The organism is Streptosporangium sp. G12 (genome assembly GCF_052983175.1).
On sequence record NZ_JBRIQO010000021.1, the window covers coordinates 158,809 to 209,909 of the forward strand.

Below are 51,101 nucleotides of genomic sequence, written 5' to 3' on the forward strand. Positions count from 1 at the left end.
CAAGGCAAGGCATGTCGTGCTGGAATGGCTAGCCGTGTAGGGACGGCGTCGCGGGTGCTGGTCATCAGGCCATCCGGTCGAACGCGAGCAGCTCGAACCGGCCGTCGCTCCGGCCGCGGTCGGAGCCGATACCGATCTGTTCGCCGGCCTGCCAGATCCGCGACCACTCCTCAACGGTCAGGAAGTCATCGCGGACCAGCAGCGTGAACTCCAGCTCAGGCTCTTGGACGTACTCGACGCGGTTGATGCTGGACCGCGGACCCTGCGGGCCGTTGGTGTGCTTGATGCGTTCCTCGATCGCGGTGGGCTCCTTCACGCCGAGGCTGATGTAGTCCTCCAGCACGAAGACTCGCTCGGCGGCGCTGCTCATCAGCCCCTTGCGGAACCCTTTAGCGACCTTGGTTTTGCTGGGCCAGTCCACGCCGGGAAACGCGGAGTTCATCCACTCCTTGAGGGCGGCCTTCATGCATCTGCCCTCGTAGGCGAGTTCGCCGGTGTCGGGGTGGCGCAGGAACCCGTTGATCGACGGCGCCGCTTCGGACTCCATGACCGCTTCGGCCAGCTCATCCGCGGATGGCTGCCGGTCCGGGAACCGCTCGGAGAGGATCTTCGCGGTCATCTCGTCAAGGTCGCGGCCGGTGACTTCCATCCGGGCCTTCAACCAGCCCTTGATGACGCTTTCCGATGACGGAACCCCACCCACGATCTTGTTGGTGCAGCGCAACCGGACCCGGTACGTCGTGAACTCCGGATCCCCGCCGAAGATGCTGAGGGCGCTCACTGGCCGACCGCCTTCCGGCTGGTGGCGTCGGCGGTGGTCAGTTGCAGGACTGGGCGAGGCGCCTGGGCGAGCTTCAGCGCGGTCCTCAGGTCGTCGTTCTCCCGCTTCTTCGCGTCGAGCTTCGCCTGCATGTCAGCGACGTACCGGGCCGTCACATCAGGCACCTCGACCGGCTCGACCGCCTCCGCTGCGGCCTGCCGGACAGCGCGCCGGGCCCGCCCGTAGTTCACGACCGCGGCCTGCACTTCGGTGGTGCGCTGCAGGGTGCGGAAAAGGTCGAATAACTCCCGCGGCGACTTGCCGTCGAGTGTCTGCCCGGTGATCGTCTCGATGTCTTTCTGCAGATCCGCGTCGCCGCGGATCAGCTCCACAACGGCGTCGAACTCGGCGGCGCTGTAGTCCTGCGGGGGGCGCTTCTTCGTCATCGTGTAGTTCCTTGATCTCGATCAGGCGGTGGACGCGGCGGCGCGGCGCATTCGCCGGCGCCGCTCAGAGGCGCGCTCGTCCTCGTTTAGGCCCCCGTAAGTGCCGTATTTCTCTGGGCGGGACAGCGCGTAGTCCAAGCACTCGGACCGGACGAGACACTGAGCACATATCGCCTTGGCCTTACGTTCGCGAAGGTCACGCTCGGGCTGACGCTCGCCGTCTGGGCCGAAGAACAGCACAAGGTCTTCGCCCCAGCACTCCGCGTCGTCATGCCAAGACCACGTCGGGCGGCCTCCGCGGGCGACTCCTGCTTTCGCCGTCATCGCGCCGCCTCCGTCCGGGGCTGTCCGGCGTTCCGGATCGTTCCGAACCGTTCCGCAGCGTTCGAGATCGTTCCGGACTGTCCGGTCTCATCCGGAACCGTCCGGCAGCATCCGAGGCCATCCGGAGACGTCCGAGAGCACCCGGTGTCCGGAGTCATGCCAGCCTCTTCGGGCTTCAGGCCGGCCAGTGAGAGCGTGATCCGAGCGATCGACTCGATCAGGTCGACGCTCTTCCTGTCTTCTGCGGCGGCGGCGACGGAGCGCAGTCCCAGGAACATCTCCACGAGGTCCTTGGCGAACCGGTGCCGGGTGTGATCCTCGTGGGAGGCGTATTCCCGGGCGACGATCTCAGCGACGCTCACAGCGCCCTCGGGGAATGTCAGCGTGGTCTCAGGCATCCGCGGCCTCCTTAGCGGCAAGGTGCGCGGGCACGTCTTCCAGAAGCCGGTACAGGGCGTGGAACTCCGCAGGGGTGAGGGTTGTGGTGCGGGTGGCGCTGTCGTGTTGGAGGTAGGTCATGCCGCGGACATCACCGTTCGGGAGGACGTCGGTGACGAGGAAATGACGGCGGCTGCGGAGGCGGGCAGCCCAGATTTGAGCTCGACGAGGTTGGGGGATGCGTTCAGGCATCGTCGGCCTCCGTGTGTGGTCCGGTACAGGGGCGGCCCTCGAACTCGGCCAGCACGCAGCAGTAAGGGCGGGGCATCACGCCACCTCCGCGAACAGATCGAGCTGCATGGACGGGGCGGGAGTCGCGGAGGTGACCTCTCGGTTGCTGTAGTCGCCGCCGTAAATCGCGGCCAAGTAGTCGCGGATCGGCTGCTCCCACTCGACCCCGAGCGCCGTGCCGAGCACGGCCGCGGCAACGACCGGGGAGACGACGTCCGCGGACTGAAGGAAGCGCTTGGAGCGGGAGCCCTGCCACGGGTAGTCCGCGGGGAAGCCCACGAGGAGACCGGCCTCGGAGTCAGTGAGTTGGGCGCCGTCCGACACGCGCTTCCACGAGCGGGCCTTGCTGGTCAGGCACCATGCGGTCTTGTCGGCTGAGAACTCGTTGCCGCCGCTGGTGCGTCGCTGCCCACGGGTGTTGATTCGTTCACCAGCGGGCCAATCGAGAGCGGCGGCCATCGTGGTGACGGGGAAGATGTGGCCGGCGGGCGGCAGTTCGTCTCGGGGCGCCGCGAAACGGCCTGTGGTCCACAAGGAGCGCATCGGCAGGCCGGTCAGGTCAGGCGCGTAGTTGCGGCAGGCGATCAGGAAGGTACGGGTGCGGTTGCTGGCCACGCCGAGGTCCTCAGCGGCCACGGTGAGCACCGCGAGATCGATCCAGTTCGCCGTGGCAGCGAGTTCGGCTCCGACCTCCTGCCAGAGGGGAAGCACGCCGGGCACCTGCTCGGCGATGACCACCTGCACGTCGGGCAGCAGGAACGCGAATCGCAACGTCTCGACCACCAGGGCCGAGCGCCGGTCGTGGAGTTCGGCGATCGCCTCCAGGTAGGCGTGCTCGGTGACCATGCTGGCGAAGTAGTCGCCCAGCAGGGTTAGGGCCGCTCGGATGGCGGGAAAGTCGTCCAGCCCTTTGCCGAGCCCGCCCCGACTGAAGGGCGGACACGGCGGGGTGATGACGGCGATGGTGGTGCCCGAGAAATCATCGGGGTTGAGGTCGGTCACGCTCGCACGGGTACGCAGAAAACCGGCCGCGGTTGCGGTGGCGCATGCGTCGGCGTCGATGTCGTAGCCGTGAATGGGCTGGTTGAGGTCGAGGATGCGGGCGCCCATGTCGACGCCGCCGGGGCCAGCGAATAGATCGAGGATCACTTCCCCTCCTCCTCTGGTGTGCAGGTGATGGTGGGCTCCAGCGGGTCAGGGGCGTAGTGGTGGAGCTGGTAGGCGACGACGGCCGCACCTACCAGCACCACCGCGGCGGGGAGGAAGCCGCTCACTGGCGGCGCTCCGCGTTCAGCAGGTCCTTCAGCTCCTGATCCATCGAGCAGGACCGGCACACCCGCTCACAGCAAGAGAGGGCAGTGCGGCTCAGGATCCTCACCAGGCCAGCGCCGACAGCGACCCCGACGAGGCCAGAGAACGAGCACGCGGCGAGAACCGCGACCATCTCGATCACGGCGCCTCCCCGGCGATGCCGGCGCGGAGGCGGAGGATCTCGGCGTAGTGGGATTCGCTCGTCTCGATCGCCAAAGCGAGGTCTCGCTTCGCCTGGTTGTTCAGGCGGATCAGGGCGGCGTTCTGCTCATCGACCAGGGTGAGGCGTGCTCCCTGCTCGGCGAGGTCGCGTTCCATGCGGCGGATCGGACCGTTCCGCTGGGTGCGGTCGAAGTCGAGTCCAGCGACGAACCCGAGGGCGACGCCGATGGTGAGGCATACCCAGGCGGTGAACGCTCCTCGGGTGCCGTTCAGAAGGCCGCAGCAGGTGATCGTGAGGGCGTAGACCGTGGCGATGATGGCTGGCTGCCACAGCCTCGGGGAAGGGCTCAGGGCGTGCCCTGCGGTCAGGGCGGCGCGAATCTTGGACAGCTTCACCGCTCCCCCTCCTCTGTGGTGGAGGGGGCGTCAAGAGCAGTGCGGGCGAGGGCCGAGAGGTCCCGCTGAATCGAGCGGAAAGCGATCTCCTCCAACGCGGCGCGGAACCGGTCCCGCTCGGCGAGCAGCCCCATGTTCTTGGCCGTCAGGTCGGCGACCACCTGCTCCAGGTCCGCCGCTTCGGCCTCGGCCTCATGGAGACCTCGAGCGAGGGCGGGCGCGTCCACGGCGTACACCGGCACGGCGCGCGGACACTGCCAGCTATCTCCAGACCCCGCACGGTTCTTCGGGTGCGTCAGCGACATCGACACACTCGGGGCGGGCTGGAACACGAGGCCCTCGCCTTCAACCCACTCCCATTCGTGGTGACTGGTGCCTGTCGGCTCGTCGGAGTGGTCGCAGTGGTAGCCGACCGGGCCACGCTCGCGGATGGCGTCCAGTTCGGACGCGGGCATGGGCTCAGCCACGGCGCGCCTCCTGCCTGTCCCACTTCAGGACGAGCACCGGCAGCGGGCAGAAGTACAGGGCCGTAGGGGCGATGTAGAGGCCGACCCAGAGGTCTCGCGGCTCCAGGTAGATCGACAGGCGGCCGATGCGCAGGCGACGGGCGCTCATGAGGTCACCACCTCAACGAGGCTCTTGACGATCCCGCCCAAGAACACGCCGACAACGAGAACCAGCTCAATCTCCAGGGCGCCCGCGTAGCTGATCGTCGGGATGACGTCCCACCACGAGTGGTGCAGGGCTCCGATGAGGAGCATCAGGAACCATCCGCCGACGACCCAGCCGAGGCCGAGCAGGACGACGAACGTGAAGAACGCTTTCATCGGCTCTCCGCCTCTCCAGAGGAGACAGACAGAGCAGCGGGAGAGCAGGTGTGGTCGGCGGCTTCCGCGTTCAGCCCAGCCAGGGAACTGCCTGCGTCGATGCACGCGATGATTTCGCCGCACTTGTCGCAGCGCAGGTACATGTAGCCGTCGCCGGACCCGCTGACGTAGGCAGGTCCGGCCAGCAGAACCGGCGTCTCCTCGCCCTCGACGACGACCACCCGGAAGTTCATCTGGGCCAGCAGCGACTTGTCGTCGTCACCGAACGGGCCGATGCTGATCTTCACGACGTTGCCGTGGCGCGACAGGCCCCATCCGTAGATGCAGAGCGCATCGGACACCATCGTGACGATGTCCTCGACGCTGGGCGGGGTGAGTTTCATGGGGTGGGCTCCTGCTGGTACGGGTGGTTGCGTGTGAGGGCGGGGCGGGCTGTGTGCCGGCCGATTGGTTTGCGGGCCACGTAGCGCCGCCAGAAGCGGCGGAGAGCGGTCACCGGGTTCCGTCCTGACCGATCTCGGCGTGGGCGGCGTTGAACCGGTCCAGCGGGTCCGGCTGCACACCCGTCAGGTTCGGGTCGGTGCCGTTCCATGCCGCCGCGTGGGCTCGCTGGTCGCCCTGCGGCGTCTCCAGCGGGTGGACCTTCACCCCGTCCACCTGCTGGATAGGGAAGCCCAGCACCGTCAGCGTGTCCGCTGCTCCCTGGGCGATGTCGCGTCCCTGCTGGGTGTGGGTCAGGTGCTGGCGGCGGGTCAGGTCGCGCTGCTCGATCCACTGCTCCAGATCCGCGAGGCGCTGGCGGACCTCGGCGGCTTCTCTGGTCCAGCCGTCGATGTCGGACTGAGCCTGAGCGGCGTTCTTGGCCTCCCCCTCGGCCCAGGTGGTGGCCTGCTCGTACTGCTGACGCAGGGCGGCGGTGATGGACTGGGCGGCTTCGGGGGTGGCGAACGCCACGACGGGCTGGGGCTGCTTGGGGTCGCCGTTGCGGGGCTTCATGTGGATCTCCACGGTTCGGGGTCTGGAAGGATTGGTGGTGGCGGTCCCGGATCTCCTCGATTTGCCCGAGGAGATCCGGGACCGTTCCGGGGTTCAGGGCAGTCGCTTCAAGGTGGGCGACTCGTTCGGGTCCTCCGGGATCGTCAGCACGTCGATCGGCAGGTCCGGGCGGATCGTCCGCATCTCGGTGATCGGGTCGATGCGGGTGTGCTCGCCGGGTGCGAGCGGCGCCACGAAGCGGGTTTCGCCGAACCGCTCGACCTGCTCGGCCAGCCACGCCTTCACGTGCGCTTCGTCGGCGAACTCGTCCGGCACCTCGACGTCAGCGAGGTCGGCATGCTGGACCAGCAGCGGTCCCGCGCACTCGCGGGCAGCGCGGGGAAGCTGGTAGGTGAACAGGTCCTCGCCCGTCATCCAGTTCAAGATCCCGTAGACGCCGCCCATATGGGTCGGAGAGACGAGGCGCCCCGTGGTGACCGACAGGACATCGCCGAGGTGGAAAGCGCGGCTCTGGCTCACTAGGCACCGCCGTAGGGGGTGACGAGAGTGTCAGCGGAAACGACTACGGTTTCGTCGTCGCCGGGCACCCCAAAGAAGGTGTACCGGACCGCCACCAGGCGACCTTCGAGTCCGGCGCCAGCGACGTCGAGGATCTTGACCGGCTCGCCGCCGTTCCACTCCGAGTACGTGACCAGCGCGCCGGGCTCGACCTGGATCACCCGGATCCCGGCGGGTTCGGGCTCTACCTGACCCGGCTCCGACGACGGCTCAGGCTCAACTCCAGCCGCCTCATGCCACGCCCGGATCTCTGGCTCGTCGATGTAGGACTGTGCGGCCATGGAACCGGTCAGGGCGGTCGCAGCAGCCAGCGCGAGCGTCGCGTGCACATGGGCGGCGAGGAGGATCCCGTCGCCGCGCTGCGGGTCGTTGTGACCCACGTGGTTCGCTTCCTCGATTAGCCGCTCGGCCTCACGGAAGTGAAACGGTCCATCCATCGCTGTGTCTCCGTTCGGGGGTTCAGGGGGTGGGGGAGGGAGGGGTGGGGAGGTTTCGGTTCCACGAGGCGTGGAACGCGCGGTTCTCCTCGCACGCCGTGATGTACGCCTCCGAGGCGCGCTGCTTGGCGATCGCGCGGTCCAGCCGGTCGATCAACTTGGGGTCAGCAGTGGTGAGGCGGAAGGCGTGGGAGTAGTCCCAGAAGTTGCCCATGAACTGGACCGCCCCTCTCTCAAGGTCACGGCGAGTAGTGCCGAAGACCTCGCCGTCCGGGTGGAGGAGGTTGCCACCTTCGAGGCGTTCGAAGAGGAGGTCGAGGTTCTCGGTGCCGAAGTCGCTCACTTCTCCTCCCCAAGGGGAAGAGCAGCCGGGGTGAGGGCCTCGATGGTGAATTGGCCGCCGTTGTTGAAGCCGCAGGAGATCCAGCCCTTCATCGCCTCCAAGTCCACGTAGACCTCCACGTCTCGGGACATGAGGTACGGCCGGGCGTCAGCGTGGATCAGGTCGGCGAGGTGGTTGGCTCCGGCGGCGATGACGACGAGCGGCGGGACGTCCCGGCGGCGGCCGACCCGCTCGTACGTGACCCGGTACTGGGCCTGCGCCGGGCTGGTCTCGTCGAGGTAGGCGTCCACGTCCGGTGTCTCGACCTGCTCGGCGAACTCGCGGACGGGCGGCGGGGTGAGGGTGACCCGGTTCATGTCTAGGCCGAGTTCTTCGCGATTGATGATCATGTGCGGGTCTCCGTTCAGGAGGAAGGGGGAAGCGGGGCGTTGATGGCGCGGGCGACCTTGAGCGCGTACCGGAAGTCATCGGGCATCGGCCCGTCCTCGCGTACCTCGATGCCGTCCCACGACTCCAGCCAGGACGCGAGCGGCTTCCGGGCGTTCAGCAGGTTGACGATGAGCTGGAGGAGTTCCGGGTTTCCGCAGAGGCCCTCGATGGCGCCGTAGTGCCTGGTGTCACGCAACCGGGCAGCAGCGGCGGCCAGGTCCTCAGCGGGGCTCACGACGCCACCGCCATACGCTTCGGGGCGATGAACTCGACCCACTTCTCGCACTCGTGGTCGGCTTTCCAGGTCCGGCAGTCCTCCTCAGTGAAGGACTCCTTCTCGTCGGCCCAGTCCTCTCCCATGGAGGCGTCACAGGTCTTGCACACGGCGTCCCACGACGGCTCGGGAGCCTTGGGCTCCTCGATCTCCTGGCCGCGGCAGGCTGGGCAGTGGATCCGCTTGACGTGCTTGCCGCCCTCGGTGGGGCCTTCCCAGACGACCCATCCGGCGGCTCTCGCGCCATAGCTGATGTGCTCCGGTTTGATGCTCGCCGGGGCGTAGACGGACGGGCAGGACAGGCACCTGATCACGCTCATGACGCCTCGCCTTCGATGGCGAACAGGCCGGGCTGGTGGTTGAAGTGCTTGACGAGGCGCTTGCGCAGCCAGTCGAGGCCCTCCGGAGTGACCGATGTGACGGGCTTGCCCGTGGTCCCGGCGCGTCTCGTGGCGACCCGGAAGTAGGGATCCATGTAGCGCTGGTACGGGGTGTTGTTGCTCTTGAGGATCTGGAGGTCGCGAAGCAGGATCAGGAAGTTGGTCCGCCCCAGACCGCCAGTGACGCGATCGAAGATCTGCGCGACGGCGGCCCAGTCGAACGTGCCGTCGGCGTCCATGAGGTCGGCCCACGACTCGGCGGGCTCACGCATGGCGTCCCGTTCCCGCTTCGTCTGCTCGTGCGCCTCAACTTCGTCCGCATAGGCACGCAGAGCGGCAGGCAGCTTGGTGGGGATGGCGGGATCCGTAGAGGCGGCGATGGTGTACTGGCCGGTCTTGCGAAGCGCGGGCAGGACGTCTGCGGTCACCCATTCTTGGAACGGGTCGGCGACAGCGGTCTTGCTCCGCATGATCAGTCGGTACAGGCCCGGCTCGGAGATCAGAACCGTCTGTGGGTCCAGCCCCAGGTCAGCGAGGGGGAACGTTTCGTTACCCCCACGGTGACGTGCGGGAACGTGGTCCTTGATCGCCTTGCGGGTGTTGGTGTAGGCGAGGATCGTCGCGGCGTCCTTGCCGACGAACCAGGGATCGCCGTTGATCAGAATCGAGCGGATGTCCTGACCGGTCACCGGGAAGCGGAACAGTTCGATCTCGCTCACTGGTCGCCACCCACGGACATCTGGTTGCGCTCCAGGTAGCGCTGAATCGACTCCAGCGGGATGCGCAAGTGCGAGTTCCGGGCGGGGCCTTTAAAAGCCTTGATCTCGCCCGCCTTGATGAGTTTCGCCAGCGTGGCCCGGCCTTTGCCGATGGCTCCGCAGGCTTGCGCGGTGGACAGAAGCATGTCACTTACCTCCATTCGCTTGCTCAGTCACAGTACAAGAGTGAGCAACTTGGCGCAACGGAAAAGGCGCGTCTCGTTGGTCAGAGACAGGACAACGGCGTACAACCGACATGTGACCGACAGAGCCCCCGCTGCGCCACTCCACGCCCTCGTGCTCAAGACCCTGAGCGAGCAGGGCCGGAGCCAGAACTGGCTGCACAAGCGAACCGGCGTCTCCCGGAACACGATCGCCTCGTGGAAGACCCAGCCCCGCCCACCTCAAGCCGGGACCGTGCTGACCATCGCCGACGCGCTCGGCATCGACCGAGGCGAAGCGCTCCGCCTGGCTGGCGTCATGGATGACGCCGCCGCAGCGAGAACGGGAACCGCCCCGGATCTGTCGGAGATCCCCACAGACGCTCTCGTCGAGGAGCTCCACCGCATCGGCGACGAGCTGCGCCGACGCATTCCCAACTGACACCCGTCTCCTCCTTTCGCGTGGTTGGTCTGCTGGCTCCCGAACAGCAGACGGGGCCCGGCCCCGCCGTCTCCCTCTGAGAGGGCGGGACCGGGAGAGGGGTCAGAACGGCGAGTCGTCGAGGCGCTCCCACGGCGACAGGGTGAGCGTCCGCATGTACGCGGTGGCCCTGTTGCCATGCGCGGCTTCTCGCGCCGCCTCCGCGCTCGTGTAGTCCACGAACAAGTTGCAGGCGTCAGGTGTCTGGTCGCCGCCGACCGCGACCCCGAACCGGCACTCGACAGGCAGCGCCTTCCGCCGGGAGCGGTCCTCACGCGCCCGCCGCAACTCCCGAACCAGGTCCGGGAGCGCGGCCAGCAGCTCCGCCTTCGTCGAGGTGAGCGTCATCACTGGGGGCAGTTCGTTCAGGAGGCGCTCGATCGCGTCGAGGTCGACGGACTTCTCTAGCCCGTCGGCAGGTTCGTCCGGCGGTTCGGAGTGCCAGCCGGGTTCGTTCTTGGCCATCGGGGGTCTCCTACGGGTGCGGCGGGGCTTGGGCGGGGTCGGGCTGCGCGGGGAGGACGAACAGGCCGTCGGCCTCCTCCTCCTCGTTGGGGTCGGCGAGGGGCTCTTCGGGCTCCAGGAACACGGGGTGGTCAGCCACTGCGATCACCCGGCCGTCACGTGGTTGACCAGAGCGATAACCGCCCAGATGACGACGCCGATCAAGGCCAGCGACACCAGGGCAGAAGCGATCCACACGGCGATGAAGCAGCCGGCGCCCAGGTCTTCGGGCCCGCGCCTGGCCATCAGTTGCCGACCTGCGCGACCAGCGACACCGGAGTCTTGACGTCCTGCGGTCGGTCCGACTGGAGGTAGTCGCCGGTCCAGGTGATCAGGGTTCCGTCGGTGGTGAAGAAGAAGATCCCCGGCTCGTTACCGCCGTACGTGCCGTCGTCGCCGGCCGAATCAACGACCTGGTAGCAGGCGGACGCGCCGCAGGCGTCGATGATGTCGTCCTGCGGCAGGAGCTGCGACGACACGGACGTGACCTTGCCCTTGACCGTGTAGTACGAGATGACCTTCGCGTCCTTCGACAGCAGGTACACGTACGAGACCCGGGACGGGTTGTTGCTGCGCTTCAGGTACTCCGACAAGTTCGCCCGATCCAGCGGGCTGTTCAGGTCGCCCGCAGGGAACGGAACGGCCTTCTCGTACTTCTTCTGCTGGTTGCCGCTCGTCGCCTGCGCCGCTTCGCGCTCCTTGCTGCCGCTGTCGCAGCTACCGGCGGTGGTCGCCAGAACGAGGAGGGCCGCGCCGAGGGCGACCGCGCCGCGCTTGTTGATGCTCTTCATAGGGGGTCTCCGATCAGGGGGTTAGTTGCAGGCGGGGGTGTCGTCGGTGATGCGCTCGGGCAGGGCGCGGTCCTTGAACAGCGACCGGTTGGCCTTCGCGGTGTCGGCGTTGTACTTCTCAGCCAGCTCCGTCCGGGTGTCCTTCAGGCCGCTGAGCTCGGTGTCGAGGCGGTCGCGCTTCGGCGCCGCCTGGAACTCATCGCCCGGGTCGCCGTTCGGGTACCGCTCGTCGTAGGCGGCGATCGCGGCTTCCTTCTCGGCGATCTGCTTGTCCTTGACGCGCACCCCGGAGCACAGGTCGAAGTAGTGCTCGTACTGGTAGAGGACGTTGTCTGCGTTCCCGACCTTCTCCCGCACCTGCCCAGCAGTCCGGACCGGCTGAGTGACCCAGCCGATGATCACGACCACCAGCCACACGACCAGGCCAGCCAGGATCGCGGAGAAGAACCACCTCCACGGGCGCCAGGACACGCCCGTCTCCTCGCGGAAGTCGTCCTTGAAGCTGCTCACTTTTTGATCTCCTTCTTGGGGTTCCGGAAGTCCGCGATCTTTTGGTCGGTGATGGCGGCGAAGTTGTCGATGTCGCGGAACTCGCGGGCATCTCGTTCGAGGTCGGCGACGAGCGCCTCGTAGCGGGCGAGGTCCTTGATGGCCTTGCGTCCGGCCTTGGCCCGGTCTTCAAGCCAGTCGGACACGTGGATGCCGACGAAGAGCAGGGCGAGGGAGCCGGGAAGCCAGAGGAACCAGTCCACGACGGGCTCCTTTCAGGGGGTTGGTGGGGGTGTCGGCTCTGGACACCCCCGATAGGAGTTCAGAGCCGACACCGAGGTCAGAGCAGAGGCAGGAGGATCAGGAGGACGATCAGGACCACCGCGATCCACAGGGCCGGGTTGTCGCTCACGCGCTCACGTCCATGTCCGACGGAGACCCGTACCTGGGGTCCGCGGCCTGCAGAAGGAGATCGGGGAGACACGCGCCGCACCGCTCGCCGTCGTCCCGCGGGTCGAGGCACTCGTTCACGTCTCCCCCTCGGGGGCGTACTCCAGAGCGGGAGACCACCCGCCGGCCTCGTCGAGGTACACCCAGCCATGCACCCAGTGCCGGACCGGGACCTCTGCGGGGTTCGCGGCGCCGCGGCGGATCTTCCAGCCGTTGGCGTACGACTCGGCCGGGCTGCGCTCTACCAGGTCATGGCACGCTCGGCACGCATGAACGTTGTTGGCCGCGGTGTTCGACCGCGGGTCCTTCGTGCCGCCCATGCCCTTCGCGATCCGATGCGACGGATCCGTCGCGGGCGCGTTGCCGAGGCACACGATGCCCAGCTCGCACCAGCCGCCGGACCGCTTCGCCAGCAGCGCCATGACCGCGGGCGGCGGACCCGTACGGCGGGCACGCTTCGGCTTCTTCGCCGCGGTCCGCTTGAGACCGCTCCCGCCCGACTGCAGCCCCTTGCCGCGGTTCATGGGCGTCTTCGCCGTCAGTGGTGTCTTCCGCTCCAGAGGGGTGCGCTTCACAGCTGACCACCCGCCAACTGCATCTCCGCTCGCGCGGTGCTCTGGATCGTCCGGCCCACGTCGATGCGGGCGTGGAGCGCACGAAGGTGCTCCTTCTGGAGCCGCACCGCCGCGGCGGCCTTGCCATGGATGCGCCACAGATCGTCGGTGGCGATGAGCGCGAGCTGCTTGCGGTCCTCGATCGACCCGTCCGCATCCCGGAACGCGTGGGCGTACGCCACCTTGAAGTCGCCCTCAGCCTCAACCGCGACGAACTCCAGGTCAGCCATCTTGGTGACGGCGTCATCAAGGTCGCGGGACAGCTGGCCGAGCTGCTTGATGATCGTGAGCATCTCCGTCATGCCGCACCGCCGCTGGCCCACGGGTCCTCAGGGGCGCGCCCGCGTTCGGCGGCCTTCGGGTTGGACGTGACGTCCTTCACGAGCCGGTTATGCGCCGACTTCTCCGGCCCGGTCATCGTGCCGACCTCGGCGAGCTGCTCGTCGGACACCTGGCGGCGGGCGATCGTGCCGTCCTGGTTACGAGGCAACCCATCCGCGGGCCCGTTCAGGACCTTCTGCCGCTCCTGCACCAACGCCATGAGCCGGTTCGCGGTCTCGCTGTTGATGCGCCGGCTCCGCATCGCCTCGGTCACGTCCTGGCGGAAGCTGGCCACGGTGTCGAGGCTGCTCTCGGCCAGGCGCTTCTCGAATACGTCCACCCAGTCGGTGTCCACGACGATCTGCGCCTGCGCCGCCTGGTGCTTCGGCGCCGCACGCTGGCCAGGGTCAGCAACCGGGTTCTCCGCTGCGGGATTGTCGCGGTCGCCTTTCTGCCACTGCGCCAGCGCCACACCGAACCGCTGGGCGGCGTTCCTCAGAGCGTCTCCGATGAGGACCTTGACCGCGTCGTGCTGGTTCGACGGCACCGACCCGTAGCCGGGCCGGGTAACGCCGCACACGGTGAGGCGTATCCACATGCCGACCGGGTTGCCGAACTTGTCGGTGTCGAGTGCTGGCAGGCCGGTCTCGTCGAGCGCGAACGGCTCCCAAGACCAGTACGGGTCTACGTCCAGCAGACGCTCGGTCACATCGGCGTGGCCGACGTAGTCGATGTGGATGTGCTTGCTGGAGACGTACGCCTTACAGACCGCACACTTCTGCTTGACGTGCCCCGCCTTGGTGCAGTTCTTGTTCTTGTCGGAGCAGTCGGAGCACGTGACCCGCGGCAGCTGGCCGATCTGTTCCTCTCGGAACGGCTCCTTCAGCTTGAGCAGGGATGCCCGCTCAAGGTCGGTCGTGGTCACTACTCGTCGTCTCCTCGGTCGTCGTCGTGTCGGTCGTCGGCCCACTCCAAGAGCCGCTCGTAGCGCTCCACCGGGTCAGCGATCGGGGTAGGTGCCGCGGGCATCCACGGCTCGTCACGCGCGAGGTAGGCGCTGATCGCGTCCTCGTAGCTCACGGCGCCTCCCGGTGGAGGCGGCGAACGAGCTTGGAGTGGCCGACCATGACGTCCATGGCGTGGGCTCGGGCCGCGATGTCCTGCCAGCGGACGAGGACATGGCCTCGCGTGTCGGGGGTGACGTACAGCACCCGTACCGGGCGTCCGCTGTTCCACGCGAGGCAGGACACGATGTCGCCCGGCCCGAGACGCTGGGCGAGGCATGCCTGCTGGAGGAATGCCTGCACGTCCGGGAGGGTGAAACGGCGATGACCGCCCAGCGTCACAGTTGACGCGGTGATCAAACCGCCGGTCTGCCAGTACCTCACCCGGCGCGAACCCACCCCGAGTAGGGAGGCGACACCGGTAGAGGTCAGATGCGTCACGCCTTGCGGCCAGGCGACCGTGGCGGGGAGAACAGCGGGAGCGCCCATCAGCTCTCACCGCCCTGCGGGGAGTCGCCACGCAGCAGCGCGTCCACAGCCGCACGCGGAACTCGGCGGTGACCGCCCGGGGTGAGGATCGACGGGAGCTTGCCCGCCTTCGCCCACCGGGTCACAGTCTTGGGATCCACCCTCATGAGGGCGGCGACCTCGCCGGGCGTCAGCAGGTCGTCGGCGTGGGGCCCGGGGCGGGTCATGCGGGCACTCCGGTCTGCTCAGGAAGGGAGAGGGGAGACCATGACCCGCCGCCTCGGCGGACCAGGATGGTCGCGTCCTCTGGCAGCTCGTTGTCGTACTGCCAGTCGCGGATCTGCTCCCGCGCGAGCTCCGCGAGAACCCGGCCGTCGCACGGGAGTTCCGCGTGGACCTGGTCTCCGTCGCCGTCGAGACCGGTGTGGATGACCTTGTAGGAGGTCTCCATGAACGTCTTGGTCATGGTTAGGGCGCTCACGCGATCTCTTCCTTGTTCTCCCGCACGGGGTAGGTGGCCGGGAACTCGGCAGTCACCTCTCGCAGGTGCTCGGCCCACCAGGCCGCGGTGAACACCTCCGACAGGAGCCGCCCATCAACGAGGTTGCCGATCACCGCTTTCACTGCGGTAGTGCGGGTCATCAGCAACCATTCGCGGTCCCGCCCGGCGTCCGCCGGGGGCGGGACGGTCAGCGCCTCACGAATCGCGGCCAGCAGGTCCAGGACCTCGGTGGTGGGGACGGTCGTCGGCTCAGACATTGGGCACCGCCGGAACCTGCTCGGCAGCGGCACGCAGGTAAGCGACAACGTCGGCTCGTCCGCAGCGGGGCGTCCACAGGAGCAGCCACCGGTCATCGACACCCACGGCGCGCAGGTGCGCGGCCAGCAGGTCCAGGGCGGCCTGCGTCAGCTCGTAGGACGGTGCGGCATAGAGCAGGGCCCGGTGCACGTCCACACGACCCATTCGGGTGTGTGGGAGGCCGGCGATCAGGTCCGCGGCGGCGGCCAGAACGGCGCCAACCGGGGACACGGTCGGGGTAGGCCGTTCAACGGCGGGCGCGGTCACCGGGCACCCGCCACGGTCGCGCCGTACACCGACAGCCGATCCACACCAAGCTTGGCCGCGACCGTCTTGATCGTGTCATGCAGGTGCAGGTGCGTCTCCCGGAACGCCTCCGGCTCCTCACCGTCGAACCCGTACGCCGACACCATGTACCGGCCCGACGGGCTCGTCCGAGGCGACTGGATCGTCACGGTGAACCCGTGGAAATGCAGCGCTTCCAGGTAGTAGCGGGTTGACCGGTCACTGACGACGGCCGGCGCTTCCTGGGTGATAATGCTCATTGACTTGCCTGCTCTCTCTGTGATGTCTCTGTGAGCGGGTGGGTCTCGCGGGTCCCGGCCGTGGCGACGGCTGGGCCCGCACTAAGGTCAGGCGACGAGGACGTACTCGACGGGCTCGTCAGCAAGGTCCGCCGCAGCGCACAGCGCGAACTGCCGCATCAGGCCGGCGGAGGCGTAGGACTCGGCATCCAGCAGGTGAAGGCCCGGGACGAGGACGGTCACGACGCACCGCCGAGGGAGAGCCGGTCCACGCTGGCCAGATCAAGGCGCAGCTGCTCGAACGGGTACCGCTGGAACTCCCGGACCGTCTCCCGGAACGTACGCAGCAGGTGCGGCAAAGCCCACGCCCTGATCTCCCACGCCGTACCGGTGAAGAAGAAGTAGCGGCGCTCCGTCTTGTGCGGCACACAACCGGCCTGACGGAGAATCCCCGCGGCGCGCAGGATCCTCGTGAAGTACGTGACGGGGATGTCCTCGCCGTACTCCTGATGGATGAGCGCGGTTGCCTCGTCGAAAGACAGCGTCACCATGCTGAGATCAATGCGCTTCCGGCGTGGGTTGAGGACGTGGCCCTTGGCGTAGTACGCCTCGATGACGTCGGCAACTTCGTTCTGGTAAGCGATCAGCGCCGGACGGGCCGCCTCGTGCACGCGGCGCTCGTCGATCGTGGCCAGCAGCATCAGGAACGTGCGGAGGTCCACCGTCGCGTGCTCGCGGCGCTGGGAGTCGCCGGGAAGCTGCATGGTCCTGAGCACCATGCAGGCCCATGACTTGGTGCGGAGCTTCTCGTGCTGGTTCTTGTAGTCCAACCCGATGTGCTCCAGGGCGGGCTTCAGCACGATGAACGGCTTGTTCTCGTCCTCGACCGCGAGAACCTCACGGTCACGGAACGGGATGTGGATGAGCTCGTTCACGCTGCCCGTCCGCCCTTCTTCTTGGCGCGGTTCTCGCGGCGCGTCTTCGCGCTGGCCAGCGCGAGCTTCTGCATGTACGCCTTGCGTAGCGATTCGGCGCGGCGCTTGCGCTCCTCGACCGGCAGGGTTCCCTCGGGGTCGACTTCGCGTTCGAAGCGGGCGAGGAACGCGTCCCGGCCGGGCTTGGTGCGTGCCAGCGGGTCTGCGGTGTTGGCCCAGGAGAGGTGGGCGCCCATGCGTCCGTGAAGGGCTCGCTCGGCGGGGGACATGCTCATGCCGACTCCCGCACGAGTTCGTCTTCGTCGGCGAGCTCGGTGGGGGGCTCGGCGACGAGAGGTTCGCGGCTGATCGCGGCTACGGGGACGTGCAGGGCGCGGGCGATGCGGTTGAGCATCTGCTCGCTGGGGCGCTTGTCTTCGAGCTCGATGTGGGAGATCACAGACTGCACGCAGCCGACCATGTCAGCGAGCCCTTCGACGGACAGTCCGTCCTTGATGCGGAGGGCTCGGATGGCGGGTCCGTGCTGTTGGATCGTTGTAACCGGAGGCATGTGGAGATATTAAGAGATGGATGGAGTCGGAGGCAAGAGTTTCTTGGAGATGAACGGAGTCATCAGGAGCCACATGGAGATATTTGGTCCCGGGAGTCACGTCGACTCCGTCCAACTCCGGCCAGCCAGGGGGTGTTACGCCTGCACCGCTTGACGTTCTCCTACCATCTCCATCAGAATCCGAAGTAAAGATCCCGATGACCATCGGAGCATGGCCATGAGCGATTACCCGCGCGAAGCGTGGCAGCGACTGGGCCGCCTACTAAGATCACGACGAGCACACATCTCCCCCGACTACAGAAACCGGGGCGAGTTCTGCAAGGCCACAGGCCTGAACTACAAGCTCGTCCAAGAGATCGAGGGCGCAGCCCGCGACACCTTCACCGACGAGTCGTTCGCGCTCTTCGAGACCGGCTACCGACTCACCGAGGGATCCATTCGCCGCGCACTGGCTGGCGGCGAGCTGACGCCGGCAGACCGAGATACCTCTACAGCTTCCCCTGTTGCGGCCGAGGCGAAGGCGCCCGCAGCGGAGCCGGAAGACGGCGCTGAGATCGACTGGGAGTCTTTCGCTCCACAGACTCCGACGGAGAAGGCGCTGTTTGCTCTCTACCAGGCCAGCCGTCGGGAGATGGATCGGAAGCTTGAGGAGATCAACGACAGAATTGATCGTCTTGCGGAGCGAGATGAAGGGGAAAGAAAGCTTGCCTAAAAGGGGGCATTCTGGGCAATTGCGCATCAAGGTTGGCAATTGCTCCTCAAGGCCGCAGGTTGAGTAACGAAACAGTTACAAGGCTGAAATGGGTATGGACCCCCCAGGGGTTTCGGGCGTCACCTATAAACCCGACAACCGAAACGGCGAGGGACTGAACGGCGCTCTCCGCAACAAACTGGGAGGTGTGGGCGTGATGTTCCACAACGCAACACAGTCCGAAAACCCAAGCGAGCATGCAGAGGAAACCTTGGAGCGGCTCCATCAGGCCGTGCGACGCATCACGGGCAGATCCATGACCAGGCGTGAGCGCATGCTGGTAAAAATGATTACCAGCTTCAGTGAGTTGCCTGCCACCCCCTCAGAGAAAACACCGCAAGACGCCAGGACTCCGCCCCTCGAAATCGTGAGAGCTCTCCGCTCACCTGTTGGAACGCAGCAACTGGTGAGCACCCGCGTCTCTGGACACAGAGCTCGGGTGGTGATAAACCCGCTCGGCAAACCGGACCCTGATCGCGAAGCAGCTGTCTGGAAGTGCATCGTTGACCTCGCCGAGGCGTGGGCTGTATGAGCGACGACAACGTACGGTCCTACAGGCGGCAACCACTCGAACCGGAAATCGCGGCAATAAGTCTCCACGATTCGGGCGAGACGCCGATCATCGTTGTCAACGTGGATGAACGTCGAACCCGGGCGCTGGCTGCTCTCAAAAAACTCAGACCGCACGTACTGATCCCTGCGGCCTTTGGCGCGATGATCGAACGGATTGTTCACACGATTCGCGAGCACACCACCGCGACGATCCTCATTGGATCCACAGCAGCCTCAACTGTGGTCATTACTCCCATGGCTATCAATTGGGACAATAGTGAGCAGAAGTTAGGTAAGCCGCCCTCGGCGATCCGCGTCGTCACCTTGCCGCCCCCGCCGGCTGCCACACGCACAGTCACCGCTAAAGCCACTCCAACGCGCACTCGTCCGGCGACCGCGGAACGAGCGACGCGCCAGCCCTTGCCTCAACGTCCTCCCGCGCCTACAGCCGCAAGCAGTTCCCGCCCCCCAAATCCCCCGCCGTCACGGCGACCACGGTCTTCATCTCCCCGGCCGAGTCCACCGACCTCACTGCCCAGCCCGGATCGGCCAGCGGAGCCCGCGCCCAGCCAAACGCAGTCTGCGCCGCGCTCAGACGCCTCACCAGCAGAGACGCAGGATCCTCCGCCTCCCCCCTCGCCATCGCAAGAGCCAACGACTCCGGAGGCCCCCGCCTCCGGTTGTGTGGTTCGCGTCGACTTGGACCCGCTCCTAGACGTGTGCGTCCTGGGTTAGAGCTGATCACCGAGTGCCATGCGCCGGTGCGCGTCGATCGCACGCTGCTCAGCGTTCGCTCGGCCGTACCGGCGCGGCATGTCCAGCGTCGACCAGCCGAACAGGCGCATGCTGTCCTGATCGGAGCCGCCGGCGGCGAACCACGCGTCCGCGGCGAAGTGGCGCAGCTGGTGGGGGTGGATGCGCGGCACTCCTGCCACGTCGCACCTGCGCTCCATCATTTGGTAAATCCCTGACGGGGTGAGCTCCTTGCCGCGCGAGCCGAGCCACAGGGATTCGAGTTTCGCCAGCGGATGCTTGGCGCGAACCCGCATGTACCGGGTGAGGGCCTTACCGGTTTTGGCGCCGAATGGGATGGCCCGCCACTTCTTGCCCTTGCCGAGGATCAGCACGACGTCCTGGGTAAAGTCGACGCGTTCCACCAGGACGCCGGCCATCTCTGAGACCCGCGGCGCTCCGGGCTCGCAGAACAGGCGGATGATCGCCTCGTCCCGGTAGGAGTCGTGGTCTTTGTTGTTGCAGGTGGCCAGGACCTCGCGGACATCGTCAGTGCTCGGGATGGGGATGGGGCGGTCCTCGCCTTTGGGTTCCTTCATCTTTGCCATGGGCGAGATGTCCAGATCGATGCCGTCTTCTTCGGCCATCCAGTTGTAGAAGCGTCGCAGGGAACGGAAGCGGTTGCCGGCGGTGACGGCGGAGCGGGTCTCCTTGATGTGGAGGATGAAGTCGCCAATTTGGGTCTTGGTGAGCTCGTCCAGGGGTGCGCCGTCGCAGAAGGCTTCGAGTTGTTCGACGGCTTCGAGGTAGCCCTGGACGGTGCGGGGGCTGCGGCCGAGGAGCTTCAACTCCCGGTGGAAGTCGCGCCATAGGAGGAGATTTCCCTGGTCAGCGAGGCGGGGGTCGAGGCGGATGGGGGAGGTTGCCATGGAGTGCTCCCTGGGGGTGGGGATCAAATCCGGAGCCGACGAATCAGATGCTTAGGGAGCGCCATAGTAGGCACAAAAAAGAGGCCCGATCAGCGTTTCCGCTGATCGGGCCCTTCACGTGCGGCCGGAGGTACTCGAAACCCCAACCTTCTGATCCGTAGTCAGATGCTCTATCCATTGAGCTACGGCCGCTCGCTGCGTAAGCAAGCATAGCGGGTTTTGGGCGATGCCTCGAACCGGTTAAACGATCGCCCTCCGATCCGCGCGTCGACGCCGGGTTCCTCGGTGGGGACGGGGATCCGGGCAGGGTGCCGAAGAGGCCGTACCTCGGCGGGCGGGAGGATCGAGGTGAGGACGCCGGGGAAACGGATCTCCATCTCGGCGAGCCGGAGCTCGTGGCGGCGGAAGCCGCCTTCCGGGGTGACGCGGAGGAGGCCGGCCTCGCGGAGGGCTTTCAGGTGGTGGGAGAGGGTCGGCATGCTCACTGGGACGTCGAACCGGCCACAGACCACGCCTCCGGCCTCGGCGGGCCGGCGGACGGCCGAGAGGCGCACCTCGTCGGCGAGGGCGTTGAGCATGCCGGGGAGTGTGACGGAGGCCACGCATTGGGATCGCCGGTGACCCCGGCCTTGATCCCGGCGTCAACGGCTCTTCTCGGGAGATTCCGCAGTACCCCTACCGCGCCCGGGGCATCGTCGGCGCTGATGAGGTGCCGATGGGCCGGATACATCCTTGTGTGTACGGGTGACCCGTCCCGAGCCGGACCCGCGGGCCTCATCGGGGTGATGAGATGGGAGGCATGAGACGAGACGACGCGCTGTGGGCCGTGGCGTGCTTCGTCAGCGGTCTCCTCCTGCTCGCCGCGGGCGCCTACCAGCACCGATGGGCCTCCGCTCCGCTGTTCGCCGGACCGCTGGCGATCGCGTGCGCAGGGGTCGCGGTACGGCGGAGCAGGCCGCTGCTCTCGCTGGGACTGGGGGTCGCGGCCTTCCTCGGCGACTTCGCGATGGGCCCGTCCCTGGGCACGGTGCTGATCATCACGGACAACCTCTACGCGGGGGTCAGGTACGGTCCGCGGGCGCTGGGCCGGTGGATGCTCGGCATCACCTCGGTGATCGCCGTCGTGGCGGGCGTGATCGCGGGGGCCCTCTTCAGGCACTGGTCGGCCGCCGCCATCTTCCTCGTCCAGGGCGGCCTGGTCGGGGTGACCCCCGTCTTCACCGCCATGCTCACGAGGCAGCTGCAGGACCAGGCGCTGTCCGAGCGCGCGAGGGCCGAGCAGGTGGCGCGACTGGCGGAGCTGGACCGGGCGGCGGCGGTGCAGGCAGAGCGGACCCGGATGGCGCGGGAGCTGCACGACATGATCGCCAACCACTTCAGTGCGATCGCCATCCAGTCCACCGCCGTCCTCTCCCGCAGGGACCTGGACGCGCGAGCCGTACGGGAGGTGCTGGCGTCCATCAGGGAGAACAGCGTCGAGGGCATGGGAGAGATGCGCGCCATGATCGGGTTGCTCCGGCAGGACGGCGAGGAGCCGGAGGCGACCAGGCGGCGGTTGACCGAGGCCGGAGAGCTGGCCGAGCGGGCACGGGAGGCGGGACTCGACGTCCGGATGCGCGTGGACGGCGAGGCAAGGGAACTGCCCGCCTCGGTCGACCTGGCCGGTTACCGGATCGTCCAGGAGTCGCTGACCAACGCGCTCAAGCACGGCGGCAAGGCCGCCGACGTGGTGATCGGCTACCGGCCGGGGCTGGTCACGTTGACCGTGGACAACCCGATCGACGGCGCGGGGCGGGGGCTTCCCGGCGCGGGTGCGGGGATCATCGGCATGCGGGAGCGTACGGCCCTCGTCGACGGGGTCTTCGAGGCCGGGCCGTACGACGACGGCTGGCGCGTCCGCGCCGAGCTGCCCACCCGGGAGATCGCATGACCACCCGGCCGCCCAGCGGGAGATCGCATGACGACCCGACCACTCGGCCGGGGGATCGCGTGACCACCCGAACGCCCGCCCGGGAGATCGCATGACCATCCGAGTCCTCGTCGCCGACGACCACGCGGCGGTCCGTGCCGGGATCGTCCTCATCCTCGACGGCCACGAGGACGTCGAGGTCGTCGGCCAGGCGGCCAACGGGGAGCAGGCCGTCGAGATGGCCCTCGATCTCCGTCCCGATGTGGTCCTGATGGACATCCGGATGCCGAAGCTCGACGGGATCTCCGCGACGCGCGAGCTGAGCGGGATCACCGACGTGCTGATCCTGACCACGTTCGACCTCGACGAGTACGTCTTCGGGGCGCTGCGGGCCGGAGCCGCCGGGTTCCTGCTCAAGAACACCGACGCCGACGCCCTGGTGGACGCGGTGCGGGTGGTGGCCAGGGGCGAGGGGCTCATCGCGCCCGCGGTCACCCGGCGGCTGATCTCCGCCTTCGGCGCGTCGGTGCCCGAGCGCAGGTCGTACGAGGTCGGCGGTCTCACCCCGCGCGAGCGCGAGGTACTGGCCTGCATCGGGCGAGGCCTGTCGAACGCGGAGATCTCCGCGGAGCTGGACATGGCGGAGGCGACGACGAAGACCCATGTCAGCCGGTTGCTGAACAAGCTGGGTCTTCGCAGTCGCGTTCAGGCCGCGATCCTGGCCCAGGAGCTCTCCGCCGAGAAGTGATCCGTCCTGGCCCACGGGCACTCCACTGGAAAGTGACGCGGCCTGGCCGGGAACCCTCCGCCGAGAGGTGACGCGGCCTGGCCAGGAGCTCTCCGCGAAAACCTGGTCAGGAACCCTCCGCGGAAAGGTGATCCGGGAGAGCCCGGGTCAGGAACCCTCCGCCGGGACGTACAGGGAGAGGGTCTCCGCGACACAGGCCGGTTTCCTCCCGTCCTCGATCTCCACGGTCATGCGCACGTTCGACAGGTAACCCGAGGGGGTGCCCTTGAGGTCGACGAGCTCGGCCCCGGCGCGGATCCGCGCGCCGACCGGGACCGGCGCGGGGAATCGGACCTTGTTGAGCCCGTAGTTGATGCCCATGGCCAGGCCGCCCACCTGGATGAGTTCCGACATCAGGGAGGGCAGCAACGACAGGCTCAGGTACCCGTGGGCGATGGTGGCGCCGAACGGCCCCTGCTTCGCCCGTTCCACGTCCACGTGTATCCACTGGTGGTCGCCGGTCGCGTCGGCGAACAGGTTGACCTGCTCCTGGGTGATCTCGCGCCACTCGGTGTAGCCGAAATGTTCCCCGACGGCGGCCTTGAACTCGGTGATGTTGGCGAAAGTTCTCATGTCCGGAACTTTATTTCGTTGAGGGTACGGCGAGAAGGTTCACCACCGTGAACTCCTTGCCGCCGCCCACTTCCCTCGTCGTGCACATCGTGCCGTTCCCGGTGGGGGCGGGCGCGCCCGACGGGCGGGGACGGCCGCCGGCGTCGGCCGTCCCGCAATCCTCGACGGTCCTCTCGTCGGCGTCCCAGTAGAGGATCGAGCTGGGCGAGGAGGAGATTCCCGTCCCGTAGCCCCCGCCCCCCTCCCGCATCCGGGACATCCCGGCGGCGAGGCCGGTGACCGCGTCGTACACCGTCACCAGGGGAATGTACGCGTCCCGCTCCCCGCTGAAGGGGGACCCCATCATCCCGAACCTGTCGACGACTCCTCTCCCCGCGCTGAACCCCGGCAGGAGCCTGCGGTCAGAACCGTCCGGCCGCTGGACCACCGCCGTGTCCCCCTGTTGCCCGAAACACCAGACGGGGCCGCACCGGAAGCCGCTCCCCCCTGCCGGGACGCTCACCTCGGTGGTCCGGCCCGTCTCCAGGTCGACCGTCCTGGTCTGGTTCTCCGGCCCGCCCTCGCCCTCCCTCCCCCCGACGTCGACGGCCAGCGGCCAGGTCAGCAGGTGGAGTCCGTCGGTGTTCCCGAGCCTTTCCGGGGTTCCGCCGCTCACCGGCATGCGGTAGATGCCCCCTCCGCTCACCGACCACAGGAGGAAGTTCGAGTCGACGGCGATCCGCGTCACCTTCGCGAGGTCACCGGTGACCTCGCCGACCCGCTTCGCGACGCCGCCGGAGCGGGGAACGACCCAGAAGTCGGCCCATTCGTCGGAGTCGTTGGGCGTCTCCCCCCACCAGGCGATGTAGTCGGAGCCCACCTCGAAGTCCTGCACGAAATAGCCCTTCACCCCCGTGACGGGCATGGTCGTGAGCACGGTGCTGCTGCGGTCGGCCGTGTCGTACACCTCCAGGCGGCCCGATCTCTCGAACGACGACTCGGCCGAGAGCAGCAGCTTCGTGGCGCTCAGGCCGGTGACCGGGCGGTACCTGTGGCCGTCCGCGGCCCGGACGGGAATCGTGGAGACCGCCATGGGCCAGACCTCCGCGACGGGCCGGACGTCGATCGGCGCGGTCTCTTCCCTGTTCGCCGGTCCTCCCGCTCCGTTCTGGACCGGCTGCTCGGTGTCTCCGGCCGCGCCGCCCGATGGCGCCGCCTGGGTCAGGCTCACACCCTCTCCGCCCCTGTTGGGGAGGGTGTCCCTGACCACCGCCATGCCACCGACCACCGCGATCATCCCGGCGACCGCGAGCACCGACTGCGTCCGCACGCGCCGGCGCCGCCTGCGCTGCCTGCCGATCGTCACCACCAGGTCCTCGACCGGCTCGGGCGCGGACCGCGCCGCGCAGGCCAACGTACGGACCAGCGCCTCCTCGTCCCTGTGGCTCATCACACTCGCTCCCCCTCAAGAGCGGCCGCCCTGATCCTGAGCTTGTCCAGCGCGCGGGCCGCCTGGCTGCGCACCGTGCCCCGCGAGACACCGAGAAGATCGGCGATCTCCTGGTCGGAGAGGTCCTCGTAGTAGCGCAGGACCAGTACCGCCCGCTGTTTGGGCGGCAGGCGCTTCAGCTCGTTCCACAGGCCGACCTCGTCTCCGAGACGGTCGTCGGTGTAGGCGGCCTCAGGCACCGTCGCGACCAGCCGTTCCCTGTGCAGCCGCCGCCAGACGCTGATGTGCAGGCGGGCCATGGTCGTACGGACGTACCCTTCCGGATCCTCCCTTCTCCTCACTCTCGGCCACGCGTCCCCCAGACGCATGAGGGCCTCCTGTGTCAGGTCGGCCGCGTCCTCGGCGTTCCCGGTGAGTACGTAGCCGTACCGGTACAGCGCCCTGCCCCGTGCGGCGACGAAATCGGTGAACTCCACGCATCCAGGGACGCTTCAGGGACACGTTCTGTTGCATTTCTTTTCATCTGTCTCCGGCATGCCGCTTTCCGGCTGGCTTCTGCCAGCTTTTCGTACGGTCCGCATCTTGTTTTCGCTGTACGGCCCGCGACGCAACACCGGCCGTTCACGCGGGTTCCCTAGCGTGCCGCCATGAGACGACGCATGACGATCACCATCGGCGCGGCCGTGCTGGCACTGGCGGTGTCCGCACCGGCGGTGGCCGACCCCGGGCAGCCCGGCTCGGGCCTTCCCACCTCCGGCGGCGCCGGTACCCAGCAGGCGGATTCACAGCAGTCGGGTTCCGGTCACTCCGGCCACTCTGGATTCGGGCGCGCCACGCTCACCGGGTTCGCATCCCTGCCCGCGCTGACCTTCGTCCCCGGCAGCGAGCCGTCGGGGTCCCAGCTCGGCACGGCTCCCATCAACGGGGTGACCCCGCCGTTCGCCGGGCAGCCGGTGCAGGGCTTCAGCGGCATCGTGCGGCGGCACGACGGCACCTTCGACGTGCTGTCCGACAACGGTTTCGGCGCCAAGGACAACAGCGCCGACTTCCTGCTGCGGGTGCACCGGGTGAAGCCCGACTTCCGTCGTGAGAAGGTGTCGGTGCTGGGCGGGTTCAACCTGAGCGACCCCGACAGGCGCGTCACCTGGCCGCTGACCCGGCCGGACCGGAAGCTGACCGGCGCCGACTTCGACGTGGAGTCGATCGTGCGGACCCTCGACGGCACCTACTGGATCGGGGACGAGTTCGGCCCGTTCCTGCTGCACTTCTCCTCCTCGGGCAGGCTGCTCGAGGCTCCGGTCCCGCTGCCCGGCGTGAAGGCCCCGGAGAACCCCTCCCTCAACGGCGAGCAGCCGAACCTGGGACGGAGCAAGGGCTTCGAGGGCATGGCCCGCTCGGTCGACGGCCGCACGCTGTACCCGCTGCTCGAAGGCACCGTGACCGGCGACGCCGCCGGGACGCTGCGGATGAACGAGTTCGACCTGCGCAGGCGGGCCTACACCGGCAAGCGCTGGACCTACACGCTGGAGAGCCCCGACAACGCGATCGGCGACATGATCGCGGTCGACCGGCACCGGTTCCTCGTCATCGAGCGTGACAACCTCCAGGGGGACGCGGCCAGGACCAAGCGCATCTACATGGTGGACACCCGCCACGCGGACCTGCGCAAGACCCTCGTCGCCGACCTGCTCGACCTTGCCAACCCGCGCGGCCTGGGCGGGTTCGGGGAGACCTTCCGCTTCCCGTTCCAGACCATCGAGGACGTCGTGATCCTCGACGACCGGACCCTGGGCGTGCTGGACGACAACAACTTCCCGTCCTCCGCCGGCCGCACCCCGGGCAAGCCCGACAACAACGAGTTCATCACCGTGCGCCTGTCGCGCCCGCTCCAGGCCGACATCCGCGTCTATCTGTGACGCCCGTGGGCCCTTCCTCCCCGCTCCGCGAGCCCTTCCTCCCTTCCGGGAGGGAGGGCTCGTCCCTTCGCGGGAGGAAGGGCCCGGCTCTTCCCGAGGGGCCCGGCGCTGAGCCGTCGCGCTCCTGGCGTGATCCGACCCGGTGAACATTCCCGGCATTCCCGTTTCCCTTGCCGCGCGAACAATTACGACAAAACAGCAAATAACAATAGATAAGATCTCATCAGTCTTCACGGCGCCATTTATTTGCTCTGCCCCAACCGTTTCAATGCGCTATCTCATGGTCCGGGGGGTATCTCCTAGCTGCTGTCACTTATGGGGCAGTGAGGGATATCAGATGTTTTCGGAACCAGAAATGAGATGGGGAAATAACGTGCTTCCTCGAAAGAGCGGACGGACACCGGGGGCGAACTCCGGCAGGCAGGTGGGCGTCCTCGCCATCGCGGCAGTCGCCGGCATCCTCATGACGTCGAACCAGGTACCGGCCGGCGCCACCATCGGGCAGGCCCGGGTGCTCGGCTCGATCTCACAGCTGAATGCCGACAGCACTCCCGGCGACCGGTTCTCCGGCCGCCCCGACCCCTCCCGCCGCCAGCATCGCGGGCACGAGACGAGGCCTTCCGACAGGTGGCGGGGAAGGTCGCAGCGCCACCAGGATCGTCCCTACGACCGCTACCGCGGACGCAGGGGCGACAACGCCGCACCCGCCGGGCGCCAGCGCCTTTCCCGTTCCGAGCGGATGATGCGGGAGCTCCAGGAGGACCCGTCGTTCCCGGAGATCATCGTTCGCGAGAAATGAGCCCGATGGGCGACCGCCCGTACCGGCCGTGACAAGGCGCGAGAGGACGAGGTCGAGAGACGGGGCGCCGGACCTCGCGCGCCACAGGGGCGAGGACGGGGCGCCGGGAACCGGCGGGTGACCGGTACGGCAGGACGAAGAAGAGCGGTCGGCCGCCCCGGCACCGGATCGGGCGCCACCGAGTCGCGGAAGGAACGCGCGTGCCGTACCGGCGCGTATCGGTGCGCATCGGTACGGCACACATCACCTCGTCCCCCTCCCGGCGACCCGACTCCCGTCCCCCCGGCCCCCTCCTCCCTCTGCCAGCTGAAATCATCCATTGAACGCCATGGATGAATAATCATTACAAATACGACTAAATCATAGATGAGGTGCAGGTTTTCCTTCACAACACTGTTTATTTGCTCTTCCTGAACTATGACGGCGCGTTATCCGAATAAGCCTCGGGTATCTCCTGTCCGTCGTCACTTCCGTGACCGCATGACAGATCCGAATGTTTTCGGAATTAGCAATGATATGGGGAAATAACGTGCTTCCTCGTAGTAGCAGATGGGCGTCAGCCCTTTCCGGTAAGCGCGCCGGCGCTTTGGCCGTCGCAGCGATGGCCAGCATCCTCATGATGTCGTCGAATCAGGCGCCGGCGAACGCCACCGGGGGGACGAACCTTCTCGATCTCGCCCCCTACAGCGACACCGGGGGCGCCGGCGGCAAAGCCCGTTCTCGACATTCCGCGCACCCTGGCGAGAAGCCCCTTCTTCGCCCGTGCCGGCCCTGCCGATGCCCCAAGGGTGCCCGTGACTGTGACTGCCCGGGCGGTCGCGGCGGGGACGGGTGCGGCAGGGACGACCGGGATCGGGACCGAGACCGAGACCGGGACCGGGACCGAGAGCGGGACGACGATGACGATGACGCAGTGATCGCCATTCCTGTCCCCATCCGTACACCTGTCAGGCCGGCCGGCACTCCCGTCGGCACTCCCACCAGGTCCGACCCCGGGCCCGCGGGACCGGCAGGACCCGCAGGACCCCCAGGACCCGCAGGACCCCCAGGACCCGCGGGACCGGCAGGACCCGCGGGACCGGCAGGACCCGCAGGACCGGCGGGACCCGCAGGAGCGGACGGACTGGACGGACCCGCAGGACCGGCAGGACCCGCAGGACCGGCGGGACCGGCGGGACCCGCAGGAGCGGACGGACTGGACGGACCAGCAGGACCCGCAGGACCCCCAGGACCCGCAGGACCCGCAGGACCGGCGGGACCCGCAGGAGCGGACGGACTGGACGGACCCGCAGGACCGGAAGGACCCGCAGGACCGGAAGGACCCGCGGGGCTGGCAGGCCCTCCGGGACCGGCGGTACTCGTGGAGTCACCCCGTCCCACGGGGTGCGCGATGGCCAGTCCCCTGGTCGTTCTCCAATCCATGTGCGCGGTCGCTCCTGTCAGCTTTCCCGTCGTTCCCGTCGCCCTTTCCGGGCCTCTCTGCGTCCCCGCTCCTGTCAGCACCATCGACGTTCTCCACCTGTCAGGAAGCATCGGGTGCGTGTAGCTCGTGGCGGGGCGGCGCACTTCCGTGACCCGCACGGGACAGGACGCGAACCGCTTCGACACGGGCACGACCTCACGGAATCCGTACGGCACCGGACCGCGCCGTCATCAAGCCCGATGACGGCGCGGCCGTAGCCGACCGGCACGGCCACCGATGTGATCCATCCGGGATGGGAACCGAAGATCACGCGGTGGCCGTGCCGGCGCGCGTCCACGGCCCGGCAGCCGAGCGTCGCCCTTTCCAAGAGCACGGCAAGCCGGTTCCAAGGTGGTTCTCGCAGACTTGGTCCGCCGCCCTTGGCACAGGACGAAAGATGCTTGCGATGAATGCCACAGAACGCCCGTACACCCACGAGATGGTGGTAGTCCACCGCGTCTTCCGGCGAGAGTCCGGTTTGATGCCGAGATTCGTCAGGGCGGTGCCCGAAGGCGACACGGCTCGCGCGGCCGAGATCGCCGAGCACTACCTCGACTACGCCGAGGGACTGCACCACCACCACAGCGCCGAGGACGAGCTGGTGTGGCCACTGCTGCTGTCTCGGGTCCGTCTGGAGAGGGACATGGTGGTACGGATGGAGGACCAGCACGACCGGATCGCCGAGACCCTGACCCGGATCGCCGAGGTGCTGCCCGAGTGGCGGCGCACCGCCTCGAAGGGAGCCGGTGAGAAACTCGCGATCGCGATGGAGGAGCACCGTACCGCCCTGGTCGAGCATCTGGACGACGAGGAGCGGTACGTGCTGGCGCTCGTCGCCGAGCACATGTCGGTCGCGGAGTGGGAGGCCGTCGGCGCCCGCGCGGTGGAGCAGATCCCCAGGAAGAAGCTCCTGCTCTCGATGGGCGCGATCCTGGAGGAGACCACCCACGAAGAGCGCGGGTTCTTCCTCGGCAAGTTGCCGGCCGTCGCCCGGCTGCTGTGGAGAACCGTCGGCCGCCGCCGGTACGCCAAGCAGGTGTCGCGTCTCCGAGGGCCGCTGGCGGCGTGAGCCCGGCCGGCGGGGCCGCCCGATGAGCCCCCGGCCGGAGTCGGGGAACGAGCCTCGCTCTGGAACCGGGTACGCGTCAGGGTCTCCATCAGTCCCGGGTCGTTTCAAGCCCGGGTCGTTTCAAGCCCGGCTGGTTTCAGGTTCGGGTCGTTTCAGGTCCGGGTCGTTTCAGGCCGACAGGGCCGCGCGGGCCGCCCTGAGGCGTTCCGTCTCGTCGCGGTCCGAGTCGTCGCCCGAGACCTCGTCGGCCCATGCGAGCAGGCGGTGCAGGTGGGAGTCGGTCATGGCCGTGACGACGCGGTGGCTGCCGACGAGGACCTCTCCGCCGGTCCCGTCGATGGTGATGAACGTGCCTTCCGGGACGGTGTGCCCCCCGGCTCGCACGCAGGCGGCGGCGACGTCGACCGTGAGGTCCGCGGCTCCCACGACGGCGGGCTTGCCCATCGCCCTCGCGACGACGGCGGCGTGGCTGGCCGGCCCGCCGCGCGCGGTGACGACCCCCGCGGCGGCGGCCAGGCCGTGCATGTCGAGCGGGGAGGTGTGCGGGCGCACCAGGATGACCGGGCCGTCGGCGGCCATCCGCACCGCCCTGTCGGCGGTGGTCGCCACCCTGCCGACCGCGACCCCCGGGCAGGCGCCCAGCCCTCGGGTGAGGATGTCACCCGCGTCGGCCGCCTCGATCCGGGGCGTGCGAGCGTGGCGAAGATGGTGCGGAGAGATCCGGAGCAGCGCCTCGCGGCGGCTGATGACGCCCTCGTCGGCCAGCTCCACCGCGACGCGGACGGCGGCGCGTCCGACGAGGTTGCCGGGCCGCACCTGCAGGACCCACAGCTCACCCGCCTCGAAGGTGAACTCCAGGTAGCAGGTGTCGCGGTAGTGCTCCTCGATCCGGCTCATGGCTTCCAGGAGGCCGGCCCACACCGCCGGCTCCCGTTCGGCCAGCTCGGACAGTGGCCGGGTCACCGACCTTCCGGAGACGACGTCCTCACCCTGGCGACCGAACAGGACCTCGCCGAACGGAACGCTCTCGCCGGTGTTGGGGTCGCGGCTGAACGCGACACCGGTGCCACTGTGGTCGTCGCGGTTCCCGAACACCATGGCCTGCACGACGACGGCCGTGCCGAGCTCGTGCGGGATGTCGTGCAGTTCGCGGTAGGTCTTGGCGCGCGGCGTGTCCCAGGACGAGAACACGGCCCTGACGGCCGGCTCCAGCTGCCTCGTCGCGTCGTCCGGCACCGGCCCGCCGGCTCGTTCGCGGATGAGGGCCTCGACTCCCCGGATCGCGTCGGCGAGGCGCGTCCCCTCGTTACCGGCCCCGCTACCGACCTCGTTCCCCGCGCCGCGCTCGGCCGCTCCACGCGCGGCGGCTTCCAGGCTCTCCGGTTCCGTGCCGAACACCGCCGAGGCGTAACTGGACAGGAAGCGCAGGCGCGAGTCGAGCGCGAACCGCGGATCGCCGGTCTCGGCCGCCAGCCCCGCCGTGGTCTCGGCGGTGAGACCGAGGTTGAGGATCGTGTTCATCATGCCGGGCATCGACACGCTGCCGCCCGAGCGGACCGACACCGTCAGTGGCCGGTCGGGCCCGCCGAGGCGCCGTCGCGTGGTGGCTTCGAGACCGGAGACGGCGGCCGCCAGCTCGGCGTCGAGCCCGCCGGGAAGCTTCCCGTCACGCAGAAAGGCGCGACACGCCGCGGTGCCGACGACGAACCCGGGCGGCACGGGCACGCCGAGACGTCGCAACACGACAAGGCCGTACCCCTTGCCCCCGAGGACGCTCGCGGTCTCCTCGACCTCGGCAGAAATCGGGTGAATCCACACCATCGATGTAGCATATCGACGTGCCGAACCCACCCCATGTGACCAGCGTCGACCTGTTGACGCTCCACACGCTTCGCTGCATCGGGTTCGCCGGCCTCGCCCGCGTGGCCCGGGCGACGGGACTCCCCGAGCCCGACGTCGAATCCGAACTGATCGATCTCGCGGTGGCCGGCCTCGTCACGCATGCTTCGGGTGACTTCGGCGGGTGGGGGCTCACCGAGGCCGGTCTCGCCGCGGACGCCGAGCGGATCTCCGCCGAACTGGACGCGGCGGGCACCCGGGCGACGGTGGCCAAGGCGTACGACGGCTTTCTCGTGCTCAACCCGGAACTGCTCGATCTCTGCACGGCGTGGCAGATGCGATCCGTCGACGGTGTCGCGGTACCGAACGACCACACCGACCCCGCCTACGACTCACGGCTCCTGGAGCGGTTCGCGGACCTCGACCGGCGTGTCGACGACGCCTGCGCGGATCTGTTCGCGGAGATGCTCCGGTTCCAGCGGTATCGGACCCGGCTCACCACCGCGCTCACGCGCGCCAGGTCCGGCGCGCTGGACCACGTGTCGGACGACCTCGAGTCCTACCACAGCGTGTGGTTCCAGCTTCACGAGGACCTGCTCGTCACCCTGGGCATCCCGCGACACTGAACCGTCCCGGCCCGTCCGGAGGTCTCCTTCCCGGTCAGGTCCCGACGGCCCTGTTTCAGGTCCCGACGGTCACGGTCAGATCCCAACGGTCCCGGCCAGGTCCCGACGCCGCTCTCCGGTCAGGTCCCGGCGGTCGTCCTCGAACCGCCCGATGGTGAGAACCCGGCCCGTCCGACGACGGGAACCCCGCCGCGTCCGGTTGGGCGCGGCGGGGTTCCCGTGGCTTACTTGATCCCGTGGCTTACTTGATCCCGTGGCTTACTTGATCCCGTAGGCCCTGATGACGGTCTCGGTGAAGGCGTTGCCACCGGTGTCGGCGGCCTTGACGCGCAGCGAGGCGAACTTGCCGCGCGCGCCGGCCGGGTGCCAGGTCTCGGCGGACCAGGTGCCCTTGCCGGTCGGATGCACCAGCGTGGGCCACCAGGTGCGGCCGTCGTCGTAGGAGATCTCCGCGGAGAGCGTGCTCACCCTCAGGTCGGGTGAACCCTCCTGGCGCTGGACCCGCAGCGGGATGCGCATGTGGCCCGTACCGGCATAGTTGCGGTCGTCCAGCTCCGGGCTCATCCTGACGACCATCAGCGGCAGCACCTGTCGCTGTCCCGGCTCGGGGGTCTTGGACCTGAACCGCCACTCGGCACTGACCCGCGTGGAGAACTTGGTCATGGCCGGATCGCGGTCGGCGGTCTTGGTGAGCCGGTACTCGCTCTCCTTCCCGTCGGCGGGCACCTCGATGTTGCCGGGCAGGTAGGTGTCGGTGAAGATCTCCTTGCCGTCGCGATAGAGCTTGGCCTGCGGGGCGGTGTACTCGCCGTAGGAGAGGCGCTCGGGCACGCTGTCCTCGAACAGCCCGCCGGCGAACTGCAGCATGTTCTCCTCACGCCAGGAGTAGTCCCCGCCGGGCATGAGCCCGGCCGCGAAGACGCCGGCGTTCCAGCGGTCGGAGGCCTTCTGGCCTGCGCGGTAGACGGTGGTCTCGCCGAAGAAGAACTGGTCGATGTTCTCCACGATGTCCAGTGCCTTGTACTGGATGAAGGAGGGGTACCAGCCGGTGTCGCCGGGCGTGTAGTACTCGGTCCGCTGGAACGGGAGCGGGAAGTGGGACAGGCTGCCGTACGGCATCCAGGCCAGCTCCGTCCCGTACAGCACGGGCAGGGCGAAGTGCTCGCCGAACTTGGCGTCCTGCTGGGTGGCGTACGTGGAGGTGACCTTGGCGAGGTCGCGACCGCGCGGGCGGTAGCCGGGGTCGGCGGGGATGCGCGGCTCGGCCTTCATCAGGTGGTAGAAGTAGGGGCTGTCGTTGTAGGTGCCGTCGCCCTTCGGCTTGGCCCACTGCGTCCAGCGGTAGTAGGCGAACTTCTTGCTCGCCGTACGGGTCGTGGGGATGGCCTTGATGCCCTCGATCCGGTCCGCGCCCCACATGTCCGCCAGCTCGACGTCCACGCCCATCGGCTGGACGCCGTCGGCGAGCTGGATCATGCCGAGCATGCCGATGGCCAGTCGCGCGGTCGGCTCCTCGGTGCGCACGTCCACCGGCTTGGCCTTGCGGGCGTCGGCGGTGACGGTGCGGTCGGCGTCGAGGGTGAACTCCGGCTCCGCGGACATCACCAGGGTGCCGTCGTGGTCGAGCATGAGGGCGACGATCGTGTAGCGGCGTCCCTTCTGCAGCCTGAGGTCCAGCGTGCCGCCGGAGATGTCGTAGTTGACCTGCTCCTTGGTGTCGAGGTCGATCACTCCGGCGAAGGAGTTCTGCACGGGCTGCCCGTCCGAGCCGGTGAAGGCCAGCTTGAGCCCGTGCTTCTCCGGCTCGACCCGCATGCCGATGCCGGTACGCACGGAGACCTCGCCACCGGTGGCGATGACCGTGCCGCTGTACATGCCGATCGCGCCCGGTTCGGCGGTCACCTCGACCTGCGCGGTGCCGTGCGCGGGCACCTCCACCGTGGTGGCACCGAGCTTGAACGGCGTCACCGTCTCACCGCGGCCGTCCTTGGCCTTCACGCTCAGGTCCAGCCGTACGGCGGCGTCACCGTCGTTGCGGTAGGTGAGCGTGCTCTTCCTGGGCTCGGAGGCGGGCAACTCGACCTCTCCCAGGCTCAGCGAGGCGGGCTCGGCCGTGACCTTCTGGGCGACGGCGCGGGCGACGTCCACGCGGCCGGAGCCCTGGACGTAGGCGCCGAGCTCCTCGCCGGGCGCGGTGGAGGCCATCAGCGCCGCCTTGATCCGGTCGGCCTTCCAGTCGGGGTGCAGACCCGCGACGATCGCCGCCGCTCCCGCGACGTGCGGGGTGGCCATGGACGTGCCGCTCATCTCCGTGTACGAGTCGTCCGCCGAGATGCCTCCGGCCCTGGCCGCGACGATGCCCACGCCGGGCGCGATCAGGTCGGGCTTGACCGCGGCGTCGCCGACGCGCGGGCCGGTGCTGCTGAACTGGGCGACCGTGTCGGCGTCACGGTAGGAGGCGCCGACCGACAGCGCGTGGTCCGCACTGCTCGGCGAGCCGAGCGCCTGGGGGCCGTCGTTGCCCGACGCGATGACGAACAGCGTGCCGTACCGCTCGGAAAGCGTGTTGACGGCCTGCTCCAGCGGGTCGACGCCGGGGATGTCGGGACCGCCGAGGCTGAGGTTGGCGACGCGGGCGCCGCTCTCCGCCGCCCAGGTCATGGCCTCGATGATGCCCGAGTCCGGGCAGTTTCCGCTCTGCTCGCAGACCTTGCCGATCAGCAGCTTCGCGCCGGGGGCGACACCCTTGTACTTGCCGCCGGAGGCGGCGCCCGATCCGGCGATCGTGGAGGCGACGTGGGTGCCGTGGCCGTTGAGGTCGCGGACGTCGGGCTCGGAGGTGAAGTTCTCGGTCTTGGTGACCAGGCCCTTCAGGTCGGGGTGGTCGGGGTCGTAGCCGCTGTCGAGCACCGCGACGGTGACGTCCTTGCCGGTGTGGCCGGCCTCCCAGGCCTTGGGCGCGCCGATGTGCGGGACGCTGACGTCGAGGGACAGCTTGGCCTTGCCGTCCAGCCAGATCTTCTCGGGCGCGGACGCCGCTCCGGCCTGACCGGACGCCTGCCCGGACAGGGACTTCCAGAGCGTGCCGGCGGCGGCGCGGGGCTCGCTCCTGGCGATGCCGTTGATCGCGGGCAGCGGACGCCCGCCGGCGGCGCGCAGCGTGGCGGCGTCGGTCTGGCCGGAGTACGTCACGATCAGCGGGAGCGCCGGGCTGGCGGCGTCGTCGTAGCCGAGCTCGGCGAGCCGGGTGACGTTGAACAGACGGGGGTCCAGCCTGCCTTCGGCCAGCAGGGGCATCGCGTCCACGGGGACGATGCTGAGCCCTTCCTTGGCCCGGCGGTGGACGAACTTGATCTTCTCCCTGCCGGGGCCCGGCTCGACGTCGAGCTGGGTCTGCTTGCCGGGGAGCACGCGGAGCGTGACCTTGTCCCCGGTGATGAGAGTGATCGTCTTGGGCGGTCCGGCCTTCGCGGCGGCCTGCCCGGCCTGGGGGGAGGCCGAGGTCTTGGGGGTGGGGGTGGGGGTGGGGGACGCCTGGACCGGCGTGGCGGCCGCTATCAGGGCCGTTACCACACTGCCGATAAGGACGGTTCTCTGAAGCACAACCCGATTTCTAACGGTATGCGAATTTTGGTGACAAGGTGGTTTCTGTGGCCTATTGCGGCAACTGCCGGAAGTGGCCAAGCTCGTAGGCATGCTTGATGACGGTCCGGCGCTGGAAGTGGTGGGGATCAGCGCGTTCGACGAGCGGATCTACCGTGAGGTGCTGGCCTGCCCCGGCATCACGGTGCAGGAGCTCGTCATGAGGAGCGGGGAGAGCTCGGGGCGCATCCAGGCGTCGCTGGGCAGACTTCGCGCCAAGGGCCTGATCAGCCGCCTGTGGGGACGGTCGCCCCGCTGGACGGCGACGAACCCCGGGACCGCCATCCGCTCGCTGGTACGCGGCATGCAGAGCAACCTGGACCGGCTCACCGACACGGCCGACCAGCTGGAGGAGACCTTCCGCACCGCCGGCCAGGACCTGGAGGAGGGCGGCCAGTTCGAGGTCCTGGCGGGGCCCGAGGAGCAGGCCCGATGGTACGTCCGGCTGCAGCAGGAGGCCAAGGAGGAGGTGCTGACCTTCGACCGGCCTCCGTACGTGCTGGACTATCACAACCCGGTGCAGACCGGCCTGCTCCGCAAGGGCGTTCGCTACCGGACCATCTACGTGCCCGAGGCGTTCGACCACGCGGGGGCACTCGACGAGGTGGGCAGCCTGGTCAAGGCGGGCGAGGAGGCGCGGGTCCTGCCCGAGCTGCCGTTCAAGATGGCGCTCGTCGACCGGCGGCAGGCGGTCATGCCGCTGCACATGGACCCGCCGCTGACACGCGGCGTGCTGATCAAGGGGTCCACCATGGTGGTGGCCCTGGTCGAGCTGTTCGAACGCCTGTGGCAGGAGGCGCTTCCGATCTACCCGCAGCCCGCGTCCCGTGACGGCGCTCCGGAACCGGCCGGCGGACCCGGCCACACCGACGAACAGGGGTGGGCGGAGCTCGACCCGGACGATCGCCGGCTCCTGGCGCTGCTCTCGGCCGGGCTCAAGGACGACGCCATCGCCCGCCAGCTCGGCACCAGCCCGCGCAGCCTCCGCCGCCGCCTGCGCCACCTCCTGGACGAGCTGAACGCCGAGACCCGCTTCCAGGCGGGCGCCCAGGCCAGCCGCCGCGGCCTCGTGTGACCTCTGGAACGGAGGTTTCCGAGTTTCCCGACTTCCGGGTTTCCGGGTGAGGGTCTTCGAACCGCGAGGGCCCGGCCACCGGGCCGTGCCCGCCCAGCTACCGGCGAGGCCTCTCGGGTTCGTGGGGCGCGCCGGTGAGCGCGTGCGCCTGGACAGGCTCGCCGTCGACGAGAACGAGATATCGATCCGAGCGGTCCTGCGCGCCTCGCTCCGCCCGCTGAGCGAACCGGTCCGCGCCATGTTCCGGCTGCTCGGGCTGCATCCCGGCCCCGAACCGTCACTGGCCGTCGCCGCGGTCCTGTCGGGCATGACGGCCGATGAGGCGCGAGAGCCGCTCGACCAGCTCGTGTCCGTCCACCTGCTCGCGCCCGTGTCCGGCGACCACTACGCGATGCACGACCTGACGCCTCCCCCAGGCCATGAGCCACTACCTGACCTCCCTGGAGGTCAGCGAGACGAGCTGTGGCGATCGGGACATCGCCCAGATCCTGGTCAGCATGAGCACGCTCCATTCACGACATGGGCGCGTGCGAGGAGGCGATATCGTGCGGGGAACGCGCCCTCTCTCTCCCCACCCGGACCGGTGACACCCTGCTGCGGGCGGAGGCGTACGAGGCGCTCGGCCTCGCCTCGCTGGAACGCGCCGGGGAGGCGGTGGCCCGCCTCGAGGCCGCCCTGGCGCTCTTCGAGGACCTCGGGCACCGCAAGGCCGGAGTGGTGCGCGACCACCTCGACCGGCTCGGTGCCGCCCCGCCGGGTTGACCGTCCTCCCGGGGCGGGGCTCCGGCGTCCCTCCCGGGGCGGGCACTCGACGTCGAGCGTAACCCCGACGCAGACCAAGGCCCTGTAACCCGTACACACGGGAGCACCCGTTCCCTTCGTGGGGGCGGGTGCTCTTTCTCGCGTCGGGACAGGGGCGGCGGGGAAACGGCACGACCGGTACACCGCCCGCAAGCGGTCGCCGCCGACCGGCAGGATGCCCGCGCGCGGGTCCGCGCGCCCAGATTCGGCCGGGCCCACCCGGTCGCCGGACGCCCTCCGAACAAGCAAGCGTGCGATTGGAATCAAGGCGATGCGCGATCCTCCAAGAAAACACGAGTCGGCCTCATAGAAATCTTGACGCCACTGGCGCAACATGTTGTGATCTAGGCAGTCGTTGTTCCATGGTCATTTAGTGGGAAATGGGGCAGTTGTGAGGGTTCTCCGGCGTGCGGCCGCGATGGTCGCGCTCCTGGTGGGCGCGGTCGGCGTCCAGGTCATCCAGGGCGGAGCGGCGCAGGCGGCTCTGCCCACCGCCGCCGTCGCGCTCGGCGACAGTTTCGTCAGCGGGGAGGGCGCGGGAGACTACCAACCCGTCGTCGACACCTCCGGGACGGCACAGGGCTTCCCCGGCTGGTCGGCGGCGAACAGCAACGCCTACTTCTGCCACCGGTCGGCGAACGCCTCGTTCTTCAAGGCGTCGTTCCCCGGCATTCAGGACCGCTTCAACCTCGCGTGTTCCGGCGGCCGGCCCGCCGACATCGCCAACGCCTCCAGCGCCCGCCCCAACGGCCGCTCCGTCGCCTCGCAGCTCGACCAGCTGCGCGCCGTCGCCCAGACCCACGACATCGACGTCGTCCTCATCGGCCTCGGCTCCAACAACAGCCAGTTCACCTTCGGCGACGTGGCCACGCTGTGCGCCAACCGCTTCATCGCCGACGCCTGGACCGGCTGGTGGGAGTTCTGGGCCTACCTGGGCGGCGACGTGCCGCAGGAGCCCTGCACCGTCTCGGACCTGGCCTCCGACGCCGAGGTGGCCGCCGCCACCACCGAGACCACCGCCGCCCTGCGCCAGATCCTCGACACCCTCGCCCAGGTCGACGCCGACGGCGTCCACCAGGTGGTCCTGCAGAACTACACCAACCCGCTGCCGCTCGACGTCGCCCCGGAGTACCGGGACGAGGACAACCGCACCGACACGCGCGACAAGTTCCGCGACCTCGGCGCCGAGCGGTACGCCGCCGGCTGCCCGATCCACCGCGCGAGCCTCGCCCCCGGGCACGTGTTCTCCCAGAACCTCGGCAACCTCGTCAGGAACGCCTACAACACGCTGGCGGCCGAGCGTCCGGCGGCCAACCTGCGCGTCCTGGACGTCCAGAAGGCCTTCGACGGGGCCCGGCTCTGCGAGAACCCCGGCAGCCCGGAGAACGCGCTCGCCACACCGGTCCGGATACAGGAGTCGCCGAACGGCAACTTCGTCACCAGCCTGTCCGGCTGGGACAAGATCCGCGTCCAGAAGGCGGCGAACACCTGCGGCACCTACTTCCAGACCTGTCAGGAGGCGTGGCACCCCAACGCCGCGGGCCACGTCGTCCTCGGCCAGTGCCTGACCGGCGCCCTCACCGCCGCACCCCGCACGGTCGTCACGTGCGCCCGTAACCCGAACGGCTCGCTGACCATCTCCTGACGTCTCCTCTCGACGCACGACGGCGCGCGCCCCTCCTCCGGGGCACGCGCCGTCCCGCGTTCCGCGACGACCGGCTCGGCCGATGCTCCCCATAGTGTGATCCCGTGACCAAGAACTTCGTGATCTTCCAGGCTTCCGTCGACCATGGGGATGTGCTGGGCGAGATCCACGCGGAGTCCTGGAAGGCGGCCTACGCGGGCTTCTTCGCCCCGGAGTTCTGCGCCGAGGCGGTGAGACACCGGCGCGGGAAGTGGCACGACGTGCTCGCCAAGGGGCAGGACACCGTCCTGCTCGCCGCGCTGGACGGGCGTCCGCTGAACTTCTCCTACTTCGGTTCCTCCCCGACGCGGCCGGGAGCGGCCGAGATCTTCGGCTTCTACGGCCACCCGGACGGCTGGGGCACCGGCAGCGCGGGCGCCCTGATGACCGCGACCCTGCGCAGGCTGCGCGAGACCGGCTTCAGCCGGGTGCACCTGTGGACGCTGCGCGATACGTCCCAGTCACGCCGCTTCTACGCCAAGAGCGGCTTCACCGAGTCGGGCGCGGTCCGCGGACACGACTTCGGTGACGGCAACCTGATCGACCAGGTCGAGTACGAGTTCGCCTTGACCGCGAGAACGCAGGAATGACCCCGCGGTAACGAACCCGTTCTCCGCCGAGTCCGCCTCGGCATGCCGGCCCGTCACGACACCTCGATGACCGGCCGGCTGTACTCGCCGCCGGCGACAGGGGCACACCGGAGCGGCACGGCCGCCAGGCACCTCCTCCCGTGGCCACCCTCCCCGATGCCGATTCCCGATCTTGACAAGTATCAGTCGGTGCCAAATACTCGGATCCGACTGATAGGAGGCGATCGATTGAGTACGACTGGTCGGCGCCCGGTGTCCAACTCGCTGGGGTTGGCGGTGCTGGGATTGCTGATGGAGTCGCCGGCGCACCCCCACGCCATGGCAGCCACGCTGCGGGAACGTGGCATGGACCGGGTGTTCAAGGTGACGACCGGCTCCCTGTACGACGTGGTCCGAGCGCTGGAACGCGCCGGATGGATCGAGACGCGGGAGACGGTCCGGGTCGGTGCCCGGCCGGAGCGCACCGTCTACCAGCACACCGCGCTGGGGCGTACGGAGTTCGTGCGCTGGGTGGACGAGCTGATCCGCGTCCCGGCCGACGAGTACCCGAAGTTCCTGTCGGCGGTCAGCTATCTCGGCGCGCTCGGGCCGGACGGCGCCGTGGCGGCGTTGCGGGAGCGGACCGGCCGGGTGCGCGCGTCGCTGGAGGAGGTCCGGCAGGGACACCGCGAGGTGTTGGAGGCCGGCGAGGTGCCGCGCCTGTTCGTGGTGGAGGCCGAGTACGCGGTGCGGATGCTGCAGGCCGAACTGGACTGGCTCGAGGAGATCACCGCCGATATCGAGACCGGCCGGTTGGCCTGGCCGGAACCCGTGACCGGCTGGGTCCGCACGAGTGGTGAGACCCGGTGAAGGAAATGTCGACGCGAGGAGGTTCGATGAAGGTCATGGTGGCCGGGGCGGGACCGGCCGGGTTGATGCTGGCGGCGGAGCTCGCACTGGCCGGGGTCGAGGTGACGGTGGTGGACCGGCTGCCGCGACGATCGCCGTTCTGCCGCGGCTTCACTCTCAACGCCCGCAGCCTGGAGCTACTGGACCGGCGCGGCATCGCCGACCGCTTCCTGGCCGAGGGCCCGGCCGTGCCCTACGGCATGTTCGCCGATCCGAGCCGGCCGCTGGACCTGACCGCCATGGACACCGATCACCCGTACGTGCTCGGCATCGCGCAGACCCGGGTCGAGGAACTCCTGGAGCAGTGGCTGGCCGAGCTGGGTGTGACGGTGTCCTGGGGACACGAGGTGACCGATCTCGCTCAGGACGGGGACGGTGCCGAGGTGACCGTCCGGGCCGGCGGCCGGCACCATCGCCGGCGGGTCGGCTATCTCGCCGGCTGCGACGGCAGCCGCAGCGTCGTGCGCAAGCTCGCCGGAATCGGCTTCCCCGGCACCGCGGCCACCACGTTCGGCCTGCTCGCCGACGTGGAACTGGCCGACCCCGCCGACCTGCCCTTCGGGATGACCGACGGCGAGCACGGCACGGTGTTCGTCATCCCGCGGCCCGGCTACGTACGAATCGTGCTCGACGAGCCGGCCCCGCCCGCCGACCGCGACGAGCCGGTGCGGCCGGCCTACTTCCAGCGGGTGCTGAACGAGGTGCTCGGCCGCCCGGTGGAGCTTCGCGACCCGCGCTGGCTCACCAGGTTCTCCGACTCGGCCCGGCAGGCGGACCGCTATGTCGCGGGACGGGTCGTGCTGGCCGGGGACGCCGCGCACATCCACCCGCCGGCGGGGGCGGTGGGGGTGAACGTGGCGTTGGCGGACGCCGTCAACCTCGGCTGGAAACTCGCCGCCACCGCGCTCGGCCACGCGCCGGACGGCCTGCTGGACAGCTACCACCGGGAGCGGCACGAGGTCGGGGCTCGCGTGCTGCGGACCACCCGCGCGCAGGCGATCCTCGGGCGACGCCTCCCGGAGCTCGGTCCGGTCCGGGAGCTGTTCGGCGAGCTCACCGGCCTGCCGCAGGTCGGTACCTACCTCGCCGAACTGGCCACCGGGGTGAGCACCCGGTACGACCCCAGGATCCCCGGCGAGCACCCGTGGCTGGGCAAGCTCGCGCCGAACCTGAAGCTGGCCATGGGCGAGAGACGCACCAGCGTCGCCGAACTGCTCCGGCCCGCGCGTCCGGTGTTCCTCCGATTCGGCGATCGCGTCCTGCCGACCGGCGCGGACGGCGCAGTGGACACCTACCACGTCCGCTGCCCCGAACACCCTGAGCTCGAGGAGCTGCTGCTCCGCCCCGACGGACACACCGCCTGGATCTCCACCACCACCGACCCGCAACCCACCGGCACCCTCGCCACCGCCCGGGCCACCTGGTTCGGTGTCCCGGCGCACTTCTCGCACGGCCCGGCCGAGCGGGCGAATTCCGGCCCCACCGTCACGTAAGGACGCGGGCACGAACCCCCGGGCGACCGGGGCCACCCGTGGTGTCCCGATCTTCGACGGGCCGATGCCGAGCAACGAGGCGCCGGACCGTCGATCGCCTCCAGCCTCGTACGGAAATCAGCCGCCCTCAGGCGATCATGAGGCCGATCTCATGGCATAACCTGCGAAGGCGGGCAAGTCGACGGGAAAAGGGAGCGGCGAAATGTACATGGGGATGACGGGCTGGTTCGCGCTGGCGGTCTTCTGGCTGATTGTCGGCCTTATTCTGTTCTTCATCATTTATGGAGCCGTGAGACTGGCTCTCAAGCATGACCGTCGAAGTCGAGGGCGCTGAAACGACGAAGAGCGGCCGACCCGGCAAGGCGGGGAAGGCCAGATTCTCTGCTGAGCCCTGAATGATGTGTCACCACACGAACAAAGGCAGCATGTTGGACTTCACGGTCAGATACGAGCCCACTCCCGATGAAGTGGCGCGAGCACTCGGACAGGGAATCAGGCAGCAACTCAAGATCGCCTATCTGGTGCTGCCGTCGGTCCTGATCGCGTCAGGGCTTGGCTGCGTTCTGATCGGCTCCACATCCACGGGCGTCGCCATGCTGGTGGGAGCGGTCGTCTTCCCGCTCGTGCTGACCTGGTCGATCCGACGTACCGGCAAGCGGCAGCTCGCCCACCTCTGCGTGCCGACCACCCTCCGGTTGACCAGCGACGGATACGAGTGCCGAACCGACCAGTCCGCCACCACGATGCGATGGTCGCTGTTCGGACGGATCGTCACCGGCCCCGAGTTCTGGCTGTTCTTCGTGAACAGGCAGTTCGCGGGCTTCCTCCCCAGGCGTGCTTTCAGCAGCGAGCAACAGACCGAGCTTGATGACTTCATAGCCTGTCGGCAGAACACGAGGATTTCCTGATCGCCGGTTTCCACCTCCTCTTTTCGCCCTCCTGGCGGGTTGCACAGCAGGCGCGGTTCGACCTTCCGATCCGTAGATCCTCGAACGGTCTCCAGGATCGTTCGGATCCGTCCGGCTCAGGTCGCAATCGCCTACTCGGGTAGCTTCCAAGATGGCTCCGCGGCACAAGGAGTGGGCTGGGGCGACGCTCAAGGTCAGGTCAGGGCGCTCCGGATGGTCACCTCCGTGAACGACCGTCGGCTCCGTTCGGCCGTCGCTTCTTCGAACCGCGGTGAGATCCTGCGACCGGACGCACCCGTGTGGAGCGGGCCGCGCTGATCGCTGGGCTCACCAAGTGATGGAGAGGTGATCGGTCGAGCCGGTCAGGGCGGGAAAGAGAAGGGGCTCGGGTCCTGGCCGTTCGGATCGGTTCAATCTGGACCAGCGGACCAGCGCGCTCAGCCGGTCTGTCTGGAACGGCGTGGTGCGGCGGTGAACCGCAACCCGAACCGGGTCGTCACTTCACAGACACGCGTACCCCATCCGCCTGCTCATTCAGTCTGCCGCCGCCCTGCCCGCAGGGAAGCGGGGCGGATCCGAGGTCAAGGTGAAGCGCCCTGCCGGAGGTCGGCTGCCGGTTCCGCTACGTCTGGGCCTGGACCTTCGAAACCGTCCGTATGACGTCGGTGTTCGTCCATCGGTCGTGAAGCGCCCGGCCTTCAGGGTCGAGAAGCGCCCACACCCCATCCACGATGAGAACGGCGGGCCCGGCGAACGGCACGAAGATCAGGAGCGGGAAGATCAGCGTGCGAAGAGCCGTCCTTCCCACCGCCGGCCGTACCGTTGTCCTCGTGGAGACGAGGCCGATGCGCAGCAGGCGCTTGCCTGGTGTCCGTCCCCACAGGCTGTGTTGCGCCCAGAAGTACAGAAACACGAGGAACAGGACGAGTAACGGTTCGGGATCTGCGTTGTCCAGCGACAGCCCCGCCTCGTTCAAGAGCCCGTAGCCCAGGTGGATGGAGGGGAAGAACTCGTCGACGCCGGTCAGCACCAGGATGGGTTGGACGACGAAGGTGAGGACCACAATGACGATCGCGTAATCGACCAGTAGCGCCACCGGCCGGCGCCAGGTGACACCGGCCGACGAGGCGACCTCCGGCTGTTTCGAGGTGGCACCGCTCATCGTCTGGGTGACGAGCAGGACGAGCGCGGCGGCGCCCAGGAGGCAGAGTTGGGTGCTTCCCCAACTGCTCATCACCGTGGCGAACCACTCGGCACTGAGGATGGGGATCGGACCGCCGCACTCCTCCGCCGAGGTGTAGAGGGGAGTCGCCGGTTTGATGACCGCGATCAGAACGAGAACGCCCGCCGTTCGCCGGCCCACGCTCCGTGGATCCCTGCGGCCCAGGCAGGCGAGAAATCCCCCCAGGACCAGCAGCGCGGGGATGGCCCATGCCTCCACGTTCTGCATGATCCCGTCGAGATCGCCTCGCAGGGGGTCCAGGGGCGATGTCTCCCACACCCCGGAGCTCATGCAGACGTGCGTCTCGACCGGACCGGAGTGAAGCCGAAAGTGCCACTCCTCCCAGGTCGGGAAGGCGGCGACGGCCGCGGCCACCATCCAGGTCGGCAATGCCGGTCTCGACAGCCGGGGGAAGTTCGACAAGGTGGTCCTTTCACAGGCTGCGGCACACCTTAGCGATCTTGGGACGACATGCGCCGATGACCGACCGGGATCAGTGGAGAGGTGTTCCGACCGGTGGAACCCAGGAGGCTCATACTCCTGACATCCTGCTTGCGAAACGGCAGTGGCCTGGTCAGGCCGTCCGAGCTTTCATGGCGCGCCAGCCGAAGGTGGCGGTGCCGGCCAGGAGCACCACCCCGGACAGCACGCCGCTGACGAACGGTACCCAGGCGACGGCGGCCGTCGACGCCAGGACAAGACCGGCGGCGCCGAGCAGGGTGAGAACCACACCGGGTACGGCGATGCCCCGGTCCTTCCAGACCGGCGCCAACGCGATGAAGTGCACACCGACCACGAACGCCACCCAGGCCACGTTGGTCTGCTCCGGACGTCCCCAGGCGGCGAACATCCGGATTCCGCCGAAGAGCGGGATCGCCTCAGCGACGACGATCAGGTGGCCACGGCCGAACATGTTCCGGTGCGGGCCTGCGGTGGGCTGCTCCTTCCGGGCTGTGGCGGACCACATGGCGATGACGCTCGCGGCCCCCGGACAGGCGCGGCCACCCGCAGGAAGTTCACGGTCACGGTGTTCAGCGGGCTTTGCGCGTTGACGACGAAGACCGCGCCGACCAGTAATCCAGTCATCCGTTGCATGACCTCATTGAAATCGTGCCGGATTCCGCCCACATGGGGGCCAGGGCGAGGATGAGGTCCGCCTGGCACCACCGCGCCGCTCCGCGCAGATACGCGAGCACCGCCGGCACCCGCCGGTTGTCGTCCTGAGTCACGGGCGGCTCGAGCTTGACGAACACGCCGGCCACATGCTTGCCGACGGCCGCCTCCATGATCGACAACGCGCGGGCGACAGCGCTGTCGGAGCGCCCTTCGGCGAGCAGAGCGAGCACCTCGCGCTCGCGCGGGGTCAGCCGGTGTCGGCTCAGTGGCCTCCATGGCCCCTGGCCCAGGTCTGTTCGAACAGGTCGATGAGGATGGTGATCAGACTCTGCTGCCTGATCACCAGGGCGCCCGGCGAATAAGCCACGGGGATGATCCGGACGAACGCCGCTGTGCGCTCGAAGACGAGCACCTGCTGGATCGGCTCGTCGACGACCCGGTGCCAGTCACCGACGGCATGCGGTTCCCTGACCCGGGCCGCCTTACGAGGATCGTCCAACACGCGCGCGTGAACGATCGTGCGCATCGTCATGCCGCGCCGCAGGGCGTCGAGCACGCTGCGCCTGCTCTTCTGCTCCTGGCGGCCCTTCTCCGGCGAGCCCACCGGATGCATGGCGCGCAGCTCGCCCACCGAGTGGGTGGCCTGCGCGATCTGCCGCCGGACGAGCTCATGGAGCGAGGCTCGACCGGCCCAGGCTTCACGACCTGCGCCATGCCTGTGCCTCGTTCCCGCTCACCTTGGGTGCCTCGCCTCGGGCCGTGACGAAGGCGCCGGGTCACAGCCGGATCGGGCTGATCATGAACACGTAGACGCATGTGCTCCCGGACATCGAAGGAGACCTACCAAGACTTGAACCAGTCAATATCTTAAATTATTCATGTTCATGAGGGTATGTTGGAGTCATGACCGCATCCCAGCCCCCGACCACCGCCGAGGAGCTGCGAGGTGCCGGCCTACGGGTGACGGCGGCCCGTGTCGCGCTGCTCGAAACCGTCCGAAACGGCGACCATCTCGGTGTCGAGGCGCTCACCTCGGGAGTGCGTGACCGTATCGGCCAGGTCTCCCTGCAAGCCGTGTACGAAGGCCTCCACGCGCTCACCACCGCGGGGCTCGTCCGCCGTATAGAACCGCCGGGCAGTCCCGCCCTGTTCGAGGGGCGGGTCGGCGACAATCACCACCACATCGTGTGCCGATCGTGCGGTGTCGTCGCCGACGTCGACTGTGCGATCGGTGAGGCGCCCTGCCTGACGGCGTCCAACGATCACGGCTTCGTGATCGACGAGGCCGAGATCATTTACTGGGGCGTGTGCCTCAACTGTTCCACCGCCAGCTGATCCGGAAGGATTTCCATGACCGAGAACCACGACGCGATCGTCAACGACACGAAGAGCGGGGGTGAAGCAGGCGGCTGTCCGATCGCTCACGACTCCGTGACCGCGCGTGGCAGCGAGAGCGAGAACCCGGCCATCGACTCGCCGACTCCGAAGACCGGCGGTCGTCCGCACACGAACCGGGACTGGTGGCCCAACCAGCTCGACCTCTCGCCATTGCGCGCGCACTCCTCCAGGAGCAACCCGCTGGCAGAGGACTTCAGCTACGCCAAGGAGCTCGAGCAGCTCGACGTCGAGGCCCTCAAGCAGGACATCATCGAGGTGCTCACCACCTCGCAGGACTGGTGGCCGGCCGACTTCGGCCACTACGGCGGCCTGATGATCCGGATGAGCTGGCACGCCGCGGGCACCTACCGCATCCACGACGGTCGCGGCGGGGCCGGCGACGGCTCCCAGCGTTTCGCCCCGCTCAACAGCTGGCCCGACAACGCCAACCTCGACAAGGCCCGCCGGTTGCTGTGGCCGGTCAAGCAGAAGTACGGCCAGAAGATCTCGTGGGCCGACCTGCTCGTGCTCGCCGGCAACGTCGCCCTGGAGTCCATGGGGTTCAAGACCTTCGGCTTCGGTTTCGGCCGCGAGGACATCTGGGAGCCGGAGGAGATCTTCTGGGGTCCGGAGGACGCCTGGCTCGGCGACGAGCGCTACGTCACCGAAAATGAGATGTCGCCGGACGTCGGCGCGACCGAGATGGGTCTCATCTACGTCAACCCGGAGGGTCCCCGCGGCAACGCGGACCCGGCCGCGGCGGCGTATTTCATCCGCGAGACCTTCGGACGGATGGCGATGAACGACGAGGAGACCGTCGCTCTCATCGCCGGCGGCCACACGTTCGGCAAGACCCACGGCGCCGGGAGCGCGGACGGCCACGTGGGGCCGGAGCCCGAGGGCGCGCCGCTGGAGTCGCAGGGGCTGGGCTGGCTGAGCACCTACGGCAGCGGCAAGGGCAAGGACACGATCACCAGCGGTCTCGAGGTGACGTGGACCGACGTGCCGACACAGTGGAGCAACCGTTTCTTCGAGATCCTCTTCGGCTACGAGTGGGAGCTCACCACGAGCCCCGGTGGCGCGAAGCAGTGGGTCGCGAAGGACGCCGAGGCGATCATCCCCGACGCCCACGACCCGTCGAAGAAGCACAAGCCGACGATGCTCACGACCGACCTGTCGCTGCGCGTCGACCCGGCGTACGAGAAGATCTCCCGTCGCTTCCTGGAGCACCCCGACGAGTTCGCGCTGGCCTTCGCCAAGGCCTGGTACAAGCTGCTGCACCGCGACATGGGTCCGGTCAGCCGCTTCCTCGGACCGTGGGTCGCCGAACCCCAGCTGTGGCAGGACCCGGTGCCGGCCGTCGATCACGAACTGGTGGGTGACGGCGACATCGCCTCCCTGAAGGCCAAGGTCCTGGAGTCCGGCCTCACGACCGCCCAGCTGGTCTCCACCGCCTGGGCCTCCGCCGCGAGTTTCCGGTCCACCGACAAGCGCGGCGGCGCCAACGGCGCCAGGCTCCGTCTGGAGCCGCAGCGGAGCTGGGAGGTCAACCAGCCCGAGCAGCTCGCGACGGTCCTGGAGACCCTCGAGGGCATCCAGCGTGAGTTCAACGAGGCCGGCGGCGCGAAGATCTCGCTTGCCGACCTGATCGTGCTGGCCGGCTCGGCCGCCGTCGAGAAGGCGGCGCGTGAGGCCGGCGTGACGGTGACGGTGCCGTTCCGCCCGGGCCGCACCGACGCCACCCAGGAGCAGACCGACGTCGAGTCCTTCCGGGTCCTCGAGCCCCGCGCCGACGGGTTCCGCAACTACCTGTCCTCCGGCGAGAAGACCCCGCCGGAGGTGCTGCTCGTCGACCGCGCCTACATGCTCAACCTGACCCCGCCCCAGATGACCGTCCTCATCGGCGGCCTGCGCTCTCTCGGGGCCAACGTCGGCGGTACCCGGCACGGCGTCCTCACCGACCGGCCCGGCGTGCTCACCAACGACTTCTTCACCAACCTGCTCTCCCCGGGCACCCGGTGGAAGGCATCGGAGTCCGAGGAGCACGTGTACGAGATCCGCGACGTGAGCACCGATGAGGTGAAGTGGACCGCCACCGCGGTCGACCTCGTCTTCGGCTCCAACTCCCAGCTCCGAGCCCTCGCGGAGGTCTACGCCAGCAAGGACGCCTCCGACAGGTTCGTGACCGACTTCGTCGCGGCCTGGACGAAGGTCATGGAACTCGACCGGTTCGACCTCGCCTGATCCGTTTCCACCCGACGAGCCCGGTCGAGCCACCACGCTCGACCGGGCTCGTTCGCTGGCGGACCCGGCCAGACCACGCGCGGGTCACGGGAGACGCGCGGCGAGCCATGGGCGCCACCGGAGGCGGTGAAATGCTGCGCGATCGCCGCATCCAGATCGGCACGCCGCCGCTCACGAGCGGTGACAGCGCGGTCTTTCCACTTGTAGAACCAGAATCGCGAGACTCCCAACGCCCGGCAGGAAGTGATGCGGCTGATGCCGTGCTCGGTCTTCCGGGGGCGGATGAAGGCCGCCGTGCTCACCGGCCCATCGCCTCGTTGACCCATACACCGAGCGCTTGAGGACATCCCGCTCCATCTCCAGCTCAGCGCGTTCCTTGGCCCACTCAGCCCGCTGCCTGCGCAGCCTGGCGAGTTCCTCCCGCTCCGATTCGGCCAGTTCCCCGCCGTTGGTGTCCTGCTCGCGGGCCAGCCGATCCATCTGCATCCAGTTGGCCAGCGTGCCCGCGTTGATGCCCAGATCCTTTGTGACCTGCGCGATCGGCTTTCCTGTCTCCCGCACGATGCGGACTCCGCCCGCCCGGAACTCCGGGTCGAACCTGCGTCTGCTCTCTCCCACGACCCGACCTTCTCCTTAGGCCAGGTCTCCACGCTAGGAGGGGAAGTCCAGCAAAGGTAGGTGGACCTGTGCAGCAAGGGTTGTGTTGCCTTGCTGCACAGGAGCTTTGGCATCTGTTCCGTTTCTGTCCGCGTGGCCCTCGGCCGGGTGTCGTGGTGATGGTCAAGGAGCTGAGCGGTCGCGGGTCAGCGATCGATCAATTTGCGGTGTACGCACCCGAGGTTGCGTCCGCCTTCACGGCGTTTGTGTTGTGGCTGGGCAGGCCGGTGTTTCGAATGTCACGCCGTCCAGAAGGTTGCCGGTCGCCGGGTTACCACCTGCGGTCGACACCGACTCGAAGGAGAACCGGGTGACGGTCTGTCCCGGCGGGACGACGTAGGTCCCGGTGTAGCGGCGCCAGGCGGTGTTGCCGTCGGTGATGTCGGGGGAGGTGGCTCCGGCGGGGGTCTGGGCCACGGCCGCACCGGGAGCGCCGATGAGCACGTGCATCACGTCCGTGCCCGCGACGCCCCGGTGATACAGCGACCAGGTCATGACCGTTCCGGGAACGGTGGGCAGGTCCTGATACAGCGTGGAGAACTGGTTGGCGTTGAGTTCGGCGAACTGCTGCCCATCAGCTGATGGGACCCCGGTGTAGCCGGTACGCCAGAACTCCACCAGGCGGTCGCCGGCAGTGGTCTGCCAGCCGATACTCGGGTTGATCGAGGCATCGGGGAGCATCTGGAACCCGGTCACAGGTGGCGCCTCGAAGCTGCCGTTGACCAGGCGGATGGGCGTATCGGTGCAGGGGATGGTGACGGTGACGGTGGCAGTGGCAGTCCCGCAAGCAGTAGTGATGGTGTAGGTGAAGGTGTCGGTGCCGACGAAGCCCGGAGCGGGGGTGTAGACCACGTTGGTGCCGGAGATGGT

At 68.4% G+C, this 51,101-nt stretch carries 73 protein-coding genes and 1 tRNA gene; 18 read left to right on the plus strand and 56 right to left on the minus strand.

Annotation, left to right across the window (positions count from 1 at the left end; all coding sequences use genetic code 11):
• Nucleotides 1–64: 64 nt before the first annotated feature.
• The 22 genes from ACVCAG_RS30180 to ACVCAG_RS30285 all read right to left on the minus strand — a co-directional run bounded on the left by ACVCAG_RS30180 (nucleotide 65) and on the right by ACVCAG_RS30285 (nucleotide 9,216).
• Nucleotides 65–724 carry a hypothetical protein gene (locus tag ACVCAG_RS30180; RefSeq protein WP_447190817.1) on the minus strand — a complete coding sequence of 220 codons (660 nt, stop codon included), beginning with the start codon at nucleotides 722–724 and terminating at the stop codon, nucleotides 65–67.
• A 53-nt stretch (nucleotides 725–777) separates the two neighbouring features.
• Nucleotides 778–1,206 (minus strand): hypothetical protein, encoded by a 429-nt coding sequence (locus tag ACVCAG_RS30185; protein WP_447190818.1) that lies wholly within the window; start codon nucleotides 1,204–1,206, stop codon nucleotides 778–780.
• A gap of 21 nt (nucleotides 1,207–1,227) precedes the next feature.
• Nucleotides 1,228–1,446, minus strand: a complete 219-nt coding sequence (locus ACVCAG_RS30190) for a WhiB family transcriptional regulator (protein WP_447190874.1) — start codon at nucleotides 1,444–1,446, stop codon at nucleotides 1,228–1,230.
• Nucleotides 1,447–1,526: 80 nt separating this feature from the next.
• Nucleotides 1,527–1,928 (minus strand): hypothetical protein, encoded by a 402-nt coding sequence (locus ACVCAG_RS30195; protein WP_447190819.1) that lies wholly within the window; start codon nucleotides 1,926–1,928, stop codon nucleotides 1,527–1,529.
• The gene (locus ACVCAG_RS30200) at nucleotides 1,921–2,160 is read right to left on the minus strand and encodes a hypothetical protein (protein ID WP_447190820.1); all 240 of its coding nucleotides are present in this window, start codon (nucleotides 2,158–2,160) and stop codon (nucleotides 1,921–1,923) included. The genes ACVCAG_RS30195 and ACVCAG_RS30200 overlap by 8 nt, the downstream gene beginning before the upstream one ends.
• 75 nt (nucleotides 2,161–2,235) lie before the next feature.
• Entirely contained in the window at nucleotides 2,236–3,348 is a 1,113-nt protein-coding gene (locus tag ACVCAG_RS30205) for a hypothetical protein (protein ID WP_447190821.1), read from the minus strand.
• On the minus strand, nucleotides 3,345–3,473 hold the full coding sequence (locus ACVCAG_RS30210; RefSeq protein ID WP_447190822.1) for a hypothetical protein: 129 nt from the start codon (nucleotides 3,471–3,473) through the stop codon (nucleotides 3,345–3,347). The genes ACVCAG_RS30205 and ACVCAG_RS30210 overlap by 4 nt, the downstream gene beginning before the upstream one ends.
• Nucleotides 3,470–3,652: a hypothetical protein gene (locus ACVCAG_RS30215; protein ID WP_447190823.1), complete on the minus strand. Its 183-nt coding sequence runs from the start codon at nucleotides 3,650–3,652 to the stop codon at nucleotides 3,470–3,472. The genes ACVCAG_RS30210 and ACVCAG_RS30215 overlap by 4 nt, the downstream gene beginning before the upstream one ends.
• Nucleotides 3,649–4,068 carry a hypothetical protein gene (locus ACVCAG_RS30220; RefSeq protein ID WP_447190824.1) on the minus strand — a complete coding sequence of 140 codons (420 nt, stop codon included), beginning with the start codon at nucleotides 4,066–4,068 and terminating at the stop codon, nucleotides 3,649–3,651. The genes ACVCAG_RS30215 and ACVCAG_RS30220 overlap by 4 nt, the downstream gene beginning before the upstream one ends.
• Complete coding sequence (locus ACVCAG_RS30225; RefSeq protein ID WP_447190825.1) at nucleotides 4,065–4,535, minus strand: hypothetical protein; 471 nt, start codon at nucleotides 4,533–4,535, stop codon at nucleotides 4,065–4,067. The genes ACVCAG_RS30220 and ACVCAG_RS30225 overlap by 4 nt, the downstream gene beginning before the upstream one ends.
• Nucleotides 4,528–4,683: a hypothetical protein gene (locus ACVCAG_RS30230; RefSeq protein WP_447190826.1), complete on the minus strand. Its 156-nt coding sequence runs from the start codon at nucleotides 4,681–4,683 to the stop codon at nucleotides 4,528–4,530. The genes ACVCAG_RS30225 and ACVCAG_RS30230 overlap by 8 nt, the downstream gene beginning before the upstream one ends.
• Entirely contained in the window at nucleotides 4,680–4,895 is a 216-nt protein-coding gene (locus ACVCAG_RS30235) for a hypothetical protein (protein WP_447190827.1), read from the minus strand. Before ACVCAG_RS30235 ends, ACVCAG_RS30230 begins: the two co-directional genes overlap by 4 nt.
• A complete protein-coding gene (locus tag ACVCAG_RS30240) occupies nucleotides 4,892–5,278 on the minus strand; it encodes a hypothetical protein (RefSeq protein WP_447190828.1) in 387 nt (128 codons plus the stop codon). Before ACVCAG_RS30240 ends, ACVCAG_RS30235 begins: the two co-directional genes overlap by 4 nt.
• A gap of 109 nt (nucleotides 5,279–5,387) precedes the next feature.
• Nucleotides 5,388–5,891, minus strand: coding sequence for a hypothetical protein (locus ACVCAG_RS30245; protein WP_447190829.1), 504 nt, complete (start codon nucleotides 5,889–5,891; stop codon nucleotides 5,388–5,390).
• Between the two features lie 93 nt (nucleotides 5,892–5,984).
• A complete protein-coding gene (locus ACVCAG_RS30250) occupies nucleotides 5,985–6,410 on the minus strand; it encodes a DUF7736 domain-containing protein (protein ID WP_447190830.1) in 426 nt (141 codons plus the stop codon).
• On the minus strand, nucleotides 6,410–6,886 hold the full coding sequence (locus tag ACVCAG_RS30255; protein WP_447190831.1) for a hypothetical protein: 477 nt from the start codon (nucleotides 6,884–6,886) through the stop codon (nucleotides 6,410–6,412). The genes ACVCAG_RS30250 and ACVCAG_RS30255 overlap by 1 nt, the downstream gene beginning before the upstream one ends.
• 22 nt (nucleotides 6,887–6,908) lie before the next feature.
• Nucleotides 6,909–7,229 (minus strand): hypothetical protein, encoded by a 321-nt coding sequence (locus ACVCAG_RS30260; RefSeq protein ID WP_447190832.1) that lies wholly within the window; start codon nucleotides 7,227–7,229, stop codon nucleotides 6,909–6,911.
• Nucleotides 7,226–7,618 carry a hypothetical protein gene (locus ACVCAG_RS30265; RefSeq protein WP_447190833.1) on the minus strand — a complete coding sequence of 131 codons (393 nt, stop codon included), beginning with the start codon at nucleotides 7,616–7,618 and terminating at the stop codon, nucleotides 7,226–7,228. The genes ACVCAG_RS30260 and ACVCAG_RS30265 overlap by 4 nt, the downstream gene beginning before the upstream one ends.
• A 14-nt stretch (nucleotides 7,619–7,632) precedes the next feature.
• Nucleotides 7,633–7,893 carry a hypothetical protein gene (locus ACVCAG_RS30270; RefSeq protein ID WP_447190834.1) on the minus strand — a complete coding sequence of 87 codons (261 nt, stop codon included), beginning with the start codon at nucleotides 7,891–7,893 and terminating at the stop codon, nucleotides 7,633–7,635.
• Nucleotides 7,890–8,252, minus strand: a complete 363-nt coding sequence (locus ACVCAG_RS30275) for a hypothetical protein (protein WP_447190835.1) — start codon at nucleotides 8,250–8,252, stop codon at nucleotides 7,890–7,892. The genes ACVCAG_RS30270 and ACVCAG_RS30275 overlap by 4 nt, the downstream gene beginning before the upstream one ends.
• Nucleotides 8,249–9,031: a BRO family protein gene (locus ACVCAG_RS30280; RefSeq protein WP_447190836.1), complete on the minus strand. Its 783-nt coding sequence runs from the start codon at nucleotides 9,029–9,031 to the stop codon at nucleotides 8,249–8,251. Before ACVCAG_RS30280 ends, ACVCAG_RS30275 begins: the two co-directional genes overlap by 4 nt.
• Nucleotides 9,028–9,216, minus strand: a complete 189-nt coding sequence (locus tag ACVCAG_RS30285; RefSeq protein ID WP_447190837.1) for a helix-turn-helix domain-containing protein — start codon at nucleotides 9,214–9,216, stop codon at nucleotides 9,028–9,030. The genes ACVCAG_RS30280 and ACVCAG_RS30285 overlap by 4 nt, the downstream gene beginning before the upstream one ends.
• A 112-nt stretch (nucleotides 9,217–9,328) precedes the next feature.
• Here ACVCAG_RS30285 and ACVCAG_RS30290 point away from each other — a divergent pair, with 112 nt between their 5' ends.
• Entirely contained in the window at nucleotides 9,329–9,673 is a 345-nt protein-coding gene (locus ACVCAG_RS30290) for a helix-turn-helix domain-containing protein (RefSeq protein ID WP_447190838.1), read from the plus strand.
• 102 nt (nucleotides 9,674–9,775) lie between these two features.
• Here the strand turns inward: ACVCAG_RS30290 and ACVCAG_RS30295 are convergent, their stop codons facing one another.
• From ACVCAG_RS30295 to ACVCAG_RS30390, 20 genes are all read right to left on the minus strand, one after another.
• Complete coding sequence (locus ACVCAG_RS30295; protein WP_447190839.1) at nucleotides 9,776–10,177, minus strand: hypothetical protein; 402 nt, start codon at nucleotides 10,175–10,177, stop codon at nucleotides 9,776–9,778.
• A 10-nt stretch (nucleotides 10,178–10,187) separates the two neighbouring features.
• Nucleotides 10,188–10,316, minus strand: a complete 129-nt coding sequence (locus tag ACVCAG_RS30300; protein ID WP_447190840.1) for a hypothetical protein — start codon at nucleotides 10,314–10,316, stop codon at nucleotides 10,188–10,190.
• A gap of 5 nt (nucleotides 10,317–10,321) precedes the next feature.
• Nucleotides 10,322–10,462: a hypothetical protein gene (locus ACVCAG_RS30305; RefSeq protein WP_447190841.1), complete on the minus strand. Its 141-nt coding sequence runs from the start codon at nucleotides 10,460–10,462 to the stop codon at nucleotides 10,322–10,324.
• Nucleotides 10,462–11,007: a hypothetical protein gene (locus ACVCAG_RS30310; RefSeq protein WP_447190842.1), complete on the minus strand. Its 546-nt coding sequence runs from the start codon at nucleotides 11,005–11,007 to the stop codon at nucleotides 10,462–10,464. Before ACVCAG_RS30310 ends, ACVCAG_RS30305 begins: the two co-directional genes overlap by 1 nt.
• 21 nt (nucleotides 11,008–11,028) lie before the next feature.
• The gene (locus tag ACVCAG_RS30315) at nucleotides 11,029–11,517 is read right to left on the minus strand and encodes a hypothetical protein (RefSeq protein WP_447190843.1); all 489 of its coding nucleotides are present in this window, start codon (nucleotides 11,515–11,517) and stop codon (nucleotides 11,029–11,031) included.
• Entirely contained in the window at nucleotides 11,514–11,759 is a 246-nt protein-coding gene (locus ACVCAG_RS30320; protein ID WP_447190844.1) for a hypothetical protein, read from the minus strand. The genes ACVCAG_RS30315 and ACVCAG_RS30320 overlap by 4 nt, the downstream gene beginning before the upstream one ends.
• A 264-nt stretch (nucleotides 11,760–12,023) precedes the next feature.
• Nucleotides 12,024–12,521 (minus strand): hypothetical protein, encoded by a 498-nt coding sequence (locus ACVCAG_RS30325; RefSeq protein ID WP_447190845.1) that lies wholly within the window; start codon nucleotides 12,519–12,521, stop codon nucleotides 12,024–12,026.
• Nucleotides 12,518–12,862 carry a hypothetical protein gene (locus tag ACVCAG_RS30330; RefSeq protein WP_447190846.1) on the minus strand — a complete coding sequence of 115 codons (345 nt, stop codon included), beginning with the start codon at nucleotides 12,860–12,862 and terminating at the stop codon, nucleotides 12,518–12,520. The genes ACVCAG_RS30325 and ACVCAG_RS30330 overlap by 4 nt, the downstream gene beginning before the upstream one ends.
• A complete protein-coding gene (locus tag ACVCAG_RS30335) occupies nucleotides 12,859–13,806 on the minus strand; it encodes a hypothetical protein (RefSeq protein WP_447190847.1) in 948 nt (315 codons plus the stop codon). Before ACVCAG_RS30335 ends, ACVCAG_RS30330 begins: the two co-directional genes overlap by 4 nt.
• Nucleotides 13,806–13,961 (minus strand): hypothetical protein, encoded by a 156-nt coding sequence (locus ACVCAG_RS30340; protein WP_447190848.1) that lies wholly within the window; start codon nucleotides 13,959–13,961, stop codon nucleotides 13,806–13,808. Before ACVCAG_RS30340 ends, ACVCAG_RS30335 begins: the two co-directional genes overlap by 1 nt.
• Nucleotides 13,958–14,374, minus strand: coding sequence for a MerR family transcriptional regulator (locus ACVCAG_RS30345; RefSeq protein WP_447190849.1), 417 nt, complete (start codon nucleotides 14,372–14,374; stop codon nucleotides 13,958–13,960). Before ACVCAG_RS30345 ends, ACVCAG_RS30340 begins: the two co-directional genes overlap by 4 nt.
• Nucleotides 14,374–14,580, minus strand: a complete 207-nt coding sequence (locus tag ACVCAG_RS30350; protein WP_447190850.1) for a BldC family transcriptional regulator — start codon at nucleotides 14,578–14,580, stop codon at nucleotides 14,374–14,376. Before ACVCAG_RS30350 ends, ACVCAG_RS30345 begins: the two co-directional genes overlap by 1 nt.
• Nucleotides 14,577–14,834, minus strand: a complete 258-nt coding sequence (locus tag ACVCAG_RS30355) for a hypothetical protein (protein WP_447190851.1) — start codon at nucleotides 14,832–14,834, stop codon at nucleotides 14,577–14,579. Before ACVCAG_RS30355 ends, ACVCAG_RS30350 begins: the two co-directional genes overlap by 4 nt.
• Nucleotides 14,831–15,112, minus strand: coding sequence for a hypothetical protein (locus ACVCAG_RS30360; protein ID WP_447190852.1), 282 nt, complete (start codon nucleotides 15,110–15,112; stop codon nucleotides 14,831–14,833). The genes ACVCAG_RS30355 and ACVCAG_RS30360 overlap by 4 nt, the downstream gene beginning before the upstream one ends.
• Complete coding sequence (locus ACVCAG_RS30365) at nucleotides 15,105–15,317, minus strand: hypothetical protein (RefSeq protein ID WP_447190853.1); 213 nt, start codon at nucleotides 15,315–15,317, stop codon at nucleotides 15,105–15,107. The genes ACVCAG_RS30360 and ACVCAG_RS30365 overlap by 8 nt, the downstream gene beginning before the upstream one ends.
• A 98-nt stretch (nucleotides 15,318–15,415) precedes the next feature.
• Nucleotides 15,416–15,697: a hypothetical protein gene (locus ACVCAG_RS30370; protein ID WP_447190854.1), complete on the minus strand. Its 282-nt coding sequence runs from the start codon at nucleotides 15,695–15,697 to the stop codon at nucleotides 15,416–15,418.
• Nucleotides 15,698–15,784: 87 nt separating this feature from the next.
• Nucleotides 15,785–15,919: a hypothetical protein gene (locus ACVCAG_RS30375; protein WP_447190855.1), complete on the minus strand. Its 135-nt coding sequence runs from the start codon at nucleotides 15,917–15,919 to the stop codon at nucleotides 15,785–15,787.
• The gene (locus ACVCAG_RS30380) at nucleotides 15,916–16,611 is read right to left on the minus strand and encodes a phage antirepressor N-terminal domain-containing protein (RefSeq protein ID WP_447190856.1); all 696 of its coding nucleotides are present in this window, start codon (nucleotides 16,609–16,611) and stop codon (nucleotides 15,916–15,918) included. Before ACVCAG_RS30380 ends, ACVCAG_RS30375 begins: the two co-directional genes overlap by 4 nt.
• A complete protein-coding gene (locus ACVCAG_RS30385; protein ID WP_447190857.1) occupies nucleotides 16,608–16,886 on the minus strand; it encodes a hypothetical protein in 279 nt (92 codons plus the stop codon). The genes ACVCAG_RS30380 and ACVCAG_RS30385 overlap by 4 nt, the downstream gene beginning before the upstream one ends.
• Nucleotides 16,883–17,161: a helix-turn-helix domain-containing protein gene (locus tag ACVCAG_RS30390; protein WP_447190858.1), complete on the minus strand. Its 279-nt coding sequence runs from the start codon at nucleotides 17,159–17,161 to the stop codon at nucleotides 16,883–16,885. Before ACVCAG_RS30390 ends, ACVCAG_RS30385 begins: the two co-directional genes overlap by 4 nt.
• Nucleotides 17,162–17,372: 211 nt before the next feature.
• On the opposite strand from ACVCAG_RS30390, the gene ACVCAG_RS30395 reads away from it, so the two are divergent.
• Together ACVCAG_RS30395 and ACVCAG_RS30400 are read left to right on the plus strand one after the other, a co-directional pair.
• A complete protein-coding gene (locus tag ACVCAG_RS30395; protein ID WP_447190859.1) occupies nucleotides 17,373–17,873 on the plus strand; it encodes a hypothetical protein in 501 nt (166 codons plus the stop codon).
• 88 nt (nucleotides 17,874–17,961) lie between these two features.
• A complete protein-coding gene (locus ACVCAG_RS30400) occupies nucleotides 17,962–18,444 on the plus strand; it encodes a hypothetical protein (RefSeq protein ID WP_447190860.1) in 483 nt (160 codons plus the stop codon).
• Between the two features lie 751 nt (nucleotides 18,445–19,195).
• Here the strand turns inward: ACVCAG_RS30400 and ACVCAG_RS30405 are convergent.
• From ACVCAG_RS30405 to ACVCAG_RS30415, 3 genes are all read right to left on the minus strand, one after another.
• On the minus strand, nucleotides 19,196–20,125 hold the full coding sequence (locus ACVCAG_RS30405; protein WP_447190861.1) for a tyrosine-type recombinase/integrase: 930 nt from the start codon (nucleotides 20,123–20,125) through the stop codon (nucleotides 19,196–19,198).
• Between the two features lie 119 nt (nucleotides 20,126–20,244).
• A tRNA-Arg gene (locus tag ACVCAG_RS30410) sits at nucleotides 20,245–20,317 on the minus strand.
• Nucleotides 20,308–20,703: a helix-turn-helix domain-containing protein gene (locus tag ACVCAG_RS30415; RefSeq protein ID WP_440089384.1), complete on the minus strand. Its 396-nt coding sequence runs from the start codon at nucleotides 20,701–20,703 to the stop codon at nucleotides 20,308–20,310. The genes ACVCAG_RS30410 and ACVCAG_RS30415 overlap by 10 nt, the downstream gene beginning before the upstream one ends.
• A 221-nt stretch (nucleotides 20,704–20,924) precedes the next feature.
• Here ACVCAG_RS30415 and ACVCAG_RS30420 point away from each other — a divergent pair, with 221 nt between their 5' ends.
• Nucleotides 20,925–22,055 (plus strand): histidine kinase, encoded by a 1,131-nt coding sequence (locus ACVCAG_RS30420; RefSeq protein WP_440089386.1) that lies wholly within the window; start codon nucleotides 20,925–20,927, stop codon nucleotides 22,053–22,055.
• A 91-nt stretch (nucleotides 22,056–22,146) separates the two neighbouring features.
• Complete coding sequence (locus tag ACVCAG_RS30425) at nucleotides 22,147–22,782, plus strand: response regulator (RefSeq protein WP_440089388.1); 636 nt, start codon at nucleotides 22,147–22,149, stop codon at nucleotides 22,780–22,782.
• A 147-nt stretch (nucleotides 22,783–22,929) separates the two neighbouring features.
• Here ACVCAG_RS30425 and ACVCAG_RS30430 read toward each other — a convergent pair whose 3' ends face one another.
• The 3 genes from ACVCAG_RS30430 to ACVCAG_RS30440 are packed head-to-tail and all read right to left on the minus strand — an operon-like array spanning nucleotide 22,930 to nucleotide 25,299.
• Nucleotides 22,930–23,394 (minus strand): MaoC family dehydratase, encoded by a 465-nt coding sequence (locus tag ACVCAG_RS30430; protein ID WP_440089390.1) that lies wholly within the window; start codon nucleotides 23,392–23,394, stop codon nucleotides 22,930–22,932.
• Nucleotides 23,395–23,404: 10 nt separating this feature from the next.
• Nucleotides 23,405–24,823, minus strand: a complete 1,419-nt coding sequence (locus tag ACVCAG_RS30435) for a hypothetical protein (RefSeq protein WP_440089392.1) — start codon at nucleotides 24,821–24,823, stop codon at nucleotides 23,405–23,407.
• Nucleotides 24,823–25,299: a SigE family RNA polymerase sigma factor gene (locus ACVCAG_RS30440; RefSeq protein ID WP_440089394.1), complete on the minus strand. Its 477-nt coding sequence runs from the start codon at nucleotides 25,297–25,299 to the stop codon at nucleotides 24,823–24,825. The genes ACVCAG_RS30435 and ACVCAG_RS30440 overlap by 1 nt, the downstream gene beginning before the upstream one ends.
• Before the next feature lie 171 nt (nucleotides 25,300–25,470).
• On the opposite strand from ACVCAG_RS30440, the gene ACVCAG_RS30445 reads away from it, so the two are divergent.
• The 3 genes from ACVCAG_RS30445 (at nucleotide 25,471) to ACVCAG_RS30455 (ending at nucleotide 30,069) form a co-directional block, all read left to right on the plus strand.
• On the plus strand, nucleotides 25,471–26,739 hold the full coding sequence (locus ACVCAG_RS30445; RefSeq protein ID WP_440089396.1) for an esterase-like activity of phytase family protein: 1,269 nt from the start codon (nucleotides 25,471–25,473) through the stop codon (nucleotides 26,737–26,739).
• 373 nt (nucleotides 26,740–27,112) lie between these two features.
• The gene (locus tag ACVCAG_RS30450) at nucleotides 27,113–27,538 is read left to right on the plus strand and encodes a hypothetical protein (protein WP_440089398.1); all 426 of its coding nucleotides are present in this window, start codon (nucleotides 27,113–27,115) and stop codon (nucleotides 27,536–27,538) included.
• A gap of 1,901 nt (nucleotides 27,539–29,439) precedes the next feature.
• Entirely contained in the window at nucleotides 29,440–30,069 is a 630-nt protein-coding gene (locus ACVCAG_RS30455) for a hemerythrin domain-containing protein (protein WP_447190875.1), read from the plus strand.
• 168 nt (nucleotides 30,070–30,237) lie between these two features.
• Here ACVCAG_RS30455 and ACVCAG_RS30460 read toward each other — a convergent pair whose 3' ends face one another.
• Nucleotides 30,238–31,890: a pyruvate, phosphate dikinase gene (locus ACVCAG_RS30460; protein WP_447190862.1), complete on the minus strand. Its 1,653-nt coding sequence runs from the start codon at nucleotides 31,888–31,890 to the stop codon at nucleotides 30,238–30,240.
• Nucleotides 31,891–31,907: 17 nt separating this feature from the next.
• On the opposite strand from ACVCAG_RS30460, the gene ACVCAG_RS30465 reads away from it, so the two are divergent.
• Nucleotides 31,908–32,534, plus strand: a complete 627-nt coding sequence (locus ACVCAG_RS30465; RefSeq protein WP_440089401.1) for a transcriptional regulator — start codon at nucleotides 31,908–31,910, stop codon at nucleotides 32,532–32,534.
• A 258-nt stretch (nucleotides 32,535–32,792) separates the two neighbouring features.
• On the opposite strand, the gene ACVCAG_RS30470 is transcribed toward ACVCAG_RS30465, so the two are convergent.
• Nucleotides 32,793–36,107: a S8 family serine peptidase gene (locus ACVCAG_RS30470; RefSeq protein ID WP_447190863.1), complete on the minus strand. Its 3,315-nt coding sequence runs from the start codon at nucleotides 36,105–36,107 to the stop codon at nucleotides 32,793–32,795.
• 121 nt (nucleotides 36,108–36,228) lie between these two features.
• Here ACVCAG_RS30470 and ACVCAG_RS30475 point away from each other — a divergent pair, with 121 nt between their 5' ends.
• The 7 genes from ACVCAG_RS30475 to ACVCAG_RS30505 all read left to right on the plus strand — a co-directional run bounded on the left by ACVCAG_RS30475 (nucleotide 36,229) and on the right by ACVCAG_RS30505 (nucleotide 43,615).
• On the plus strand, nucleotides 36,229–37,251 hold the full coding sequence (locus tag ACVCAG_RS30475) for a TrmB family transcriptional regulator (RefSeq protein WP_440089404.1): 1,023 nt from the start codon (nucleotides 36,229–36,231) through the stop codon (nucleotides 37,249–37,251).
• Between the two features lie 519 nt (nucleotides 37,252–37,770).
• Nucleotides 37,771–38,013: a hypothetical protein gene (locus ACVCAG_RS30480; protein ID WP_447190864.1), complete on the plus strand. Its 243-nt coding sequence runs from the start codon at nucleotides 37,771–37,773 to the stop codon at nucleotides 38,011–38,013.
• A gap of 430 nt (nucleotides 38,014–38,443) precedes the next feature.
• On the plus strand, nucleotides 38,444–39,697 hold the full coding sequence (locus tag ACVCAG_RS30485) for a hypothetical protein (protein WP_440089406.1): 1,254 nt from the start codon (nucleotides 38,444–38,446) through the stop codon (nucleotides 39,695–39,697).
• Between the two features lie 104 nt (nucleotides 39,698–39,801).
• Nucleotides 39,802–40,326 carry a GNAT family N-acetyltransferase gene (locus ACVCAG_RS30490; protein WP_440089408.1) on the plus strand — a complete coding sequence of 175 codons (525 nt, stop codon included), beginning with the start codon at nucleotides 39,802–39,804 and terminating at the stop codon, nucleotides 40,324–40,326.
• A 228-nt stretch (nucleotides 40,327–40,554) separates the two neighbouring features.
• A complete protein-coding gene (locus ACVCAG_RS30495) occupies nucleotides 40,555–41,175 on the plus strand; it encodes a helix-turn-helix transcriptional regulator (protein WP_440089410.1) in 621 nt (206 codons plus the stop codon).
• 26 nt (nucleotides 41,176–41,201) lie between these two features.
• Complete coding sequence (locus tag ACVCAG_RS30500) at nucleotides 41,202–42,707, plus strand: FAD-dependent monooxygenase (protein WP_447190865.1); 1,506 nt, start codon at nucleotides 41,202–41,204, stop codon at nucleotides 42,705–42,707.
• Nucleotides 42,708–43,132: 425 nt separating this feature from the next.
• Nucleotides 43,133–43,615: a YcxB family protein gene (locus tag ACVCAG_RS30505; RefSeq protein WP_447190866.1), complete on the plus strand. Its 483-nt coding sequence runs from the start codon at nucleotides 43,133–43,135 to the stop codon at nucleotides 43,613–43,615.
• Between the two features lie 622 nt (nucleotides 43,616–44,237).
• Here the strand turns inward: ACVCAG_RS30505 and ACVCAG_RS30510 are convergent.
• The 4 genes from ACVCAG_RS30510 to ACVCAG_RS30525 all read right to left on the minus strand — a co-directional run bounded on the left by ACVCAG_RS30510 (nucleotide 44,238) and on the right by ACVCAG_RS30525 (nucleotide 46,584).
• The gene (locus tag ACVCAG_RS30510; RefSeq protein WP_440089414.1) at nucleotides 44,238–45,260 is read right to left on the minus strand and encodes an RDD family protein; all 1,023 of its coding nucleotides are present in this window, start codon (nucleotides 45,258–45,260) and stop codon (nucleotides 44,238–44,240) included.
• 151 nt (nucleotides 45,261–45,411) lie between these two features.
• The gene (locus ACVCAG_RS30515; RefSeq protein ID WP_440089416.1) at nucleotides 45,412–45,804 is read right to left on the minus strand and encodes a hypothetical protein; all 393 of its coding nucleotides are present in this window, start codon (nucleotides 45,802–45,804) and stop codon (nucleotides 45,412–45,414) included.
• A gap of 115 nt (nucleotides 45,805–45,919) precedes the next feature.
• Nucleotides 45,920–46,243, minus strand: a complete 324-nt coding sequence (locus ACVCAG_RS30520; RefSeq protein WP_447190876.1) for a response regulator transcription factor — start codon at nucleotides 46,241–46,243, stop codon at nucleotides 45,920–45,922.
• Nucleotides 46,216–46,584 (minus strand): hypothetical protein, encoded by a 369-nt coding sequence (locus tag ACVCAG_RS30525; protein ID WP_447190867.1) that lies wholly within the window; start codon nucleotides 46,582–46,584, stop codon nucleotides 46,216–46,218. The genes ACVCAG_RS30520 and ACVCAG_RS30525 overlap by 28 nt, the downstream gene beginning before the upstream one ends.
• A gap of 272 nt (nucleotides 46,585–46,856) precedes the next feature.
• Between ACVCAG_RS30525 and ACVCAG_RS30530 the strand changes: the two genes are divergently transcribed.
• Complete coding sequence (locus ACVCAG_RS30530) at nucleotides 46,857–47,288, plus strand: transcriptional repressor (RefSeq protein WP_440089418.1); 432 nt, start codon at nucleotides 46,857–46,859, stop codon at nucleotides 47,286–47,288.
• Between the two features lie 15 nt (nucleotides 47,289–47,303).
• Entirely contained in the window at nucleotides 47,304–49,574 is a 2,271-nt protein-coding gene (gene katG / locus ACVCAG_RS30535) for a catalase/peroxidase HPI (protein WP_440089419.1), read from the plus strand.
• A gap of 171 nt (nucleotides 49,575–49,745) precedes the next feature.
• Here the strand turns inward: katG and ACVCAG_RS30540 are convergent, their stop codons facing one another.
• Both ACVCAG_RS30540 and ACVCAG_RS30545 read right to left on the minus strand, forming a co-directional pair.
• A complete protein-coding gene (locus tag ACVCAG_RS30540; RefSeq protein WP_447190868.1) occupies nucleotides 49,746–50,192 on the minus strand; it encodes a transposase in 447 nt (148 codons plus the stop codon).
• A 234-nt stretch (nucleotides 50,193–50,426) separates the two neighbouring features.
• Nucleotides 50,427–51,101 (minus strand): Ig-like domain-containing protein (locus tag ACVCAG_RS30545; protein ID WP_440089421.1); only part of this gene is annotated, 675 nt, incomplete at its 5' end.

Coding starts and splice junctions, on each gene's coding strand:
- ACVCAG_RS30425 (WP_440089388.1), top strand. CDS start 22,147: ATGACCATCCGAGTCCTCGTCGCCGACGACCACGCGGCGGTCCGTGCC.
- ACVCAG_RS30370 (WP_447190854.1), bottom strand. CDS start 15,697: ATGAGCATTATCACCCAGGAAGCGCCGGCCGTCGTCAGTGACCGGTCA.
- ACVCAG_RS30330 (WP_447190846.1), bottom strand. CDS start 12,862: ATGACGGAGATGCTCACGATCATCAAGCAGCTCGGCCAGCTGTCCCGC.
- ACVCAG_RS30455 (WP_447190875.1), top strand. CDS start 29,440: ATGGTGGTAGTCCACCGCGTCTTCCGGCGAGAGTCCGGTTTGATGCCG.
- ACVCAG_RS30195 (WP_447190819.1), bottom strand. CDS start 1,928: ATGCCTGAGACCACGCTGACATTCCCCGAGGGCGCTGTGAGCGTCGCT.
- ACVCAG_RS30415 (WP_440089384.1), bottom strand. CDS start 20,703: ATGCTCAACGCCCTCGCCGACGAGGTGCGCCTCTCGGCCGTCCGCCGG.
- ACVCAG_RS30185 (WP_447190818.1), bottom strand. CDS start 1,206: ATGACGAAGAAGCGCCCCCCGCAGGACTACAGCGCCGCCGAGTTCGAC.
- ACVCAG_RS30230 (WP_447190826.1), bottom strand. CDS start 4,683: ATGAGCGCCCGTCGCCTGCGCATCGGCCGCCTGTCGATCTACCTGGAG.
- ACVCAG_RS30265 (WP_447190833.1), bottom strand. CDS start 7,618: ATGATCATCAATCGCGAAGAACTCGGCCTAGACATGAACCGGGTCACC.
- ACVCAG_RS30475 (WP_440089404.1), top strand. CDS start 36,229: ATGCTTGATGACGGTCCGGCGCTGGAAGTGGTGGGGATCAGCGCGTTC.
- ACVCAG_RS30360 (WP_447190852.1), bottom strand. CDS start 15,112: ATGTCTGAGCCGACGACCGTCCCCACCACCGAGGTCCTGGACCTGCTG.
- ACVCAG_RS30420 (WP_440089386.1), top strand. CDS start 20,925: ATGAGACGAGACGACGCGCTGTGGGCCGTGGCGTGCTTCGTCAGCGGT.
- ACVCAG_RS30505 (WP_447190866.1), top strand. CDS start 43,133: ATGTTGGACTTCACGGTCAGATACGAGCCCACTCCCGATGAAGTGGCG.
- ACVCAG_RS30365 (WP_447190853.1), bottom strand. CDS start 15,317: ATGGGTCGTGTGGACGTGCACCGGGCCCTGCTCTATGCCGCACCGTCC.
- ACVCAG_RS30350 (WP_447190850.1), bottom strand. CDS start 14,580: ATGACCCGCCCCGGGCCCCACGCCGACGACCTGCTGACGCCCGGCGAG.
- ACVCAG_RS30240 (WP_447190828.1), bottom strand. CDS start 5,278: ATGAAACTCACCCCGCCCAGCGTCGAGGACATCGTCACGATGGTGTCC.
- ACVCAG_RS30385 (WP_447190857.1), bottom strand. CDS start 16,886: ATGAGCATGTCCCCCGCCGAGCGAGCCCTTCACGGACGCATGGGCGCC.
- ACVCAG_RS30395 (WP_447190859.1), top strand. CDS start 17,373: ATGGCCATGAGCGATTACCCGCGCGAAGCGTGGCAGCGACTGGGCCGC.
- ACVCAG_RS30480 (WP_447190864.1), top strand. CDS start 37,771: ATGGGCGCGTGCGAGGAGGCGATATCGTGCGGGGAACGCGCCCTCTCT.
- ACVCAG_RS30285 (WP_447190837.1), bottom strand. CDS start 9,216: ATGCTTCTGTCCACCGCGCAAGCCTGCGGAGCCATCGGCAAAGGCCGG.
- ACVCAG_RS30405 (WP_447190861.1), bottom strand. CDS start 20,125: ATGGCAACCTCCCCCATCCGCCTCGACCCCCGCCTCGCTGACCAGGGA.
- katG (WP_440089419.1), top strand. CDS start 47,304: ATGACCGAGAACCACGACGCGATCGTCAACGACACGAAGAGCGGGGGT.
- ACVCAG_RS30515 (WP_440089416.1), bottom strand. CDS start 45,804: ATGTGGTCCGCCACAGCCCGGAAGGAGCAGCCCACCGCAGGCCCGCAC.
- ACVCAG_RS30245 (WP_447190829.1), bottom strand. CDS start 5,891: ATGAAGCCCCGCAACGGCGACCCCAAGCAGCCCCAGCCCGTCGTGGCG.
- ACVCAG_RS30305 (WP_447190841.1), bottom strand. CDS start 10,462: ATGGCCAGGCGCGGGCCCGAAGACCTGGGCGCCGGCTGCTTCATCGCC.
- ACVCAG_RS30295 (WP_447190839.1), bottom strand. CDS start 10,177: ATGGCCAAGAACGAACCCGGCTGGCACTCCGAACCGCCGGACGAACCT.
- ACVCAG_RS30390 (WP_447190858.1), bottom strand. CDS start 17,161: ATGCCTCCGGTTACAACGATCCAACAGCACGGACCCGCCATCCGAGCC.
- ACVCAG_RS30530 (WP_440089418.1), top strand. CDS start 46,857: ATGACCGCATCCCAGCCCCCGACCACCGCCGAGGAGCTGCGAGGTGCC.
- ACVCAG_RS30435 (WP_440089392.1), bottom strand. CDS start 24,823: ATGAGCCACAGGGACGAGGAGGCGCTGGTCCGTACGTTGGCCTGCGCG.
- ACVCAG_RS30200 (WP_447190820.1), bottom strand. CDS start 2,160: ATGCCTGAACGCATCCCCCAACCTCGTCGAGCTCAAATCTGGGCTGCC.
- ACVCAG_RS30255 (WP_447190831.1), bottom strand. CDS start 6,886: ATGGATGGACCGTTTCACTTCCGTGAGGCCGAGCGGCTAATCGAGGAA.
- ACVCAG_RS30310 (WP_447190842.1), bottom strand. CDS start 11,007: ATGAAGAGCATCAACAAGCGCGGCGCGGTCGCCCTCGGCGCGGCCCTC.
- ACVCAG_RS30445 (WP_440089396.1), top strand. CDS start 25,471: ATGAGACGACGCATGACGATCACCATCGGCGCGGCCGTGCTGGCACTG.
- ACVCAG_RS30430 (WP_440089390.1), bottom strand. CDS start 23,394: ATGAGAACTTTCGCCAACATCACCGAGTTCAAGGCCGCCGTCGGGGAA.
- ACVCAG_RS30460 (WP_447190862.1), bottom strand. CDS start 31,890: ATGGTGTGGATTCACCCGATTTCTGCCGAGGTCGAGGAGACCGCGAGC.
- ACVCAG_RS30400 (WP_447190860.1), top strand. CDS start 17,962: ATGGGTATGGACCCCCCAGGGGTTTCGGGCGTCACCTATAAACCCGAC.
- ACVCAG_RS30275 (WP_447190835.1), bottom strand. CDS start 8,252: ATGAGCGTGATCAGGTGCCTGTCCTGCCCGTCCGTCTACGCCCCGGCG.
- ACVCAG_RS30345 (WP_447190849.1), bottom strand. CDS start 14,374: ATGGGCGCTCCCGCTGTTCTCCCCGCCACGGTCGCCTGGCCGCAAGGC.
- ACVCAG_RS30500 (WP_447190865.1), top strand. CDS start 41,202: ATGAAGGTCATGGTGGCCGGGGCGGGACCGGCCGGGTTGATGCTGGCG.
- ACVCAG_RS30235 (WP_447190827.1), bottom strand. CDS start 4,895: ATGAAAGCGTTCTTCACGTTCGTCGTCCTGCTCGGCCTCGGCTGGGTC.